Annotated in this window: 58 protein-coding genes, 2 tRNA genes and 1 riboswitch (1 of these 61 running past the window's edge); of the genes, 26 read left to right on the top strand and 34 right to left on the bottom strand. The window is 60.8% G+C overall.

What is annotated here, in order from left to right; genetic code table 11:
• Positions 1-544 precede the first annotated feature (544 nt).
• Complete coding sequence (locus ACLB1Z_RS04945; RefSeq protein WP_013946346.1) at positions 545-718, top strand: DUF1328 domain-containing protein; 174 nt, start codon at positions 545-547, stop codon at positions 716-718.
• 276 nt (positions 719-994) lie between these two features.
• Positions 995-1,453 carry a PRC-barrel domain-containing protein gene (locus tag ACLB1Z_RS04940; RefSeq protein WP_409562310.1) on the top strand — a complete coding sequence of 153 codons (459 nt, stop codon included), beginning with the start codon at positions 995-997 and terminating at the stop codon, positions 1,451-1,453.
• Between the two features lie 92 nt (positions 1,454-1,545).
• Here ACLB1Z_RS04940 and ACLB1Z_RS04935 read toward each other — a convergent pair whose 3' ends face one another.
• The 7 genes from ACLB1Z_RS04935 to cbiE form a co-directional block, all read right to left on the bottom strand.
• Positions 1,546-2,349: a response regulator gene (locus ACLB1Z_RS04935; protein ID WP_409562309.1), complete on the bottom strand. Its 804-nt coding sequence runs from the start codon at positions 2,347-2,349 to the stop codon at positions 1,546-1,548.
• A gap of 89 nt (positions 2,350-2,438) precedes the next feature.
• Complete coding sequence (locus tag ACLB1Z_RS04930) at positions 2,439-2,993, bottom strand: sigma-70 family RNA polymerase sigma factor (RefSeq protein WP_013946342.1); 555 nt, start codon at positions 2,991-2,993, stop codon at positions 2,439-2,441.
• Entirely contained in the window at positions 2,990-3,148 is a 159-nt protein-coding gene (locus ACLB1Z_RS04925) for a NepR family anti-sigma factor (RefSeq protein WP_244420968.1), read from the bottom strand. Before ACLB1Z_RS04925 ends, ACLB1Z_RS04930 begins: the two co-directional genes overlap by 4 nt.
• A 233-nt stretch (positions 3,149-3,381) precedes the next feature.
• On the bottom strand, positions 3,382-4,707 hold the full coding sequence (locus ACLB1Z_RS04920; RefSeq protein WP_409562308.1) for a cobyrinate a,c-diamide synthase: 1,326 nt from the start codon (positions 4,705-4,707) through the stop codon (positions 3,382-3,384).
• Positions 4,704-5,465 carry a precorrin-4 C(11)-methyltransferase gene (cobM, locus tag ACLB1Z_RS04915; RefSeq protein WP_409562307.1) on the bottom strand — a complete coding sequence of 254 codons (762 nt, stop codon included), beginning with the start codon at positions 5,463-5,465 and terminating at the stop codon, positions 4,704-4,706. The genes ACLB1Z_RS04920 and cobM overlap by 4 nt, the downstream gene beginning before the upstream one ends.
• Complete coding sequence (locus ACLB1Z_RS04910; RefSeq protein ID WP_409562306.1) at positions 5,462-5,848, bottom strand: cobalamin biosynthesis protein; 387 nt, start codon at positions 5,846-5,848, stop codon at positions 5,462-5,464. Before ACLB1Z_RS04910 ends, cobM begins: the two co-directional genes overlap by 4 nt.
• Complete coding sequence (gene cbiE, locus ACLB1Z_RS04905; protein ID WP_409562305.1) at positions 5,845-7,068, bottom strand: precorrin-6y C5,15-methyltransferase (decarboxylating) subunit CbiE; 1,224 nt, start codon at positions 7,066-7,068, stop codon at positions 5,845-5,847. The genes ACLB1Z_RS04910 and cbiE overlap by 4 nt, the downstream gene beginning before the upstream one ends.
• A gap of 14 nt (positions 7,069-7,082) precedes the next feature.
• Here cbiE and ACLB1Z_RS04900 point away from each other — a divergent pair, with 14 nt between their 5' ends.
• Complete coding sequence (locus ACLB1Z_RS04900) at positions 7,083-7,871, top strand: cobalt-precorrin-6A reductase (protein ID WP_409562304.1); 789 nt, start codon at positions 7,083-7,085, stop codon at positions 7,869-7,871.
• On the opposite strand, the gene cobJ is transcribed toward ACLB1Z_RS04900, so the two are convergent.
• Genes cobJ through cobW form a run of 6 tightly spaced genes read right to left on the bottom strand, consistent with a single transcriptional unit; the run spans position 7,841 to position 15,530 of the window.
• Positions 7,841-8,599: a precorrin-3B C(17)-methyltransferase gene (cobJ, locus tag ACLB1Z_RS04895; protein ID WP_409562303.1), complete on the bottom strand. Its 759-nt coding sequence runs from the start codon at positions 8,597-8,599 to the stop codon at positions 7,841-7,843. The genes ACLB1Z_RS04900 and cobJ overlap by 31 nt on opposite strands.
• Positions 8,596-9,339, bottom strand: coding sequence for a precorrin-2 C(20)-methyltransferase (locus ACLB1Z_RS04890; protein ID WP_409562302.1), 744 nt, complete (start codon positions 9,337-9,339; stop codon positions 8,596-8,598). The genes cobJ and ACLB1Z_RS04890 overlap by 4 nt, the downstream gene beginning before the upstream one ends.
• Positions 9,336-9,965: a precorrin-8X methylmutase gene (locus tag ACLB1Z_RS04885; RefSeq protein ID WP_409562301.1), complete on the bottom strand. Its 630-nt coding sequence runs from the start codon at positions 9,963-9,965 to the stop codon at positions 9,336-9,338. Before ACLB1Z_RS04885 ends, ACLB1Z_RS04890 begins: the two co-directional genes overlap by 4 nt.
• Positions 9,962-11,230: a precorrin-3B synthase gene (gene cobG / locus ACLB1Z_RS04880; RefSeq protein WP_409562300.1), complete on the bottom strand. Its 1,269-nt coding sequence runs from the start codon at positions 11,228-11,230 to the stop codon at positions 9,962-9,964. The genes ACLB1Z_RS04885 and cobG overlap by 4 nt, the downstream gene beginning before the upstream one ends.
• Positions 11,227-14,493, bottom strand: a complete 3,267-nt coding sequence (gene cobN / locus ACLB1Z_RS04875; protein WP_409562299.1) for a cobaltochelatase subunit CobN — start codon at positions 14,491-14,493, stop codon at positions 11,227-11,229. Before cobN ends, cobG begins: the two co-directional genes overlap by 4 nt.
• Positions 14,493-15,530 carry a cobalamin biosynthesis protein CobW gene (cobW, locus tag ACLB1Z_RS04870; protein WP_409562298.1) on the bottom strand — a complete coding sequence of 346 codons (1,038 nt, stop codon included), beginning with the start codon at positions 15,528-15,530 and terminating at the stop codon, positions 14,493-14,495. Before cobW ends, cobN begins: the two co-directional genes overlap by 1 nt.
• Positions 15,531-15,640: 110 nt before the next feature.
• Positions 15,641-15,826: riboswitch (cobalamin riboswitch) on the bottom strand.
• A gap of 61 nt (positions 15,827-15,887) precedes the next feature.
• On the opposite strand from cobW, the gene cobU reads away from it, so the two are divergent.
• Genes cobU through ACLB1Z_RS04855 form a run of 3 tightly spaced genes read left to right on the top strand, consistent with a single transcriptional unit; the run spans position 15,888 to position 18,508 of the window.
• Positions 15,888-16,412, top strand: a complete 525-nt coding sequence (cobU, locus tag ACLB1Z_RS04865) for a bifunctional adenosylcobinamide kinase/adenosylcobinamide-phosphate guanylyltransferase (protein ID WP_409562297.1) — start codon at positions 15,888-15,890, stop codon at positions 16,410-16,412.
• Between the two features lie 54 nt (positions 16,413-16,466).
• Positions 16,467-17,036 carry a cob(I)yrinic acid a,c-diamide adenosyltransferase gene (gene cobO / locus ACLB1Z_RS04860; RefSeq protein WP_409563227.1) on the top strand — a complete coding sequence of 190 codons (570 nt, stop codon included), beginning with the start codon at positions 16,467-16,469 and terminating at the stop codon, positions 17,034-17,036.
• A complete protein-coding gene (locus ACLB1Z_RS04855) occupies positions 17,036-18,508 on the top strand; it encodes a cobyric acid synthase (RefSeq protein WP_409562296.1) in 1,473 nt (490 codons plus the stop codon). Before cobO ends, ACLB1Z_RS04855 begins: the two co-directional genes overlap by 1 nt.
• On the opposite strand, the gene cbiB is transcribed toward ACLB1Z_RS04855, so the two are convergent.
• The 7 genes from cbiB to ACLB1Z_RS04820 form a co-directional block, all read right to left on the bottom strand.
• Positions 18,492-19,466: an adenosylcobinamide-phosphate synthase CbiB gene (gene cbiB / locus ACLB1Z_RS04850; protein ID WP_409562295.1), complete on the bottom strand. Its 975-nt coding sequence runs from the start codon at positions 19,464-19,466 to the stop codon at positions 18,492-18,494. The genes ACLB1Z_RS04855 and cbiB overlap by 17 nt on opposite strands.
• Before the next feature lie 41 nt (positions 19,467-19,507).
• Positions 19,508-21,007: a uroporphyrinogen-III C-methyltransferase gene (gene cobA / locus ACLB1Z_RS04845; protein WP_409562294.1), complete on the bottom strand. Its 1,500-nt coding sequence runs from the start codon at positions 21,005-21,007 to the stop codon at positions 19,508-19,510.
• 117 nt (positions 21,008-21,124) lie between these two features.
• Positions 21,125-22,141: a DUF4340 domain-containing protein gene (locus ACLB1Z_RS04840; protein WP_409562293.1), complete on the bottom strand. Its 1,017-nt coding sequence runs from the start codon at positions 22,139-22,141 to the stop codon at positions 21,125-21,127.
• A 12-nt stretch (positions 22,142-22,153) separates the two neighbouring features.
• Positions 22,154-24,184, bottom strand: a complete 2,031-nt coding sequence (locus ACLB1Z_RS04835; protein WP_409562292.1) for a GldG family protein — start codon at positions 24,182-24,184, stop codon at positions 22,154-22,156.
• 9 nt (positions 24,185-24,193) lie between these two features.
• Positions 24,194-24,940 (bottom strand): ABC transporter permease subunit, encoded by a 747-nt coding sequence (locus ACLB1Z_RS04830; protein WP_013946322.1) that lies wholly within the window; start codon positions 24,938-24,940, stop codon positions 24,194-24,196.
• Positions 24,933-25,895, bottom strand: a complete 963-nt coding sequence (locus ACLB1Z_RS04825) for an ABC transporter ATP-binding protein (protein ID WP_409562291.1) — start codon at positions 25,893-25,895, stop codon at positions 24,933-24,935. Before ACLB1Z_RS04825 ends, ACLB1Z_RS04830 begins: the two co-directional genes overlap by 8 nt.
• Positions 25,896-26,042: 147 nt before the next feature.
• A complete protein-coding gene (locus ACLB1Z_RS04820; RefSeq protein ID WP_409562290.1) occupies positions 26,043-26,864 on the bottom strand; it encodes a rhodanese-related sulfurtransferase in 822 nt (273 codons plus the stop codon).
• A 195-nt stretch (positions 26,865-27,059) separates the two neighbouring features.
• On the opposite strand from ACLB1Z_RS04820, the gene ACLB1Z_RS04815 reads away from it, so the two are divergent.
• Both ACLB1Z_RS04815 and ACLB1Z_RS04810 read left to right on the top strand, forming a co-directional pair.
• Positions 27,060-27,290 (top strand): hypothetical protein, encoded by a 231-nt coding sequence (locus ACLB1Z_RS04815; RefSeq protein WP_409562289.1) that lies wholly within the window; start codon positions 27,060-27,062, stop codon positions 27,288-27,290.
• Between the two features lie 104 nt (positions 27,291-27,394).
• Positions 27,395-27,925 carry a hypothetical protein gene (locus tag ACLB1Z_RS04810; RefSeq protein WP_409562288.1) on the top strand — a complete coding sequence of 177 codons (531 nt, stop codon included), beginning with the start codon at positions 27,395-27,397 and terminating at the stop codon, positions 27,923-27,925.
• A 4-nt stretch (positions 27,926-27,929) separates the two neighbouring features.
• Here the strand turns inward: ACLB1Z_RS04810 and ACLB1Z_RS04805 are convergent, their stop codons facing one another.
• From ACLB1Z_RS04805 to ACLB1Z_RS04790, 4 genes are all read right to left on the bottom strand, one after another.
• Positions 27,930-28,625: a Crp/Fnr family transcriptional regulator gene (locus ACLB1Z_RS04805; protein WP_409562287.1), complete on the bottom strand. Its 696-nt coding sequence runs from the start codon at positions 28,623-28,625 to the stop codon at positions 27,930-27,932.
• Positions 28,626-28,763: 138 nt separating this feature from the next.
• Positions 28,764-29,309, bottom strand: a complete 546-nt coding sequence (locus tag ACLB1Z_RS04800) for a tetratricopeptide repeat protein (RefSeq protein WP_409562286.1) — start codon at positions 29,307-29,309, stop codon at positions 28,764-28,766.
• A gap of 203 nt (positions 29,310-29,512) precedes the next feature.
• Positions 29,513-30,004: a hypothetical protein gene (locus ACLB1Z_RS04795; RefSeq protein ID WP_409562285.1), complete on the bottom strand. Its 492-nt coding sequence runs from the start codon at positions 30,002-30,004 to the stop codon at positions 29,513-29,515.
• Positions 30,005-30,101: 97 nt separating this feature from the next.
• Positions 30,102-31,361: a cupin domain-containing protein gene (locus tag ACLB1Z_RS04790; RefSeq protein ID WP_409562284.1), complete on the bottom strand. Its 1,260-nt coding sequence runs from the start codon at positions 31,359-31,361 to the stop codon at positions 30,102-30,104.
• Positions 31,362-31,819: 458 nt separating this feature from the next.
• Between ACLB1Z_RS04790 and ACLB1Z_RS04785 the strand changes: the two genes are divergently transcribed.
• Positions 31,820-32,101, top strand: a complete 282-nt coding sequence (locus ACLB1Z_RS04785; RefSeq protein ID WP_409562283.1) for a hypothetical protein — start codon at positions 31,820-31,822, stop codon at positions 32,099-32,101.
• 360 nt (positions 32,102-32,461) lie between these two features.
• Entirely contained in the window at positions 32,462-33,394 is a 933-nt protein-coding gene (locus ACLB1Z_RS04780; RefSeq protein ID WP_409562282.1) for a hypothetical protein, read from the top strand.
• Positions 33,395-33,415: 21 nt separating this feature from the next.
• Here the strand turns inward: ACLB1Z_RS04780 and ACLB1Z_RS04775 are convergent, their stop codons facing one another.
• The 4 genes from ACLB1Z_RS04775 to ACLB1Z_RS04760 form a co-directional block, all read right to left on the bottom strand.
• Entirely contained in the window at positions 33,416-34,822 is a 1,407-nt protein-coding gene (locus ACLB1Z_RS04775; RefSeq protein WP_409562281.1) for a molybdopterin-dependent oxidoreductase, read from the bottom strand.
• A gap of 297 nt (positions 34,823-35,119) precedes the next feature.
• Positions 35,120-35,195: transfer RNA gene (locus tag ACLB1Z_RS04770), tRNA-Phe, on the bottom strand.
• A gap of 89 nt (positions 35,196-35,284) precedes the next feature.
• Entirely contained in the window at positions 35,285-35,509 is a 225-nt protein-coding gene (locus tag ACLB1Z_RS04765; protein WP_013946310.1) for a DNA gyrase inhibitor YacG, read from the bottom strand.
• Positions 35,510-35,517: 8 nt separating this feature from the next.
• Positions 35,518-36,252 carry a Maf family nucleotide pyrophosphatase gene (locus ACLB1Z_RS04760; RefSeq protein WP_409562280.1) on the bottom strand — a complete coding sequence of 245 codons (735 nt, stop codon included), beginning with the start codon at positions 36,250-36,252 and terminating at the stop codon, positions 35,518-35,520.
• A gap of 167 nt (positions 36,253-36,419) precedes the next feature.
• Between ACLB1Z_RS04760 and ACLB1Z_RS04755 the strand changes: the two genes are divergently transcribed.
• On the top strand, positions 36,420-37,127 hold the full coding sequence (locus ACLB1Z_RS04755; protein WP_024275376.1) for a Crp/Fnr family transcriptional regulator: 708 nt from the start codon (positions 36,420-36,422) through the stop codon (positions 37,125-37,127).
• Positions 37,128-37,157: 30 nt separating this feature from the next.
• Positions 37,158-38,438 carry an adenylate/guanylate cyclase domain-containing protein gene (locus ACLB1Z_RS04750; protein ID WP_409562279.1) on the top strand — a complete coding sequence of 427 codons (1,281 nt, stop codon included), beginning with the start codon at positions 37,158-37,160 and terminating at the stop codon, positions 38,436-38,438.
• Positions 38,439-38,447: 9 nt separating this feature from the next.
• On the opposite strand, the gene ACLB1Z_RS04745 is transcribed toward ACLB1Z_RS04750, so the two are convergent.
• The 5 genes from ACLB1Z_RS04745 to ACLB1Z_RS04725 form a co-directional block, all read right to left on the bottom strand.
• A complete protein-coding gene (locus ACLB1Z_RS04745; protein ID WP_409562278.1) occupies positions 38,448-38,945 on the bottom strand; it encodes a UPF0262 family protein in 498 nt (165 codons plus the stop codon).
• Between the two features lie 8 nt (positions 38,946-38,953).
• On the bottom strand, positions 38,954-40,252 hold the full coding sequence (gene hisD, locus ACLB1Z_RS04740; protein ID WP_409562277.1) for a histidinol dehydrogenase: 1,299 nt from the start codon (positions 40,250-40,252) through the stop codon (positions 38,954-38,956).
• Between the two features lie 36 nt (positions 40,253-40,288).
• A complete protein-coding gene (locus ACLB1Z_RS04735; RefSeq protein ID WP_409562276.1) occupies positions 40,289-40,762 on the bottom strand; it encodes a DUF2948 family protein in 474 nt (157 codons plus the stop codon).
• A 96-nt stretch (positions 40,763-40,858) separates the two neighbouring features.
• Entirely contained in the window at positions 40,859-42,151 is a 1,293-nt protein-coding gene (gene murA, locus ACLB1Z_RS04730; RefSeq protein WP_409562275.1) for a UDP-N-acetylglucosamine 1-carboxyvinyltransferase, read from the bottom strand.
• Between the two features lie 115 nt (positions 42,152-42,266).
• On the bottom strand, positions 42,267-42,458 hold the full coding sequence (locus ACLB1Z_RS04725; RefSeq protein WP_013946301.1) for a hypothetical protein: 192 nt from the start codon (positions 42,456-42,458) through the stop codon (positions 42,267-42,269).
• Positions 42,459-42,665: 207 nt separating this feature from the next.
• Between ACLB1Z_RS04725 and ACLB1Z_RS04720 the strand changes: the two genes are divergently transcribed.
• Both ACLB1Z_RS04720 and ACLB1Z_RS04715 read left to right on the top strand, forming a co-directional pair.
• Positions 42,666-42,740, top strand: a tRNA-Thr gene (locus tag ACLB1Z_RS04720).
• A gap of 146 nt (positions 42,741-42,886) precedes the next feature.
• On the top strand, positions 42,887-44,248 hold the full coding sequence (locus ACLB1Z_RS04715) for a tyrosine-type recombinase/integrase (protein ID WP_409562274.1): 1,362 nt from the start codon (positions 42,887-42,889) through the stop codon (positions 44,246-44,248).
• A gap of 47 nt (positions 44,249-44,295) precedes the next feature.
• Here ACLB1Z_RS04715 and ACLB1Z_RS04710 read toward each other — a convergent pair whose 3' ends face one another.
• Entirely contained in the window at positions 44,296-44,493 is a 198-nt protein-coding gene (locus ACLB1Z_RS04710; RefSeq protein WP_409562273.1) for a hypothetical protein, read from the bottom strand.
• Between the two features lie 183 nt (positions 44,494-44,676).
• On the opposite strand from ACLB1Z_RS04710, the gene ACLB1Z_RS04705 reads away from it, so the two are divergent.
• From ACLB1Z_RS04705 to ACLB1Z_RS04650, 12 genes are all read left to right on the top strand, one after another.
• Positions 44,677-45,153 carry a DUF6878 family protein gene (locus tag ACLB1Z_RS04705; protein ID WP_409562272.1) on the top strand — a complete coding sequence of 159 codons (477 nt, stop codon included), beginning with the start codon at positions 44,677-44,679 and terminating at the stop codon, positions 45,151-45,153.
• Position 45,154: 1 nt separating this feature from the next.
• Positions 45,155-45,550 carry a hypothetical protein gene (locus tag ACLB1Z_RS04700; RefSeq protein ID WP_409562271.1) on the top strand — a complete coding sequence of 132 codons (396 nt, stop codon included), beginning with the start codon at positions 45,155-45,157 and terminating at the stop codon, positions 45,548-45,550.
• Positions 45,551-45,581: 31 nt separating this feature from the next.
• Positions 45,582-45,968 carry a DUF6915 family protein gene (locus ACLB1Z_RS04695; RefSeq protein ID WP_409562270.1) on the top strand — a complete coding sequence of 129 codons (387 nt, stop codon included), beginning with the start codon at positions 45,582-45,584 and terminating at the stop codon, positions 45,966-45,968.
• A 147-nt stretch (positions 45,969-46,115) separates the two neighbouring features.
• On the top strand, positions 46,116-46,613 hold the full coding sequence (locus ACLB1Z_RS04690; RefSeq protein ID WP_409562269.1) for a hypothetical protein: 498 nt from the start codon (positions 46,116-46,118) through the stop codon (positions 46,611-46,613).
• 199 nt (positions 46,614-46,812) lie between these two features.
• Entirely contained in the window at positions 46,813-47,148 is a 336-nt protein-coding gene (locus ACLB1Z_RS04685; protein WP_409562268.1) for a hypothetical protein, read from the top strand.
• A gap of 353 nt (positions 47,149-47,501) precedes the next feature.
• On the top strand, positions 47,502-47,891 hold the full coding sequence (locus ACLB1Z_RS04680) for a plasmid mobilization protein (protein WP_409562267.1): 390 nt from the start codon (positions 47,502-47,504) through the stop codon (positions 47,889-47,891).
• The gene (locus ACLB1Z_RS04675; RefSeq protein WP_409562266.1) at positions 47,888-49,357 is read left to right on the top strand and encodes a relaxase/mobilization nuclease domain-containing protein; all 1,470 of its coding nucleotides are present in this window, start codon (positions 47,888-47,890) and stop codon (positions 49,355-49,357) included. Before ACLB1Z_RS04680 ends, ACLB1Z_RS04675 begins: the two co-directional genes overlap by 4 nt.
• Positions 49,358-49,384: 27 nt before the next feature.
• Positions 49,385-50,380 carry a hypothetical protein gene (locus ACLB1Z_RS04670; RefSeq protein ID WP_409562265.1) on the top strand — a complete coding sequence of 332 codons (996 nt, stop codon included), beginning with the start codon at positions 49,385-49,387 and terminating at the stop codon, positions 50,378-50,380.
• Between the two features lie 52 nt (positions 50,381-50,432).
• Positions 50,433-51,464, top strand: a complete 1,032-nt coding sequence (locus ACLB1Z_RS04665; RefSeq protein ID WP_409562264.1) for a hypothetical protein — start codon at positions 50,433-50,435, stop codon at positions 51,462-51,464.
• Positions 51,452-52,288, top strand: coding sequence for a vWA domain-containing protein (locus ACLB1Z_RS04660; RefSeq protein WP_409562263.1), 837 nt, complete (start codon positions 51,452-51,454; stop codon positions 52,286-52,288). Before ACLB1Z_RS04665 ends, ACLB1Z_RS04660 begins: the two co-directional genes overlap by 13 nt.
• 1 nt (position 52,289) lies before the next feature.
• Positions 52,290-53,174 carry a protein phosphatase 2C domain-containing protein gene (locus ACLB1Z_RS04655; protein WP_409562262.1) on the top strand — a complete coding sequence of 295 codons (885 nt, stop codon included), beginning with the start codon at positions 52,290-52,292 and terminating at the stop codon, positions 53,172-53,174.
• Positions 53,174-54,731, top strand: partial view of a type IV secretory system conjugative DNA transfer family protein gene (locus tag ACLB1Z_RS04650; RefSeq protein WP_409562261.1) — the 5' portion only. Its footprint extends 461 nt past the window's final position; only the first 1,558 of its 2,019 coding nucleotides appear in the window; its start codon is at positions 53,174-53,176; its stop codon lies beyond the right edge, outside the window. Before ACLB1Z_RS04655 ends, ACLB1Z_RS04650 begins: the two co-directional genes overlap by 1 nt.

The following is a 54,731-nucleotide window of genomic DNA, read 5'->3' as shown; positions in this document are numbered from 1 at the left end:
GGTAGGAAACAACGAGACGTTCCGAAATATGTTGAAACCAACCATAACGAGTGCAGCATATCCAGGACTTCTCCTGGAATGCTACGACATCCACACCTTTCCCCCGCGAGACCTAATCTTTTTAAGTTATCATGATTTGCGCGCGCCCGCCCACCGGCACACTACAGCTTCGGTAAACGCGGCTGAATCGGCATCCCACATGCTACACCAATCCCCGCCCTAGCAGACCTCTCAGACTTGTAATCCGCGTCGGTGGCTTTTTGGGGAACTGCCTGCAGGACGGCGCGTTTGTTCCATGTGACCGCGTCCCACACTCCCTCCCACTCCCCCCGTGGCCCAGGGGCGCGGCCCTTCCGATGAGAGTTCGCGACCGCTTTCCCCCGAGCGGCGCGAACTCTACATCTTTGGTCCATTCAACCCATCGCGAGCCCTAGATTTACGGCCGTCGTACCGTGGACTGCCCGCAAAGTCGCCGGAACTGCGAGCTTGGCATGCACGTTAGATCGCTATTCGGGATATCAGATTAAACCGATCGGAGATCTGGATGGGAAATCTTCTGCACTACGCGATCGTATTCCTGATCGTCGCGCTTGTCGCCGCCGCTTTCGGATTTGGCGGCGTGGCCGGTACGGCGATGGAAGGCGCACGCATGATCTTCTGGGTGGCGATCGTTCTGTTTGTCGTGTCGCTCATTGCCAACTTCGTCCGCCGGGTTTGATCAAAAAGTCGTCAGGCCGACTGAAAGGATTCGCACGTGGACGGGAACCGCATCCAAGAAAATTGGATACAGTTCACCTGCAAAGCCAAGGAGCAATGGGCAAGCTGACAGATGACCTGTCGCCTGCCTAGCAATAATGTCCCTGCACTGATTTTCTGCGGCCGAGCGTGCTCGGCCGCTTTTTTGATCTCCCATAGAAAGGCCAAGTGCCCGCGAAAATCGGAACAAAAACGAAGAGCGAAAGATTGACCAGATAGGAACGTCAGGGAGAGCGAAATGAAAAAAACAAATATCTATCGCACCATGCTCGTCGCTGGACTGGCAATCGCTCCGGTCGCGGCGACGACATCGGCATCGGCTCTCTCATTCGTGGCGACGCAGGGCGGAGGCGAACAAAGCACCGCGAGCGTCATTGGACTTCCAGTTGAGAATAACGCCGGCGAAAAGCTTGGCGACATCAACTATCTCGTCCTCGACAATACCGGAAAGATCAGCACGGCCGTTATCGGCGTCGGCGGCTTCCTCGGTGTCGGTGAAAAGAACGTCGGCATTCCCTACAACGAGCTGTCATTCACCGAGACGAACGGCCGCCGTACCGCCACCGTCGACGCGACCAAGGAAACGCTGACGAATGCCCCGAGCTATACGTGGACTGAAAAGTCGGCGATGGAAAAAATGGGAGATCACACCAAAAATTCCGTTTCGGGCTCGGAGACGAACAACTCGTCGAAATAATCCAAGCCTCGCTTTTCAGGCGCGAACACGAAATCGGGCGCGGAACAATTCGTTGTCTGCGCCCGAAAAATCTAAAGCCTGAAGTCGCTATATCAGGCCGCGCGCTGTCCGGCCTTTTTCGATTTCAAGCCGAAGAACAGCGACTGGCTGATCATCGCCTTGACGACGGCAGGCTCGAAAGGCTTCGTAATCAGGAACACGGGCTCAGGCTTGGTGCCGGTCAGCAGGCGTTCCGGGAACGCCGTGATGAAGATCACCGGCACACTGATGGTCTCGAGAATTTCGTTGACCGCTTCGAGGCCTGAACTGCCATCGGCAAGGTGGATATCAGCAAGCACCAACGAGGGCGCTTTCCTCGCAACCTCTTCGACCGCCTCCTGATGCGTGCGGGCGACGCCCTGAACGCGATGGCCGATATCGACCACCAGCGCTTCGAGATCCATGGCGATCAGCGGCTCGTCCTCGATGATGAGAACGTCGGCCGAAAGCTGCTCTGCAATTTCGGCACCGGCCATTTGCAGCAGTTCTGTCACATGCGCGGGCGTCACGTCGAGAACCTGCGCAGCCTCGGCGGTTGAAAAACCTTCCACAGAGACCAGCAGGAATGCCTGCCGCGGTAGCGGCGTGATCGACTCAAGACGGCGCTCCGGCAGCGGCTTGTCGTGCGAGACTTCTTCCGCCGTATGATTGACGGCGAGCGAATTCCAGACCTTCGTGAAAGCCCGATAGAGCGCCACACGCGGTGCAATCGACTTATCGAATGCGTCGGAATCGGCAATCAGTGCTTCCAGAACGGCCGCTACATAGTTATCGCCTGAAGCCTGACTGCCGGTCAGCGAGCGGGCATATCGGCGGAGATAGGGAAGGTGGGGAGCAATAGATTCGGCAATCGACATTGTTCACCTCGTAAGCTCGTAATTGGCAAGAAGACAACGGCGCGTTCGGCACGCGATCATCTTTCGTTCAGTCGTTTCGTCCGTCCAACTCACCCTCGACTGACAGCCCGAGTGATGCCGACGAATTCTCCATTCGGATTGAAATTCTCACCGTCTTCGAAACCAAGAGCCTTGTTCAGCGCGACACGTGCGCGATTGACCCGGCTCTTGACCGTTCCGACCGCCGCATTGGTGATCTCTGCGGCTTCCTCATACGAAAAGCCCTCGGCTCCGACCAGCAGCAGCACTTCCTTCTGATCATCGCTCAAACTGCCGAAAGCCTTCTTGAAATCGACGAGGTCCATATGGACCTGCTGCTCCGGCATCACCGACATACGTTCCGCCAGCGCCCCATCGGCATCCTCCACCTCACGGCGGCGCTTGCGAAGCTCTGAGAAATAGGTGTTGCGCAAAATGGTGAAAAGCCAGGCTTTGAGGTTCGATCCGCGCTCGAAACCTTCCAAATTCGACCATGCTTTAACGAGCGTGTCCTGCACGAGATCATCCGCGCGCGTCGGATCCCCACACAGGGAATTCGCGAACGCGCGAAGATTCGGCACTGCACTGATCAACAGAGCCTGCAGGTCGTCGTCGGTCTTGGTCACGACTGGCCTCCTTGCCCTTGATCCTCCCGCTGCTTCAATTTCTGCAACAGAGCGACAAACCGATCAGGAACCGGCTCATTGATGAGTTCGATATAAGCCTCCCGCAACCGCTGGCCAATCTGGCCCTGCAGCTCGACCGGTAAGGGTGCCTGCATTGTGACTGAATCCCCCCGCTTGGGGTCACTGCCAGTGCCCATCGTACAAAGACCTTATTGACGGATTCCGTGGTAACTTTCGCTCGTACTCCGGGTTCCCGACGAACCTTCCAGACCTAAATGCATGACGATCCGAAAAGTTCCGCCCCCGCGGTAACCTATTGAATTGCGCGAATTCCGAGGTGCGCAGCTTCACTGGAAAATATAGCCCGACACGACCGCGAAACGGTAGCCTATCTATCGATAAAGTGAAAAAAGGATCCCGTTGCAAAGCCGCGGCGGCTCCCCCCATTTTGCAGCGCTTCTCCGTCGGAATTCTCCAGTTTGAAAAGCGGCGCGTCCGGAGACGCAAGAACGCGCGAATAATGAAACTCGTGCCCCAGCAGGATATCGCCCGGAGCCCCCAAAGGGCACGGCGCGACGAGCTCGGCTCGTCGATACCCGAGGTTCATTTTTCGCACTGCAAAAGATGTTTCCAACCCCAAAAGGCCGAGCATCTCGTGCCGCTCGCCGTCAGCATCGATCAATCCCGCGCCGAGCACCATGTACCCACCACACTCTCCATGAACGGGACGTGACTGGGCAAATTCGAAAATCGCTGCCTTAAACCGCCGGGCACTCGCGATCGCCCCCGCGTGCAGCTCCGGATACCCGCCGGGTAGCCAGACCACGTCGGCACTCGCGTCGGGCGCTTCGTCCGCGAGCGGTGAAAAGGGCAGGATCTCGGCACCTGCGGACCGCCAGCCCGCCAGCACGTGCGGATAAACAAATGAGAAGGCCGCATCGCGGGCGAGTGCAATCCGTTGTCCAGGCGGCGGCGGCACCGGCCTTGGCTCACCCGCTTCCATACGTCCGCGAAATGCGCAGCCCATGATCTTATCGAGATCGACATGTGCTTCGATGAAATCCGCCAGCGCATCGAGACGGCTGTCCAGTTCCGCCGTCTCCTCGGCCTGGACAAGACCCAGGTGCCGCTCGGGCAGCACGACACCCGTTTCGCGCGGCAGTGCACCTGCGACCGGCAATCCGACGCGTTCGAGCGCGTCCGTCGCAAAGCGAATGTGGCGCGGGCTGCCTGCCCTATTCAAAATCACTGCCGCGATTGTCACGCCATCGCGATAGCCCTGAAATCCTCGCGCCACCGCAGCAGCAGTCTGCGATTGGCCCGAGATATCGAGGACGAGCACGACAGGCCATCCCGTGGCGGCGGCGATATCGGCACTGGCGCCGTTGCCCCAAAGACCCGGCCGCGACACCCCATCGAACAGCCCCATCAACGCCTCGCAAACGACGATATCAGCGCCTTGAGATGCATCCGATAGGATGTACGCGGCATGATCCGGCCGCATCGCCCAGCTATCGACATTGTACGACGACCGCCCCGCTGCGACGGCATGAAACGCCGGGTCGATGTAATCCGGCCCGCACTTGAACGGCTGCACCTGCAGCCCGCGCCGCTGCAAAGCCCGCAGCAGGCCGAGCGTCACCGTCGTCTTGCCGGAGCCCGAACGCGGTGCCGCGATCATAATGCCGGGCGGCAGCGTCCGAGTTTCGCTCATGACACCCCGCCCCGGAACCGGCGCCGATAATCGACGCTGTAAAGTGCGCTCTCGCGAAAATCGTCCCGCCCCAACGCCTCGCCGACCAGGATCAACGCCGTGCGCTCCGGACCTGCTTCGGCTGTCTTAGCCGCAATCGTCCCAAGCGTGCCGCGAATAACCTGCTCGTCCGGCCACGTCGCGCGATAGACGACGGCCGCCGGACAATCGGGGCCGTAGAAGGGCAGCAAACGGCGCACGACATCCGCAATCGCATGAATGGAAAGATGTACCGCCAGCGTCGCGCGCGTTGCGGCGAAAGCTTCGAGCTGCTCCGTTTCCGGCATCGACGACGCCCGCCCCGACGTGCGCGTCAACACAACGGATTGCGCCACTTCAGGTAACGTCAGCTCCCGACCAAGCACCGACGCAGCAGCCGCAAACGACGGCACGCCGGGGGTAATCGTATAGGAGATCCTGAGTTGGTCGAGCCGCCGCAACTGCTCCCCGAGTGCACTCCAGATCGAGAGGTCGCCCGAATGCAGTCGCGCGACGTCCTTGCCTTCGCGCGTCGCCAACTCGATATGCGCCATGATTTCGTCGAGCGTCATCGGAGCCGTATCGACGATCTCGGCGCCGGGCGGGCAATGCGTCAGCAGCGCTTGAGGCACAAGCGATCCGGCGTAAAGGCAGACCGGACATTTTGCGATGAGATCGCGCCCACGAACGGTGATGAGATCGGCGGCTCCCGGACCCGCACCGATGAAATGCACGGTCATGTCCCCTGCTCCCGTTCGTCCGCCGATTGCGCCGCCGCAATCGTGACATGACCGACTGTCCGCCGCGGCGCGATCAACCGCGATCCAGGCCCAGCACCGGCGAGGGCCGCCGCTTCCGCGATCGAGGCAACGCCGAACAGCGAAAGCGATCGCTCGGAGCGCGTCAGACAGTCCCCATTTCGTGCGCGCATGCTGTCAATCGTAACGGCACGATAGGCAAGCGACGCCTGTTGCGCCGCCTCCCGCACATGAGAGGCAAAAGCCGCTGCCTCAGACGTTGCAACTACGTCAGCGCCTCCCGCGCGCTGCCGCGCATCATTCAAAGCCGCTGCAAAGTCTCGCTGCTCCGCACGGCTATTGGCACCGATGCCGATCGCGATCATGAGGCACCTGCAGGCTTTTGCGCCACCCACTGCATGATCGGCAATGCCGGACGCCACGTCGTGCGCGATCCGACCGGCTCGGCGCGTTCAACGCTCAAGCGCGTCAACGTTCCACCATGGCCATGATAGGCAGCGAGCAGGCCAAGCTCGGATTCAATCGTGACGGCATTTGCGACGATCCTCCCGCCCGGCTTCAGCGCCGCCCAGCACGCTTCGATAACCGCGCCTCCCGCCGTGCCGCAGCCAATGAAAATGGCATCCGGCTCCGCCAATTCTCGAAGCGCATCCGGTGCCGCTCCAATCTCGATCCCAAGATGCGGTACACCCAGCGCGACCGCGTTGCGCATAGCCCGTGCCGCGCGCGCTTCATCACGCTCGATGCCGATCGCCCGGTTCGACGGATGTGCGAGCATCCACTCGATCCCGATCGAACCGCTTCCTGCGCCGACGTCCCAGAGCAATTCGCCCGCTCCAGGTCTCAGCGACGACAGCGTAACCGAGCGGACTTCACGTTTCGTCAACTGTCCGTCATTCTCGAAATAGCTGTCAGGCAACCCGCTCGTGAAGGGGATCGCCTGCGCATCCGGCCCGGCGACCACTTTGATACCGATGATGTTCAAAGGATCGACGCTCGTAAAATCAAAAGTATCGGCGGTCGCCCGTCGGATGCGCTCGCGGCTGCCGCCAAGCGCCTCCATCACGATCATCTCGCTGTGTCCAAACCCAGCAGTCGTCAGCAATGCCGCGATTTCGCCTGCTGTAGTGCTATTCAGCGCCAACGCGAGAATGCGGCGCCCATGATGCACATGGCGACGGACGAGAGGCGTGTACCCAGGCATATTGAGACCGAGCGTTGTCACCTCTTGCAGCGGCCAGCCGAGCCGCGCTGCCGCAATTGAAAAGCTCGACGGCGACGGCACCACCAGCATCTCATCAAGCGGAATGGACCGCGCGAGCGTCGCGCCAGCACCAAACCAGAACGGATCGCCGGAAACGAGCACCACAACCGGCGAACCGCGCCGCGCCAGGATCGTCGTGGCAGTAGCTTCGAGCGGTTTTTCCCATTCCGCTTTTTCGCCGCGCGTGTCGCCAATCAAATCAAGATGTCGACGCCCGCCGATGATAAGATCAGCTCCATCGACGAGGCGAAGCGCCGCCGCGCTCAACCCCGAACGCCCGTCTTCGCCGATTCCGATGATGGACAACCAGCGTCCGCTCATGGCATTGCGCTCACATGACAAAAGCGATCATGACGACGACGCTGCGCATCCTGCTCCTCGGCGGCACAACCGAAGCGGCAACGCTCGCCGACCGTCTTTCGACGGCCGACAACATCGAAGCGAGGCTTTCGCTCGCCGGACGAACCGCCAATCCCGCGACAAGCAAGCTTCCGACGCGCATTGGCGGTTTCGGCGGCAGCGACGGACTTGCCGCTTACCTGCATCAGGAAAAGATTGACCTGCTGATCGACGCCACGCACCCTTTCGCGGCACAGATAAGCGCCAACGCCGTAGCGGCCGCGGCGGCCACCAACATTCCGCTGCTCGCCATCGAACGCCCTGCCTGGACGCCGGTCGAAGGCGACAATTGGATTGAGCACGACAGCATCGATGCCGCGATTGCCGCCCTTCCCACTGAGCCTCAAGACGTCTTTTCGGGTTTGGGGCGCCAGGCCATCGATGCGCTCTGTCGAGCGCCGCTGCATCGTTATCTGATCCGCGCCGTCGATCCGCTCGAGCTGCCCTGTGAGCTGATCAACTCCGAACTCATCGCCTCGCGCGGACCGTTCCGAACGGGCGAGGATGCCCGGCTGTTCGCGGACTATGACATCCGCTACGTGCTGGCGAAGAATGCAGGCGGCAGTGCCGCTTATGCCAAGATTGAAGCTGCGCGCCAGCTCGGCATTGCGGTCCACATGGTTCGCCGGCCGGCGATCCCAGATCGCACGAAGGTGTCCTCCGCAGACGAGGCGCTGACCTGGATCGCAACCCATCATCGGTCGCGCTCCGACCTCGGCGTATAAACCCACGCGCGCCCATCGCTCGCCTGCACGGTCCGCGTCGCACGCGATCCAATCATCACGAGCGTGCGCATATCGCACGCCATGTCGGTCGCGGTTGCTAACGTCGCGATATCGATCTCTTCATCTGGGCGTCCAACCGCGCGCGCGAACACGACGAGCGTTTCAGCAGGCAACACGTCACCCAAAATCTCGAACGCCGACCTGATCTGCTGCGGCCTCGCCTTCGATGCCGGGTTGTAGAGCGCAATAACGAAATCAGCTTCGGCCGCAAGACGCAGCCGCTTCTCGATCGTCGCCCAAGATTTCAAATTGTCGGACAACGAAATGGCGCAGAAATCGTGCCCTAGCGGCGCCCCGATCCGCGCCGCCGCCGCCAGCATCGCGGTAACGCCGGGCTCGACACGAATGTCGACGCCATCGGCAGCCGCCGGATTTTTCTCGACGGCCTCGTAAACCGCCGCCGCCATGGCAAAGACGCCCGGATCTCCACCCGACACGATCGCAACGCGACGTCCGCTCGCGGCAAGTTCGAGCGCACGTTCCGCCCGCACCAACTCCTCGCGATTGTCGGAAGCCTCCAAAATCTGGCCGGCCCGCGGCGTCAGACGATTAACATAGGGCGCGTACCCCAGAATGACATCCGCCCCGCCGACGACATCGCTCGCCGCAGGTGTCACCCAACCTTTCGGACCGGGCCCAAGCCCCACGATGGTCAACTGTCCGTTCATGCGATGCGCCGTCCACGCCCGCCTGGAAGCAGGACAATTGAGAAATAAGGAACCGCGCATTCTCCGAGGTCAGACAGCTTCGCGACGCGCTCGCCCGGCATCGTTCCGCGCTCGACATAAATTGCATCATCAAAACGACCCGCCGCGCGCAGCGCCCGTTTGATCTTCTCGATGTTGTGGCCAACCTTCATGATCACGGCCGCGTCGGCAACGCCAAGGTGTTTCGCCAGCGCCTCTTCATCGAGCGTACCCGGCAACACCGTCATGACGTCGTCACCGTAGGTGATCGGCGCCTGCGCCGCCGTCCAGCATCCCGACATTCCCGTGATCCCAGGGATGACCATCACCCGATGTGCCCCCTTGATGCGATCATACATGTGCAGAAACGATCCGTAGAAAAACGGATCGCCCTCGCATAGCAACGCCACATCTCTACCGCCTTCGAGATGAGCGACAATCGCCGCCGCGCTCTCTTCGTAGAAATCGCGGATCGCCGAAACGTACCCATCTTCTCGGAAATCGATCTCTGTCGTCACCGGATATTCGAACGCCGCCTCGACAACATCGGTGCGGATATGAGCATTCGCAATGGTTCGCGCGTGTCCCGTGCGTCCCGCCTTGCGGAAATGCGCAACGACCGGCGCTGAACTCAGGACGCGCACCGCCTTGAGCGTCATCAGCTCCGGATCGCCAGGCCCCAGCCCGACGCCGAACAACGTGCCGGATTTAACCTCGCTCATTCGGCCTCGCTTGCGAGCGCATTGACCGCTGCTGCAGCCATCGCGCTTCCGCCTTTGCGGCCTTTGACGATTGCAAATGGAACGCGCCCATCAGCCGCCAGCGCCTCCTTCGATTCGGCCGCACCGACGAAGCCAACCGGCATGCCGATGACAGCCGCAGGTTTTGGCGCGCCCGCATCGAGCATTTCGAACAGCCGGAACAGCGCCGTCGGAGCATTGCCGACAACAACGACGGAGCCCGCAAGCTTCGACCGCCAAAGCTCCATGGCAGCGGCCGTGCGCGTATTGCCGATCTGTGCCGCGATCTCAGGTACGCGCGGATCGCGCAGTGTACAAACGACCTCGTTCTTCGCCGGAAGGCGCGCACGCGTGATGCCATCCGCGACCATCATCGAATCGCAGAGGATCGGGGCCCCCGCTTTGAGCGCCGCCTCAGCACCGCGCGCAAACGTCGGTGACATCACAATATCGCGGGCTACCTCGACCATGCCGCAGGCGTGGATGATCCGCACCGCGACGCGCTCCTCGACCGGTGACAACCCGGCGAGATCGGCCTCTGCCCGGATGATCGCAAACGAGCGCGCGTATATCGCCGCTCCGTCGCGAATGTAGTCTTGTACCGTCATACTACGGGCTCCAGGATCAAGCGCGAAATCGTCGTGCTCATGTCGTCAGCATTGATCGTATCGTGTACGCGCATCGAATCCGCTGAACCGTCTCTGATGATATCGTACCGGCCGTCACGGCCGACGAGTGTCAAACGTGCTTCCGTCCGCCGCGCGCACCCCTTCTCGCATCCGGAAATATGCAGCGAGCAGCCGTGCAGCGAACCCTCAAACGTGTCGGCAAAGCGCTGCGCGTCCCGCCGCGTATTGGCGCGTGCATTTTTGCACCCAGGCGAGCCCGGACAGACATCCATCGCGAGCCGTATATCGTCTTCTTGCACGATCAGTCCTGCGGCATTGGCGCCCCGAAGCAATTCGTGCGCATGCATCGCATCCTGCAGTGGAAAGACGAGCACGCGTTCTGGGCTTGTGCGAACGTCTTCAGCGCCCGCCACTGTCGCGTGATCGCAAAGCGCGGCAAGCTGATCAGCAGTAATCCGCCCGAAGGGAAAACCGACGCCAGCTCCGAACACGCTGTCGTTCCGCTGCAACAATCCCACAGGCACACTGTCTGCAGCCGCTTCACCCACGGGCGTCGGAAGCGGCAAACCTGCCATTGCAAATACCCTCGCGACGCCGAACTGAGCAACCGCGTCGCGCATACGCCGAAAACTCGCGTCATTTGCCTTCAGCTCGATAAACGCCAGCGCCATACGATGCATGGCATCGACGACCTCTCCGCGCGCAACTTCGCAGCCCATCCCAATCGCACCATCGAGCACGATTGAGAAACAATCATCGCGCGCGGACATCATGATATCCGCGCTGCGTCCGCCGATGCGCGGCGTCGCCACGCCTGAAAAACTGAAACCGAATTTTCCGGGCAGAGACCATAAACGCGCATCCCGCAGCAGGATCGCCTCCAACGCTTCCGCGAGATCGCAAATATCCGCGCGCCGCGGATCAAGCCCGCTCAACGGATCGACGACGACGTTGCGCACGGCCTCCGCGTCCGCAGACGGATCCAGCAAACCTGCCGTATCCAGCGCACCGAGAAGCACTGCGAATGCGCCGTCACTCACGCCTCTGATCTGCAGATTGCCGCGATTAGTCAAATCAATATCGCCGGACCCAAACTGAGCGGCGATCGCACCGATGGCTCGCAACGAACTGAGCGAAAGAGCGCCCGCGCGCGGACGCACACGCACCAGAAGCCCGTCGCCCGAACGCATCGGACGATGCGCGCCTGGGCACCAGCCTTTCCTCAAATGATCCGCCGACGTCATTCCGCTGCCTCGCGCGATGAACCGTCTTTGTTTGCGAGTTCGCCGATATCGTTGCGTCGCGGCTGCCAAAGCCCGCGCGCAATCGCCTCCTCGAACCGGCGCCGCATTGCCGCGATTGCGTCGGGGTTCTCGCGCGCGAGAAATGCTGCGACCACTGGGTCACCGAGATATGCCTCGTAGAGCCGCTCGAAGCCGCCGTTGTCGACGGCCCGCGCCGTCGCCGCGAAGGCGAATGCCGCGTCAACGCTCTGCGCCATCTCCGCGCCGCCGCGGAAGCCGTGACGCATCTGGCCCTCGATCCAGCGGATGTTCGCAGCGCGCCCATGAATCACGCGGGCACATTCTTCCTGCAGCGTGCGAACGCGCGGCGCATCTGGCATTGCCGTATCGCCATGATAAAGCGCTACGCGATCGTTTCCGAGAGAAGCAGCGGCAGCCGCGAACCCACCTTCGTGTGCCGCAAAGTCACCGCCGGTTAGCAAATCAATCTCGCTGTGATCCTGCACATGCACGAAGGCGTCTGCCGATTTCACGCGTCTTTCGAAGCCCGCGCTCGTCGCTTCCGAGCCATCGCCGCGATACGCCGACAGTGTGCTGGCGAGATACGACCGCCCAAGATCGTCACGCTCGCTCCAGTCGCCGCGGTCGATGTGCTGCATTACGCCAGCACCGAAGCTGCCGCCGGCCGGTCCGAAAATGCGATCGAGCTTTGCTTCGGACGACGAAGCCAGGCGCAGCGGATTATCGCCGGCATCTTCTTCAAGACTGACAACGAGCGCAACGGCGCTATCAAACAACGCAAGTTGCGCTCCGAACATGTCGCGGAAAAGTCCTGAGATCCGCAGTGTCACGTCAACACGCGGACGTCCAAGTTCCGCCAATGCCTCGGTCTCGACGCCCGTCACGCGATAGGAGCGCTGATCCCAGACCGGGCGGACGCCAAGCAGCGCCAGCGCGGTCGCGAGTTCCTCGCCGCCGGTTCGGAGCGTCGCGCTACCCCAGAGATCGAGCACGATCGCGCGGGGCCATTCGCCATGATCGGAGAGATAGCGATCGAGGATAGCTTTCGCCGCACGCTTGCCGTTCGCCCACGCCGTTGCGGTCGGCACGCTGCGCGGATCGACGCTGAAAAGATTGCGTCCTGTCGGCAGTACATCAGATCGCCCTCGGCTCGGCGCTCCAGCAGGACCCGGCGCGATGAATTTTCCAGCAAGCGCCCGCGTGATCGCTTCAAGCTCCCCCTTATCGAGAATATGTAGCCCGTCGCGGATCGACAGCTCTTTCACATCGCACAGAAAGGCGTCGATGCGCGTCAACGCTTCGCTCGCCGCCATGCCCGCATCGAGGCCGCACTGGGCCGCAATTCCGGCACGAATGGCGGCGTCGACGATCTGATCCGACAGAACCTTGCGCCGCCTCGGATCAAGACCTTCCGCCGACGCGAATTCATCGACCAGCCGATCAACCTCACTCAACGGCCCCGACAAACCGGCTTCCGTCATCGGCGGCGGCTTATGTCCGAGCGTCACGGCAGATAGCCGCCGCTTCGCCTGCGCCGCTTCGCCGGGATCATTGACGATGAACGGATAGATCATCGGCGTAGGACCAAGCAGCGCGCGCGGCGCACACGTTTCACTGCCTGCAACGGCCTTGCCCGGCAGCCATTCGAGCGTGCCGTGCGCGCCGATATGAATAAGCGCATCGATCTTTGCGACGTGTCTTAGCCAGAGATAGAACGCGACATAGCTGTGCCGTGGCGGTGTCGCCGGATCGTGATACTGCGCCTTCCGGTCAAGCGCCTGCCCGCGTTCCGGCTGCAGTCCAATCAAAAGACTTCCGCACGGCGCGACACGAAAGCGGAACGTATTACCAACGAGTGCGTCATCATCTTCTGGCGGTCCCCAGGCGCTGACGACGCTTTCTTTAAAGGCTTCTGGCAGCGCATCGAATGCTGAACGGTAAGCATCAAGCTGCCACCCGATTGCCTGTGCTGGATCGAGTCGCGCCACAAGATCGCGACTGTCCGACGGACGATAGGCGACGTCATAACCCGCGTCTTCGAGATGCGACGCGATCCGGCACGCGCTCTCAAGGCCATCAAGTCCAACCGCGTGCGCAATCTGATCCGGCCGCCCCGGATACGTCGAGAGCAACAGACCAATGCGAAGATCATGGCGCGAGGCTGAACGAAGCTTCGCCCAACGCGCGGCAAGCTCGGCAACATGCGAAACGCTTGGCTTATAAGGCACATGGCGCAGCAACGACACGCCGAGTTCCGTCCCCAGCGTATCCGCTTCCTTGAACGATACGACGCCCGCAAACAACCGTCCGTCGAGCTCCGGCAAAACGACGTGCATCGCAAGGTCAGCGGCACTGAGGCCGCGCTGCGACTTCTCCCAAAGCGTAAACGTTGAATTGGCGAGCGCGACCTGCAAGACCGGACAATCCGCAACGTCGAGCGGCGAGGCATCCGCGCCGTCGCGTGAGGCAAACGCCGTCGCATTGACGATGACGCTCGGCCGGAGACGTTGCAGCTCATCCTGAAGCCAAGCCGCGGCATCCGCTGCCTTCAGGCTTGGAACGTAGAGCGCCGCCACTGCCAAGCCGCGATCTTCAAGCGCGTCCACCAAAGCATCGACTGGCGCAACATCGCCCGCGAGCAAATGTGAGCGATAGAAAACAACGGCAGTCGCCCCGAGCGCATCGTCGGTTTGCGCGCTTTCCCGATAGACGCCGAAATTCGGAATCTCTCGCGGCGATGCAATTTCTCCACGCGCGTCGCGTTTGCCGAGCATCGCCAGCAAAGCCATGCGTGTATTCTCAATGCCGCCCACGTCGAGCAGACCCTCAAGCCGCGCCAGCTCATCCGAACCAAGCGTCGACAACGCCGAGAGTCGAATGTCTGGCCGCCCGTCGCCCGGCACGATAGCAAGTGTGATTCCCAGTTCGCGGCAGCGTCGCCCGAGTTGCTCGCCGCCATACCGCCAATAGTCGAGGCCGCCCAGCAGGCGCACGAGCACGGCCTTCGAGCCTTTCAGCGTCGCGTCGGAAAATAAATCAACCGACATCGGGTGGCGCAAAGCATTGAGGTTCGCGATCCGCACACTCGCCTGCGTGCTCTCGGCGCCGCGAAATGCAGCAGCCGCCATCGCAAGGTCGGAATCGGAAAACGACAGAAAAACGATATCGGCAGGCGCGAGTCCGAGATCTTGCGGCGCGGCGGCCTCGTCCAGATCCCGGCTCTCGCGAACGACGATATGCATCAGGCAGCGCCCGTCAGGGTCCGAGTGATGCCGTCGCGATCAAGCCCCTTCTGGCCGATGACGACCAGCCGGCCCACGCGCGCCTCGCCCGATTGCCATGCACCTTCGTAACGCGTGTCGATCCGCTCACCGACACCTTGCAAAAGGAGCCGCATCGGCTTCCCACCGATGGCCGCGAAGCCCTTTACACGCAGCACGTCGTGATCGTTCGCGATGGCTTTCGCCCGCTGAGCAAGATCATCAGGCGACGACAGCTCCGGCACTTCGACAATGAACGTCTCGAAATCGTCGTGGTCGTGCTCCGGCTCGTTGTCGTGATGCGACGGGCGCGCCGCAAGGTCGTCTTCGGCCGCCGCCGAAATCCCGAGCAGCACGTCGGTAGGCACGATTCCATCATGCGTCGCGACGATCTTGATCGCCCGCGGTACCATGCTGCGAATGTCCTGCGCGATCAAAGCCGCGTCTTCCGGCGAAAGATGATCGCACTTGTTGAGCACTACGAGGTCGGCGCAGAGCAGCTGATCCTCATAAACCTCTTCCAGCGGATTTTCATGATCGACGGACGGGTCCGCTTCGCGCTGCGCCGCGACTTTCACCGGATCGTCGGCAAAGCGACCGGCGCGCACGGCCGGGGCATCGACGACCGTCACCACGCCATCGACCGTCACACGATTACGGATATCCGGCCACTCGAAGGCTTTGACCAGCGGCTTCGGCAGCGCGAGGCCTGACGTCTCGATAATGATGTGCTCCGGCGCTGGCTCGCGCGCCAAAAGCGCTTCAAGCGTCGGAATGAAATCGTCAGCGACGGTGCAGCACAGGCAGCCGTTCGTCAGCTCGATAATGTTTTCTTCCGGGCAATTCTCAACGCCGCACGACCGGAGGATCGTCCCATCCACGCCGACATCGCCGAATTCGTTGACGATTAGCGCCAAGCGACGGCCTTGCGCATGCTCGACCGCATGACGCACGAGCGTTGTCTTGCCCGCGCCCAAAAAGCCTGTGACGATTGTGACGGGTACCTTGCGCGCGCTCATTGTCCCGCCTCCATACCGACCGAATTTTTGGAAGACTGGGCAGACGCGCACCGCGGTGCGCCGGATGATCTGACGTGCATCTTAACCTTTCTCGCCCCACCGGCGATGAGTTGGAAGCTTCGGGCGACGGCAGGTCTCCTGGCTCGCGGGTCTTGGCATCGAGCGACCTTCCCGGACAAGTGCCCAGTGGTGTCTTCGCCCATGCTCACCGCTCACAGTTGCGGGGGCAGCTGCGGAGTAAATACCGCATTCCCTTTTGAACCCTCTTGCGAGGGACCGTCGTCTCAATCGATAAGTGAGCCCATAACTTACGTCAATCGCCAAGCATGCCTCTGCGGCCGGCCCGAAAGGCCCATAATGACCAATTCTCACCTCCCGCCGCTGACCCTCGTCCTCGGCGGCGCCCGGTCGGGCAAAAGCGCCTACGCGGAGCGCCTTTTGACAGGCATTCCGGGGCCTTGGGCTTACGTCGCCACGGCGGAAGCGTTCGACGACGAAATGCACAGCCGCATCAAGCACCACAAGAGCCGCCGCGGCGCGGGCTGGGTCGATCACGAATCGCCCCTCGAAATCGCCGACGTGCTGGCCAGCCGCGTTGCAGAGCTTCCCTCTCTGGTCGATTGCCTGACGCTCTGGACCTCCAATCTGATGCACGCCAACCGCCCCGTTCCGGAGGCAAGCGACGCATTGCTGGCCGCCGTCGCAAAACGCGTCGCGCCCTGTGTGATGGTCTCGAATGAGGTCGGCCTCGGTATCGTGCCGGACAACGCGCTCGCCCGCGCCTTTCGCGACGAAGCCGGCCGCCTCAATCAGAAGATCGCAGCCGCCGCCGACAAGGTCATTTTCGTCGCCGCCGGACTGCCGCTGACATTGAAAGGCTGAGCCGTGAGCAACAATCCCACCACGGTCGACGACGCCGAGCGTCACAAAGCCAAGATGGCTAAGCGCAAAGCCGTGCAAGATGCCGAGGTCGCCTCGAAACAGATCGAAAAAGGTGTGCTGCTCGTCCACACCGGCCCCGGCAAAGGCAAATCGACGGCCGCGTTCGGCCTCGTGCTGCGCGCGCTCGGGCACGGCTGGCGCGTCGGCGTCGTCCAGTTCATCAAAGGCGCGTGGAAGACCGGCGAACGCGATGCGCTGGAACGCTTCGGCGATCAGATCTCCTGGCACACGATGGGCGAAGGCTTCACCTGGGAAACGCAAGACAAGGCCCGCGACATTGCCGCTGCCACGCGCGCCTGGGCGAAGGCAAAAGAACTGATGGACGATCCATCCATTCGTCTGCTCATTCTCGACGAACTCAACATCGCACTGCGTTACGATTATCTGCCGCTCGATGACTTGCTCGAAACGCTCCGCAAGCGGCGGCCCAATCTTCATGTCGTCGTCACAGGCCGCAATGCCAAGCCGGAATTGATTGCGCTCGCGGATGGTGTGACGGAAATGGGCGCCGTGAAGCACCATTTCGCCGCCGGCATCAAAGCTCAGGAAGGCATCGAATTCTGATGCCTGCGCGCGCGTTGATGTTCTCAGGCACCGGCTCCGACGTTGGCAAATCGCTGATCGTCGCCGGGCTTTGCCGTTTTTTCTCCAACCGCGGGGTTCGCGTCGTTCCGTTCAAGCCCCAGAACATGTCGAATAATGCCGCGGTCACGGCCGACGGCGGCGAAATCGGCCGCGCCCAGGCATTGCAAGCGCGAGCCGCGCGCGTTGCGCCATCCGTGCACATGAACCCGGTGCTGCTGAAGCCCGAGACCGAAACCGGCGCGCAGATCGTCGTGCAAGGCAAAATGTGCGGCTCGGCGAAAGCGCGCGATTTTCAATCAAAAAAGAAAGAGCTTCTGCCGGCCGTTCTCGACAGCTTCGCGCACCTCAGAGCGAACGCTGATCTCGTTCTCGTCGAAGGGGCAGGCAGTGCATCCGAGATCAATCTCCGCGCCAACGACATCGCCAATCTCGGCTTCGCACGCGCCGCCGACGTTCCGGTCGTACTGATCGGCGACATCGATCGCGGCGGCGTCATCGCCAGCGTCGTCGGCACACGCCACGTCCTCGATCCCGACGACGCGGCCATGGTGCGCGGCTTCATCATCAACAAGATGCGCGGCGACTCGACGCTCTTCGCCGATGGCATGACGGCAATCGCCAATCTGTCTGGCTGGACGCCGCTCGGCCTCGTGCCGTTCTTCCCCGATGCTCACAAGCTTCCCGCTGAAGACGCGCTCGGATTGCGCGATCTTATGAAAACATCGAGGTCCGGCGGTGAAACGAAACTGAGCATCGCTGTGCCGTTGCTGCCGCGCATCTCGAATTTCGACGACCTCGATCCGCTACGCAACGAACCTGGCGTCATCGTCGAACTGATCGAACCCGGTCAGCCGATTCCGGTACACGCCGATCTCGTTCTACTGCCGGGCTCGAAGACAACCATTGATGACCTAACAGCCTTGCGCGCCGCAGGCTGGGACATCGACATCAAAGCGCATGTTCGCCGCGGCGGCCGTGTGCTCGGGCTGTGTGGTGGCTATCAGATGCTTGGGAAACGCATCGCCGATCCGAATGGCATCGAAGGCCCGCCGCGCGCCGTCGATGGCCTCGGCCTTCTCGATATCGAAACCGAGTTCGGCCCCGAGAAAACGCTAGAGCGCGTTTCCGGCACGCTTACGGGTTCCATAGCGCCGTTTGAAGGCTATGAAATGCACGTCGGCAAGACGACTGGGCCAGACACCGCGCGCCCCATGGTAACCTTCCCCGACGGCCACCGCGACGGCGCCACCTCGCCAGACGGCCGCGTCTCGGGATGCTACATTCACGGCCTATTTACGTCGGACGCTGCACGCCGGACCTTTCTGGCCTCTTTGGGCATGGAAACATCTGCGCTCAGCTACGATACAGAAATCGACGCCATCCTCGATCGCTTTGCCGAGCATCTCGCCCAACACATCGCAATCGAAGAACTCCTCAGCCTGGCAAGATGATGGCGATGAGCAGCAGGCTGCCGACCATGATGCCCCAAGCCGTCGTCGTCAGCCGAAGCGCAGCGCGAATATCTTCTGCTGTCGCGTCGCGCTTGCCGTCGCCCATGTAGGCATCATCAACGCGCGTCTCGCCGTAGACCTTCGGACCGTTGAGCTTCAGCCCGAGTGCGCCCGCGAGCGCGCTCTCCGGCCAGCCCGCGTTCGGCGAACGATGCTTCGATGCATCGCGCGCCACAGCTTCGAGCGTTCCCGCCACCGACGCGCCCGGCGTGAAGATGCTCGCCAGCGCCAGCAGCAGGGCTGTCAATCGCGAAGCAGGCAGATTGACGAAATCGTCCAGACGCGCCGAAGCCCACCCAAACGCCTCATGTCGCGGCGTCCGATGGCCGATCATGCTGTCAGCCGTGTTGATGGCCTTATAAACGACAAGGCCCGGCAGCCCCAAGATCGCAAACCAGAACACCGGCGCCACGATGCCGTCGGAGGCATTTTCAGCAAGGCTTTCAATAGCTGCACGCGCCACGCCGTGCGCATCGAGCGTCTTCGGATTGCGCCCGACAATACGACCGACCGCTTGCCGCGCATCGTCCAAACCATATTGATCGAGGGCCCGCGCCACGTCTTCGACGTGCGTGTAAAGGCTCCGGCTTGCAATCAGCATCGACGCCAAGAGCGCAATGAAGAATGCCCCAAAGGCAACGTGATCGAAAAACTGCTCCAACGCCCAGGCGATGACACCGGTAATGACGATAAGAATGCCGAGCGCCAGCACGCCCTTGTTGCGCCTGACTTGCGAGCTGTCGGTTTCCCGATTGAGCTTTTTATCGAGAAAGGAAATGAATCGCCCGATCCAAGATACGGGATGCCCAATACGCTGATAAAGCCAGTCCGGATATCCGAACGTGGCCTCAAGCGCGAGAGCGCCGACAAGGACGAAGAGCGTTTGTGCGGCTGTCACGGGCGGCTATGCGGGCAGGACGTACAGAGCACGCCACGTCATCATGACTGCCCCGGCATGGCATCCAGCGCCGCAACGATAGCATCGGCCTGCTCCGAGACATCGCGAATAGCCGCGTAACGCAGCGCTTCTCCAACCATCACAAGCACCGGACCGTCCGGATGCGCCGCATGAAGCTCAGCCGCGATCGTCGCGACTGTCGCTATGAAAACCTGCTCGTCCGGTCGCGTCGCATTCGCAACCGCAATCGTCGGCGTATTGGGATCCAGGCCGTGCACCAGTGCCACGTCGGTCAGCTCCGCAAGCGTGCGCTTGGGCATGTAGATGACCGTCGTCGCCGCGCTGTCGGCAACCGCGCTCCAATCGATGTCTTCCGGCAGATGTCCGCGACGATCATGCGCCGTGATGAACTGCAGCCGCCGCGCGTGATCACGGTTCGTCAGCGAAACTTTGAGGCTGGCGGCCGCACCCTGCGCCGACGTCACCCCCGGCACGATGCTGATCGGAATGCCCACGCTGCGGCAGGCCTCGATCTCCTCGCCCGCGCGGCCGAAAATCAGCGGATCGCCGGATTTGAGGCGGACCACCTTGAGACCCTCGCGCGCCAGTGAAACCATCGTCGCGTTGATGTCCGGCTGCTTGCAGGATGTACGATAGCCGCGCTTGCCGACGTCGATCATCCGCGCGCCGGGCCGGACGAATTCGAGGATCGGCTTGGCCACAAGATCGTCGAACAGCACGGCATCGGCCGATTGCAGCGCCTTCAGCGCCTTCAACGTCAAAAGCTCCGGATCGCCCGGGCCGGCCCCAACCAATGTAACCGTTCCCATTGGCACGCCGGATGCCTTTGGCTCGTCAGCTTGCACGCTGGCCCGCTCCGCTATCGATCCGGCTTCAAAATAGCGGGTCTCGAACGGCGTGCGCGGCTGCCAACCGTAACGTTGCAGCTCCGGATCGAGATGCTCTTCCTCCGGCCAGCCGAGCAGAAGATAGCCGACGAGCTTCCAGTCGGCAGGTGCATCGAGCGCCTTTGAAACCTCCGCCGGATCGATGATCGACACCCAGCCCAGCCCAAGCCCCGCCTCGCGTGCCGCAAGCCACAGCACCGTCACCATGCACGCACACGAATGATCGAGCGTCTCGGGCATCGTCTGCCGGCCGAGACCGTGGCCTTGCAAAGCGCTCCTGTCGCAAAACACCGCGAGATGCACCGGCGCGGCATCAAAGCCGGAGAGCTTGAGCCGGTTATAAAGATCGGCCTGATCCCCGACGTAGGCTTCCGCCGACCGGTCCCGTGCCACTTGGAAATTCTTGATGATGGTTGAGCGCGTCTCGGCCGAACGCACGTTGACGATGCGCCACGGCTGGCTGTTACCGACCGACGGCGCCAGATCCGCAAGGCGCAGAAGGCGGTCGATCAGCTCGTCAGGAACCGGGTCCGGCCGGAAACGGCGGACATCGCGGCGCCAGCGGACGAGTTGCTCGAGCGAAGCCCGGCCGTCCTGCTGCTGATTGTGGTCGCTGGTCTTGCGGTTGGTCATGGTGAATAAATGCGTTCGGTCGGAAATGCCGTTGCGGCAATCCCGACCTATAGCACCATTCGACGCCCGCCGCGCAAGCGCTCGGCTTTCCGGCCCGAAACCTGCGGCGTTACGGCGTTATGACCCTGTATTTTCCAACAGATCGTCTTGTTTCTTAAGCAGGCCCGACACCTTCGCCACCGGAATCTTAAATTCCCAACCGGTCGTCAGCGCCGCGATATCATCGGCCTGCTTCTTAGCGTCGCCAGTGCCTGAAGGCGTGACAATGACCCAGGCCTGCTTGCCGTCCGACTTGACGTCGAGTTGAATTTTTAAGCCCTTGTCGGTTTCGTAGGACACCTTCCCAGCGTCCGGCAGCGTCTCGGATTTGTCCGCCTTACGCACACCTTGGAAGTCGACATAACTTGCGGACTCGATGATCTCATCGACCGAGTTCACATACTTCAGCTTCTTGCCGGCCGGCATCTGCGCCAGCTTATGCGAACCGTCCTTCTCCGAATCGATCTGATAAGCCGGTTGCCCTGCAACTTCGATCGACGCCGTCTTGATCGAATTCGTCGGAATATCAACGACGCGCGTCTTCACCCAATCGCTGAGCTTGGCTGACGCATCGATCGGCCGGTCTGCGAGCCAGCTCTGATCGGTCCCCGGCTTGCGAACATATGTGCCGTTCTTGTTGGTTCCGAACGCATCCGCCTTACTATTGCCGGCCACGATCTCGCCAATGGCGTGTCCGCTCGCATCGAGAAACCGGATCAGCCGCGACGAGCTTGTTTTCGGATCGCCGAGACCGAGAATAGGCAGCATATCCTTCTTCGCCGTCTTACGTTCGACGAGCGATGCTTCCGACGCACTGAGCAGCAGCTTGCGGACGGCTTCGACATTCGCCGGATAATCTTGCTGGCTCGCGACCACCCACTTGCCGTCCTTCAGCGCAAGCTTGATCGTATTGCCGCCTTGCTCGACTTCGATCACCGCGACTTTATTTTCCGCTGGAGTGAGCGCCGGCAGTGCCGCTTCGCCGTGGATGATGGCGGTCGGCGACCAAGGCCGCGACGACACGAATGCCGTCACCGCAACCGCCAGCGAAAGAATAGCTGCACCGAGCAGAGCTACGAAGGTCTTGGGCTTCATCGCGCGTCCTCCTCAGCGTTCGTTCTTCGGTGTCTTGTGGCGCTGGCGTGTCCGTCGCCACGACACGCCGACTGCCGCCATGCCGAGCATCAACGGCACGAGAGCGATGTTCGCGAACTTCAGCCAGCCGCCGAGGTTATCAATGTCCTGGCGAAGCGCGAGTTTGACGTTGCGGAGTTCACGCCGCGTATCGACCATCTCGCCGCGGAACTTCTCGACGGTCTCCTGTTCCTTATCGGAAAGGATCGCGCTGCCGCCATTCCCCGAGGCTTGAATTTTCTGCAGCTCCGCTTGCGTAGTCTTCAGCTTGTCTTCCAGCGCTTCTTCCTTCGCGCGGAATTTCTGCTCTGCGCCCCGGCGCAGATCTTCGACCAGCGTGAACGGCCGGTCTTTGACGCCGCGCCCGCGCAGCGCGATGAGCGCATTACTGCCGGAAAGATTTTCAAGCGCCCCGACAACAAACGCAGCGTTGTGCGCCGTTGGAATGGCGACGTCCTGCCCGAGGCTGTTGTTCACCCAGAACTGATCCGCCAGAATGTCCGTATCGGCGACGACGATGACATTGATCTTGCCCGATTTGACTTGGTCGCTTTTGGCGGTGTCCGAAGCCCCGGCGGGTACTGCATCCTTTTTCGCCGCATCCGCCGTTGAAGTACCGGCTTTACCAGCAGACTTGTCTTTCTCGTCTTTCTTGGCCGCTGCATCCGCGGCTTTTGGCGGACCGTCCGGGAACGCCGACATCACGTCGCCCGAAAGGCGCGCTGCAAGCACGAGCTTGTGACCGCCGGAAACGTAATTGCGCAACAGAGCAAGCGGATCGGCGCCATAGCCGACATCCTTCACGTTGACGGCCTCGGCGCTGTCGCTCGTCTCCAGAATGGGCGAAAAATCGACCGCCGCGCCGTCTTTCTTGCTCAAGAAGCCTGCCGACGCGACGTTGATCTGATCAATGCCCGCCGACAGCACGTCTTTCGGATTGATGCTTGATCTGTCGAGCCCAAGCCACGCGACAAAGTCGGTGACCGCAGGCTGCCCCGTCTGTGGGTTTTGGAACTGTACGCGCCTCGCGTGCTTGATGTCCGTCGCAACCTTCGATCCGTCGTAGTTTACACCCCAGCCAGCGAGAAGTTTCGTCAACTCCTTCTCGCCATTGCCCTGGTTCTGCAGAAGTTGCATCTCCGCCGTATCCGAAACCGGATCGGTAAAGATCAAGACTTTGCCGCCTTTCAGCGCGTATTGATCGATGGCGTAAGCGGCATCCGGCGTCAGCTTCGTCGGCTGCGCCACCATCAATACGTCCAGACCTGCCGGAATTTCCTTCACATCCTGGTCGATGGGTTTGACGTCGAAGAACTCGCGGATCTGCCCCATCATCAGCCACGGCTGCGTCTGTTGCTGCCGCATCGGCGACTTGCCGCCGTCGAGAGGCAGCGACGTCATCAAGCCGACGGTGCGCTTTTTCGGATTGGCAAGCGAGTAAATAAGCTTCGTGACATCATATTCGAGATACGACTCGCGGCTCGGATCGAAGAACGGAATGACCTGCTGATTATCCGTCGCGTTTGTCGCGACGAGGCCGAAATATCCAACGTCGCCATCCGCATTGAGGCGAAGCCCTCTAAGGCCCCCTTCGACAGCTTTGTCTTCCGCATCAGAGAACGGTTCGGGATCAAGGATAGTAAGCTGCAGCTTGCCGCCCGAGATATCGCGATAGCGCTCGAACAACTCACGTACACGATCGAAATAGCGCACGATATCAGGCGAGGCGTCGGCAAGGTTTTTCGAAAAATAGAGCCGCGCCGTGATCGGCTCGTCGATCGACTTCAGGATCTGACGCGTGCCGTCCGAAATCGTGAATAGTCGATCTTGGGTAAGGTCGGCGCTCCACGCCTTGAGACCGATCGTCGAGGAAAGGTTGACCGACAGTAGAATAACAGCGCCAAGCGCCAATCCGCCCCAGGCAAGCGTCGATCTCTTGAATGACGAGAAATAAGCCACCGTCGCTTTGAATGCGCCGGCGACGGGTCCAAACCCGTTCGACATGGCCAAACCTCACTGCGCTTTCTTCTGGTCGATCGCGATCACCGTCGCGAACAGCCAGAAAACGATCATCGAGAAGAAGAAGATGAGTGTCGGCAAATCGAGAACACCACGCGTGATCTGCTCGAAATGCGAAAGGAAACTCATCGACGAAACGGCAGACGCGAAGAACGCCGGCGTCCAAGCCCTCAACCCGCTCTGCACCATCTCCAAGCCGCTCATCGTGAACAGGAAGCAGATGAGCGACGCGACGATAAAGGCGATGACTTGGTTCTTCGTCAGCGTCGAAACGAACGAACCGATCGCCAGAAACGCACCTGCCATCAGAAAGCTGCCGATGTAGCTCGTTAGAATGACACCATTGTCCGGATCACCAAGAATGTTGACCGTAATCCAGATCGGAAACGTCAACACCAGCGCGAGGCCGATAAACGCCCATGCCGCAAGAAATTTGCCGAGGATCGCTTCAAGCGGCGTAATCGGCAAAGTCATCAAAAGTTCGATGGTGCCGGTCTTGCGCTCTTCCGCCCAAAGCCGCATCGCCACCGCAGGCACGAGCAGCAGATAAAGCCACGGATGATAGGCGAAGAACGGAAACAGATCGGCTTGCCCGCGCTCGAAGAAATTGCCGACATAGAACGTCAGCGCACCGGTCAGAGCTACGAAGACCGTCAGAAACACGAGCGCCAGCGGCGTCGCGAAATATCCGCGAAGTTCACGCTTGGCAATAATCCAAGCGTTATCGAAAGTCTCAACCATTCGAGCCTCCGTCTTCAGGCATGGTGATCTGTCGGAAGACATCGTCGAGGCGACCGCGCTCGACATAAAGCTCATCGACCGGAATGTTCTGCGCGCGAAGCAGCGCCGCCACCTCGGCCGCGGCCATCTCCTTCTGCTTCGGGATCGCGCGAAGCAGAAAATGGCCGTTCGGCTTACCGAGCGTCTCGACCTTCGCAACACTGCTCGCGCTCGACAGCACTTTGATCGCAGCGTCCCCGCGCTCGGCAATGACCTTGAGCGACACCGCGCCGTGATAATGCATCCGCTGCATCAGATCGTCGGCCGTACCGTCGGCGACGATGTGTCCCCGATTGATGACGATCGCCCGCGAGCAGACGGCCTCGACCTCTTCGAGAATATGAGTCGAGATGATGATCGCCTTGTCCGAAGACATATCGCTGATCAGCTCGCGGACGTGATGCTTTTGATTCGGATCGAGACCGTCCGTCGGCTCGTCCATGATCAGCACGGGCGGATCATGCAAAATGGCCTGCGCGAGGCCGACGCGCCGTTTATATCCTTTCGACAGCGTGTCGATCACCTGATCGAAAACGGTACCGAGACCCGCACGCTCGACCGCGCGATTGATACGGGTCGTAAGCTCCACACCGCGATAACCGCGAATTTCCGCGATAAATGTGAGAAAACTGCGCGGCGTCATTTCGGCGTATGACGGCGCCCCTTCCGGTACGTAACCGAACAGTGCTTTGGCTTTTTTCGGATTTTCGAAAACGTCGACGCCGCAGATTGCGGCCCGTCCGGCATCCGGTTCGAGAAAGCCGGTGATCATCTTCATCGTCGTGGACTTACCGGCGCCGTTCGGTCCGAGAAATCCTAGAACTTCGCCCTTTGCAACTTTGAGCGATATGCCATCAACGGCTTTGATCTCGCCAAACTGTTTCTCAAGTCCGACGGCTTCGATCAGGTCCGTCATTGAAGTCCCCTTGGGTGAGGTAAAGGCGCGTTAGTCGAAAACGCTGAATGACGCCAAGAGCCCAAGGGGTCAAGTTTGATATCCTTAAATTTTAGACAGCAAAAACGGCCTATTACCTGATGTTCCCGCCGTCTCTACGTAGGTACTTCACGCGCCTTCGCCACCGACCGCATCGCGACAGCGTTCGCAAAGATCGCTATTTCCTTCGCTTGCACGCTTGATCGGAGATCCACATTTCAAACAGAGCGTATGTTGCCCGGGGCGCACGCCGTGTTCCAGCGCAACGCGCTCATCGAAGACAAAGCACTCGCCGCGCCACAGACTCTCATCGGGTGCAATCTGTTCGAGATACCGCAGGATTCCGCCGTGCAATTGGTAGACGTTCGTGAAGCCTTCCTGAAGCATGTACGAACTTGCTTTTTCGCATCGGATGCCGCCCGTGCAGAACATCGCAATCTTCTGTGAGCGGTTATTTGACAATGTGCGGCGCACGTAGTCGGGAAATTCAGTGAAGGATCGCGTCTGCGGATTGTGCGCGCCTTGGAACGTTCCGACATCGAATTCGTAGTCGTTACGCGTGTCGATGACGATCACGTCGGGATCAGAAATCAAAGCATTCCAATCTTCCGGTTCGACGAGTTCGCCGGTTATGGCGCCCGGCTCTGTCCCCGGTACGCCGAAGGTGACGATCTCGCGTTTGATCTTTACTTTAAGGCGCTGGAACGGATGCTCCGCCGTCTCTGAAAATTTGACGACGAGATCGGAAAAGCGCGCGTCCGCTCTGACCGCCGCAAACAGCGTATCGATCGCGTCGTTTGCACCCGAGACGGTGCCGTTGATCCCTTCACTAGCAACGAGAATGGTGCCCTTGATCTCCTGCGCCGCACACACTTCGCGAAGCGACGTTTGAAGCGCCGACGGATCGTCGATCAATACAAATTTATAGAAGGCAGCGACTTTGACGGCCACGCGATGAGTTCCGGCAATTGAGTTTGAGAAGGCCCGCCCCGGCTGTCCGATACGCGGTCGCCCATGTCCTTAAGACCCGCGTCGCCCCGGTGCAAGAGCCCTTCCCTGTCACCGGAACCTTAACAATATCGGGCAAATATCTTGACCGGAATCAAGCACTGGGTCCTCGAGCCATGTTATAAGAAGTGCTGGAAAATGCTGGTCTTGGAGGCCTTCGAGATGGTGAACCTTCTTCTTCGCCCGGTGATGTTCGTGGCAGCGGCCATCGCAGGCTGGTTCGTCGCCGAAGACGCCGTCAACTTCGACGTCATCCAGATGGTCGTTGCACTATTTCTGATTACGATCGTCGTCGCCGTCGCCGCGTTCTGGGAAACGCTGTCCGATTGGTACATGAACCGGAAGACAAACCGGAAAGTGAAGAACTGAGCAGCGTTCTCGTCGAACTGACGCTTCGCGTCCGTTCGCCTATTATAAACCGTTCTGATATATCCAGGGGCACAACGTAACCCTCACATCTGCACGGACACCTCGTGGACCTGCCAAGTCTTGCCCGCGACCTCGATAAACTGGCGACTGCTGACGCCGTCGTTGCGGACAGCTACATCCGATATGCGTTGAGGAAGGGCGTTCTCTATGGCCTCGCCGGCATTCTTGCCGTCCTGGGGCTCGCGATTATGGGCTTAGCACTCTATTGGCTGCTGGAAGAGAGCGTCGGCCGCATCGGCGCCGCAGCATTGGTTGGCGTCATCGGCTGTCTTCTGGCAAGCCTCGTCGCGATCATCGCGATGCTTCAGCGCCCTGGACGCGAATATGCCGTCGCCCAGGAAATGCGGAGATCCACTGTCTCGGCCCTCGAGAAAAACGTCGGAAGCCCGGCCATAGGGCCTAGTGCCTATATCTATCCTGCCAGCGAGGTATTGATCAGCTCAGTCTTGCTGCCGCTGCTGGGATCCCTCATTCACAGCCTCAAATCGCCCCGCAGCAAGGCCGCGGAAACACCGGCCAAGCTGGACAACTCCACCGCCTTGAGCGCGCCACCAGCGGAGTCTCGGGAAACCTGACGCCTCACTGACCTGCAAGTTCGGCTAAACGGTCGCCGTCCAGGATGTGAACTTCCGTACCGCGGACGACGTCAATGACGTGCATGGTGCGCAGCTTCGTGATCGTCCGGCTGACCGTCTCGATCGTGAGACCCAAGAGATCCGCAATGTCGGAACGGCGCATCGGAAGCTTGACGACGTTCTCTTCGCCATCAGAGGCCCGGGCAGAAAGGCCGAGGAGGAAGCCCGCCAACCGCTCCATCGCGCTCTGCTGCCCGACCGACACGAGCAGGCTGCGAGCAGCCGCGAGCTCGGCCGAGACGGCCTTGTAGAGCCTCAGTGCCAACCCAGCATCGCGGGCAGCTTCCTGTTCCAGGGCGGCCGCCGACAGGCACCGCACTTTCGCCGGGCACGTCGCCTGAGCATCGAAAATGTGCTCGCGCAGCGTCCCGAGCCCGATGTAATCGCCGGGATATGCAAATTCGATGATCTGCCGCCGGCCATCACCGAGCAACTTAGAAAGCGCGATGACACCTTCTTCGATGCGGAAAACATGGGTCCGCGGATCGCCATCGCAGAAAACATGCTCTTTGGCTTCGATACGCCGGATCGTCCCACGCTCAAAACGATCTGCAGAACTGTCGCTTGAAGAACTGGCAGCGGAGGCCGCAATGTGTGCCCCGTGGGAATTAGCTCCGATGACCTGAGAAGCGCCCAGCATGTCCAACCTCCTGCAATGCCGACTGTCTGCGGTGTGTCAGGAGTTCTAGCGACCGTTCGTTCGGCACATATGCGGCTGGCGTAACGGTTTGTAATTGTTTGTAACAGCGAGAAAGTTACGCGATAGCAATGCGTTAGCCTATTCGCCGGGCTGGGCGCCTGCCTGCGAAGGGCCATTTGCATCGGCGCCCAGACGTTTTAAGCCTTCCGCCGCTGCATAAAGCGTCGGCTCCAGCGCCAAGGCCGCGCGGAAGTCGGATATGCTGGCTGTCCGGTCGCCGATCATCTCGTTGGCGAGCCCTCGATTCAGAAATGCGGGAGACATGTCGGGCGCCAACTCGATCGCCCGCGAATAATCGGTAATCGCCCGATCAGGCTTGCCTAGATCGAGATACACGTTGCCGCGATTGTAATACGCGAAATTGTTGGCCGCGTTGGCGTCGATCGATGACGTAAAATCCGCTATAGCTTTCTTCAGCTGATGCTGCTGGGCGTAGGCAATGCCGCGGTTCATGTAAGCCGTGGACAGCGGATCGCCGAGCATCGTGCGCCCGATCACTTTCGTGCAACCGCGAATTTGCCGGGCCAGATTGGCACCGTCGTTACAATCCGCAATAGCGTCAGCTCGTCCGGCGGCCGGAATGACCGCTACAATAGCCAATATTGGATAGACGACACGTCTCACGGGTACACGGCCTTGCTACTCACTGGACCGACCGTTCCTTGCAGGAACGGGGACCGAAACATTTGGCGCTGACTATGCGGCCTCTCCAAATATGCCGCGCGCCAGCACAGTCTCAAGACCCAGCATCACGCGGCGCGGATAAAAATTCCATAACAGAACGAATTTATGCACGTTTGATTTGTGTCACGTTAAAAACGCCGACTTTAGCCGCCATCGACCATAAGTCTCCCCCGCCGCCCGCTCGTGCCCCTGGCAGGCGCGTTGCTGAAAAGGCGCGCATAGAGCAGCGCAAGGCAGACGAAAAATGCGGTATGCGCCGCGGCAAACCAAGCCATGCCCGCAACCGTCAGATGCCGCGACCCAGCGAACCCTTCGCCCGTGAGCGGCAGCACCACCGCGGCGTTGAGCACCCATACGGCAAAGGCATAGAGAAGCCCCTTCATAACGGAAGCCCCTGGAAGGGAGGGCTCCAGAACGAACGCATAAACGATAGCCATCGCCATGCCGACGGCCGCGTGAAATTCCCATCGGAATGCAGCCGTCGCGGGCAAGTGAATGCCGGTCGTTATCTGGAGCAGCCGGAGCAATCCGCCATGCGCCGTCGCCAGCGAAATGAGGTCGGCAGCGCGCAGCAGCAGCGAATTTAGCGTAATCGCGATAGCGCCCGCGATGAGCGCCGCAAAGATTCGAGACATGTTTAAACCAGAAGAAACCATGGCCGCCGTGGTCTTGTACGCCGGGGCGGCCATAGTCCAATGATTTATTGTGATGGTTCTGCGCCGATGCCGGGAACTACCCCGGCACCTTGCCCGGTACGATTCCCGGCGCGTCACTTGGGAATTTCGCGATGTCGGCAACATCGATGTTGAGGTGCTGCGCCACAAGAGACGGCGGCGTATGGGTCAGCCAATCGGAAAGGCTGATCTCCTGATAGTCGGGGACTTTGAAGACAGCCACAAACTTGAGGTCGGTCTTGCCGACGTTCTGAATCACATGCCCTTGGCTCTTCTTGACGTAGCCAACGTCCCCCGGCCTAAAGTCAGCCGTAACGGCATGCGGTCCGGCATCGAACACAGTCATCCGGCCCTCGCCTTCCATCCAGTACTGCCACTCGTCTGCGTTCGGATGCCAGTGCATTTCACGCACGGCGCCCGGCTTCAAAACCTCCATCGCCGCAGCGATCGTCTTTGAGGCTTTGAAGATCGAGCTGTCGGCCATGCGCAGTTCGCCCGAAGGATTGGCTTTGACCGGCTTCGAAGATCCGAGCTTAAAGGTGAACGGATTGGGTGGCGTCCCGCCCGACGCGACAGCCGCTTGATCGGCAGCGAGCGGCCCCGGCTCCTTGCCCTGGAATATCCAGAGATCCTGCAGCGGAATATTCTTGAAGACATCTTTCGGCACGCCAAAATTTGCGGCCAAGATATCGGGTGGCGTATGCGCAAGCCAATCAGTGACCAGCAGCGTGCTGTATTCCGATTGCCGGCCTTCGTCGAAAACCAGCACGAACTCCGCCCCGTCAGGACCAAGGCCCTGAAGCGAGTGCGGGAAGCCCGCCGGAAAATACCAAAGATCGCCCGGTCCAACGTCATCAACGTAGGCATGACCCTCCGGATCAAGAACGGTCACGCGGCAGCGGCCGTTCGTCATGATCGCCCACTCGGCTGCCAAGTGCCAGTGCATCTCGCGAACGCCGCCCGGCCCAAGCCGCATATTCACGCCCGACACCGCCTCAGAAATAGCGAAGTCGGCCTGCGTTAACTGCCGAGCCCATCCACCATTCTGGATGCGCTTCTGCGCATTGTTGAACGATCCCCAGAAGAGCGGCATGCCGCCGACATCCGTGGGCGGCGGACTTTCGAAAGACGGAAACTGACTATTGATGACCGGGTTCTTGGGACCTGGGTCCGACAGCCCACCAGGATTGGCGTTGATTGCACCTTCAGCCGGCTGATCGGGATTTCCAAACGTCGCAGCACGCGCCGCCGCTGAAGATGCCAACGTGCCGGTCGCCGCCGCGATCGCGAGAATATTTCTGCGGGAGATTTCGTTCATGAGACACGCTCCAATCGAGATGCAAAGCAATCATCAGCGGAGACCATTGACCACGCCGCCGATCCGAAGTGCGACGAACGTAGTGGGGCAAAAGGCAACCTTCTTTCACAATCGCCGCGGTGATTGCGGATTAGCACGAACGGCGATCAGACCAAGAAACCGGATCGATGATCGCCAGCTGCTAAATTCTAAAATTGGAAATCTGAATTTGAAGGCATCAGCGCCCGTTCAGGCCGCATCGCATAGATAATCCGCACGCGTTGCGGTTGGCGCAATATACTTACGTATAGCGTTCAGAAACGATTGTCTCCTGCACTCATCCCAACGTCGCCGTTTTACGAACCTTTGTGCGATAGCGAAAGAAACGTGAGCGGACCAAATTGTCGGTCAGCTGCTCACGAGCCAACGAGACCCGAAAGCAGCGGAAAATAAATCAAAGCTCTTTGGGAGTAATGGCTATGTCAATGCACAAGATTCTTTCCCTCGCAGTTGTTGCCGGTGCGTTCGCTCTTTACGGTGCCCCCGCAAACGCTGAATCGCTTCCGGAAATCGTGAACCAGCAGATCAGCGATCGCGGCGTCCCGAGCTACTCGGGTGCAGAAAACGGTTCAGACGCATCGATCGTCCAGCAGCAGCTGCAGCAGTACGGTAACTCGGCTCAGCCGGATGTTGATGCCTCGGCCTCGCGCGGTCACGATGACTCGCTCGTCCGCCTTCAGTACGAGCAGATCCCTCACTAACCACTAACGATAGCAGACCCTCGCTTGCCCTAAAAAACCCGCCGCTCCTCCCGGCGGGTTTTTCTTTTTTTGTTTAATGCAACGTTGAAAACTCCGGTCAGTTAGCCTGAATATTGCAGGCAGGATGTGCGCCGGCCGAGAGCGCGCCATCACCGATCGCAGCGTCATCAGTTCATGAGTTAATCGCGCCGCAGATGTCTAATCTGCCAGCTTCAGAGAGAAAATCCCGCAACGGCTGTGCGTATTTTCCCAATTGAACGAGACAAATCTCCCAACGCGAACATTTATCTCTACACAGATAGACTAGCCCATAAGGCATATGCCAGCGTATTCGGATCGTTATATTTTTCGGAGTAAGCGATGCCGACAATATTGCTGGGCGGCCGACGCGATTGGCGAGAAATTCTCACGACTAAGCATGCTCGCCTGACAGCACCGCCCCCAAAAAAGAAAAAGCACTTTTGGAAACGTGCCCGCACTGTCGCGGCGCCCGAGCCGATCGGGACACGGCCGAAAATCACATTCCTGGAAAAAGAATTCAGTCGAGACACTGTGCGGGAATCGGAATTCGATTTCATATTGCCATTCTCAATGGAAGACTACGCCATACTGCGAGATTGCCCGCAGGTTCGGCACAAATGCATCTTCCCGGAAGAACACATCGCGAAAGCTATAGACGATAAGATCGTCTTCAACGCGCTGATGATGGAGTGTGGATACGCAAACTGCATTCCACGCGTAGGCTCACCAAGCGAATTGGAATTGCCCTTCATTCAAAAGCGACGCGTCGATGAGTACGGAATCCATACCCGCATCATCACGAAGAGGTCAGAGACAGATAGGATCCACGATCCCGACTTCTATTTTCAAGAGTACGTTCCAGGTGCCGAGGAATATGCTACGCACGCGATCTGCGTCGCCGGCCGTCTGGTTTACGTGAAAACATACAAATATCTGTTCAACAGTGATACTTACACAAAGTCGGCGCAAAACCATCCGTTCTGCGTTGAAGACTTAGGCGGGTACATACCCTCGGAGCTTGCCAGCATTTTCGCAGACCTCTCTTACACCGGATGCGCATGCTTTAACTTTAAGCTCAAAGATGAGACGCCGATGATTTTCGAACTCAATCCTCGGGTCGGAGCGTCCTTCGCAAGAAATTATGAGCCCTATCTGTGGGCGTATATGCGCGCTGTGCAGGACAACAACAGAAGAGCAGCAAACCCGGACGTCTCACGTCCTGGTCTGAACAGAGCTTCGCTCACGGAGATAGCTGCACGCCAATCGCAGTGAACCTCTCTGCATCCGAAAATCTCACGAAAATCGAACGAAGAATTTGGGAATGGCGGAAAAATCATAGCCGCCCGCATTATAGGGCACCCGCGCAGGTTGGCGATCGCCCCGCCTATCGACCACGCACGTTTCGATGAGATATGTTCCCGGTAGAGGCGACAACGGAATTTCGAACCTCACCCAGGTATAGCGGTTAGGCTGATGATCGATGATCCGTGCTGGCTCCCATTGGCCGCCGTTGACACGCACATCGACGCGTTTCACGCCCCAGTGCGGCGCCCAAGCATAGCCCCGCAAGGTCTGTGGCCCCGACGGCAGGACGGGCAGTTCACCGCGATTAAGCGGATAGTTGGATGGCATTTGGGGTTGCTTGGCGAGCACCAATGGTATTGCAAGCATGGACCGGGATGTATGCCACGTCACCGGAACACCGATGACGTTCTTCGGCGTGACGAATCTAAACTCGTCGTCGCTGGACGGTTTCGGCGGCGGATAGTCTGGCCCAACCATGGAGTGGCCAATTGTGTTCAACCGCACCCAGAAATCGTGCGACGCAATCTTGATTTCGGTTAGCCATTTCGTGGATGCGCCGCCACACCAGCCCGGCACGAGAGCCCGGACTGGAGCGCCGTGATCCGGTGGCAACGGCATGCCGTTCATCTTGAAGGCCAAACCGATGTCCTCGCCGCGCTCGATCAGTTCACTGATTGGAAGCGGTCTGCCGGTATCGGATTGAGAGTTCGGCGCCTTGCCGTCGACTCCCGACCAGAAAAGCACGCTCTTGGCATTGGCCTTCAGGCCGACACGACCGAGAATCTCGCTCATCGGAACGTACTGCCATTCCGCCTGTCCTACGCCGCCAAGCCCCCAGCCGTTTCCTGATACCTCGGTTGGCGACGAAAGCATGTCCTGCTGTTCCCAAAACAGGGACCGGCCATTCCCCGCACACTGCATGACGCTGACGATCGACCGCGACGGCATCCTGAGGATGTCATCGTAAGTGAGTTCAAGCGGCCGCTCTATCGCGTCGCCATGGATTTTGAGACGCCAGAATCGCGGATCGACGCGCTGATCGATCTCCGCACGTGGGGTCGGATATTCGTTGCGAATGTAGAATTCTTCGACTGGCGTAATGTACGTATCGAAGTTCCACCACGCCCCTCCTTGGTTCGTGGCGTTGAGGTCGGTGAGTAGACCGACGTCCTTCACGAACGAGGGATGATAACGGGATGGCCCACTGCCGCCATGCAGAAAACTTAGTCTCGGCTGTTCCGGCGCGGATACTGCCTGTGCGGCCGCGCTCGCGTTTTTTGCACCCAGCATCCCTGCCGCTGTGAACCCCGTAGCGCCAAGAAAAAACCGGCGCCGGTCGACGGACGACCTATCGGAAAATTGCCCGAGATGCGCGTCAACGAAGGCGTCGTTCATAAATCTCTCCATCTCCGGTCGAATACCCGGACGTACTGGATTTCATTTGTGAACGCCGACACGCGGCCGATCGCGAAAGTGTAGCGGAGGGGCGCACTGCACTTCACGGAGAAGGCAAAGCCTAACAGCCTCTGCTCCGCCGTTACAATGAATGATCAACGACAGGCACACCCATGCGTTTATGCGGCCGTCGCGAGCACTCCGCGCCGTCCGTACAAGGACGCCAGATTTTCCGGATTGAGGCCGTGTTCTGCTGAACGAATTTTAGCGAGGGACTTCAAAGAATACGTTGGGCAATGGTGCCCAGGGGCAGAATTGAACTGCCGACACTGCGATTTTCAGTCGCATGCTCTACCAACTGAGCTACCTGGGCCTGCCTCCGCGGCGCAGAGCCCCGAACGAAGTAGGCGGTCCTTATAGGGGGGCGATTGGCGGTATGCAAGCGCCTCTCGCAAGGCTTTTTTATACCCCCTCGTCTTCGTCCCCCGAACGCTTGCCGTTCTCGGGCGGCGTCGCGTTGTCGCCCTCGTCTTCGTCCCGTCCGGCAATGGCATAACCGCCCGTAAACCACCGCGCGAGGTCGATATCGGCACAGCGCTTAGAGCAGAACGGCCGATAGGCCTCGGCAGCCTCCTTGCCGCAGATCGGGCACTTGAGCGGCTTCGCTCCGGACTTGGCAGCGGACATAACGAAACTCAATCGCGGTCGACTTCGGCGTATTTCAGCCAGTTGTACTGGATCGGGAACTTCTCGGAATTGAGAAGCCCCACGACTTCCGTCAAGGGCAGTCCGACCACGTTCGTATAAGAGCCGATCAGCCGCTGCACGAAGCAGCCGGCCAAGCCCTGAATGGCGTATCCGCCGGCTTTGCCGCGCCATTCACGCGAGGCGATGTAGGATTCAAGCTCCGCCTTGTTGATGTAGCGGAAGCGCACCCGCGTATCGACAATCTTCGTCCGGACGCGATCGTCCGGCGTAATCAGGCAAATGCAGGTCTGGACCTTATGTGTCCGGCCCGAAAGCAGTTGTAGCGACGCCATCGCCTCTTCGATGTGCGCCGGCTTCATCAGGATCTTGCGACCCATCGCAACGACCGTATCGGCGGCCAGGATGTAGGCGCCTGCAAGCTCCGGATCGTTGGCGATTTGCGCGCGTGCCACTTCCGCCTTGGCGCGGGCCAGCCGGGACACCAGGGCACGCGGCATTTCTCCACGCTTCGGCGTCTCATCGATAGAGGCGGGACGCAGTGCATCCGGATTCACCCCGACCTGAGCCAGAAGCGTAACCCGGCGAGGACTGGCGCTGGCGAGCACAAGCTGCGGCCGCTCAATAGCGGCGTTCGTCTCCGATCGCTCGCGCGACAGCGTGCGCCGCAGCGTTTCTCGTCCGGGCACGCCGGACCGGGCAAAGACGGGCAATAAACTGCTCATGAGCGTCGTTATCATAACCGTGACCACAGGCGATAGAATAAAGGCGACACACAAGAGGCGAACAATGCGGCCGTCGTCCCAGCCTTTGCAAGCCCCAGCCCATGCGTTGCAGGCGGCACCAAAACAGGGCATGAATAGCCTGATCTTTCCCAGATTTGATGGCCGCAATGGCTCTGAAACCAGACCCCGCCGACGTACTTGCCAGGACGCCGCTTTTCGGCACGCTCGACGAATCGAGCCGAAAGGCTGTCGCGGCAGAGCTTCGTGACTCCGCCTACGAGCCCGGCCAGATCATTTTTTCGCGCGGTCAGGCCGGTTTAGAGCTTCACATCGTCACCAAGGGCCGCGTCCGGCTTTCGGTCCTGACGTCCGATGGCCGCGAACTATCTTTTGCGCATGTCGAGGCCCCTTCGATCTTCGGCGAGTTGGCGGTCTTCGACGGCCTTCCCCGCTCCGCCGACGCGACCGCCGTCAACAAGGTCGAAACGTTGATGCTGTCGAAAGCCGCATTCGTCCGGCTGCTCGGTACCCAGCCCTCCGTCGGCGAGGCCGCGGTGCGTTTTCTCGCTGGCCGTCTGCGCGATGCCGATGAGCAACTGGAAGCAATCGCCCTGCACCCGATCGAAGCCCGGCTTGCGCGCTTTTTCCTTGCATCTGTTCGCCAGAAGGACCCGGCCGGAAAAGCCGAGAAAGTTTCGCTTGCCCTCCCAATTTCACAAAGCGAGCTCGCCCTGCTCGTCGGCGCCAGCCGTCCGAAGGTCAACGCCGCGTTGGGCATGCTCGAACAGGAAGGCGCCATCGAGCGTCGAGGCCAACAGGTCATTTGCAACATCGCGGCACTGAGCGGCATCGGCCGCCTCGACGACAGAGATTAGTCGTCTTGCCGCAATCGCCGGACCAAGCACATGACGATCGTTGATCGGCCAAAGCGGCGTGCCCTGCCTACGTTGGCAGTTGGGTGGTTCAAGGCCGCCTTCGATGGTATCCGCAGTTTTATTCGCCGGATATCCAATATCGGCATCAAAGGCTATCCGCCGGACATCCAGCGTCGCCTCAAGATCGTCAATGTATTCTCGGCGCTCGTTGTCGTCACGACCTGCATCTACGCAGCTCAGCTCTGGGCCTCTGGCGTGAAAGAGATGCTGCCCGCCGTCTATATCAACTTAGGCGTCGCGCTAATCGTCGCTCTCGTGCCGCTCATGCATCGCTACAACGAGATCGCGGGCGGACTGCTGCTCGTCATCGCCGAGTTTTCCGCTCTCATCGGGTTCACCGCATTTTTCGGACGGATGGGCGGCGCACCACTGCAATACGTGATCGCCGCCGCAGCGCCGTTCGTCATTTTTGAAGCCCGGCGCTTCCGGATCATCATCGCCATCGTCTGGCTGGCGCTGATCCTGCACCTGTTCGTCTGGTTCTCGTTTCCCATGGAAGCCGCCAAGTTTCGTGTCGACGAGAAGACGATCAACTCGCTCTACGTCCAGGCCGCCGTGACGACGTTCGGACTGATCGCCGCTTGCGTTTATTATGCCTTCAGCCTGTTCGAGCGTGCCAAGGCCGAAACCGAGACGGTCCTCCGCAACGTCTTGCCTGACAGCGTGGTCGAGCGCCTCAAGGAAGCACCGGGCGAAACGATCGCTGACGGCTTTTCCGAAGCCTCGGTGCTTTTCGCCGACATCACCGGCTTCGTCGGCATGGCGCGCGGCCTCGGCCCGGAAAAAACGGTCGCGCTTCTCAATCACCTGGTCATCGCCTTCGATGAAATCGCGGATCACCACGGCGTCGAAAAAATCAAGACCATCGGCGATGCCTACATGGTCGCCTCCGGCGTACCCGTCCCTCGCAAAGACCATGTCGAAGCGCTTGCGGCCACCGCACTCGACATCGTCACGGCAGTGAAACGCATTAGCATTGAGGAAAATATTCCAATCAGCGTTCGCGTCGGCATGGCATCGGGCCCGATGATGGCAGGCATCATCGGCAAGAATAAATTTAGCTATGACGTGTGGGGCGATCCGGTCAATCTCGCGAGCCGTCTGGAACAGTCGAGCAACCCGGGCTTTATCGCCATCTGCCCGACATGCGCCGGCGCGCTGCAAAGCACGTTCGTTTTAGAACCGCGCGACGATATCGAGATCAAAGGCGTCGGCCAGCAGACCTCCTGGTATCTGCTTGCCCGCAAATGATCCGGCCACTCATCCCTTCCAGTGCAGCGAGCAAACGAGCGTGAACAGCCGCCGCGCCGTATCTTCATCGACGACGATCCGCGGCAACAGCTTTTCCTTGAGCAGCACACTGCCTTCGTCGTGCAGCGCGCGACGGCTGACGTCGATGGCCTGAATACGGGCCGGTGGCGCTGTCCGGACCGCTTCGTAGTACGACTCGCAGATCATGAAATAATCTTTCACGATCCGCTTGAGCGGAGCCAGCGCCATACCCAGTTCAACCGGATCGCCGCCTTCCGCTGGAGAAATTGCCAGAACGAGGCGCTCCTCCGTCAGCGACAGATGCAGCTTATATGGACCTGCATCCATTTCTTCGACGCGAAAGCTGTTGCCGTCGAGGATATCAAAGATCGCGACTTCGCGTTCATGCTCGATACTCGAGTTCGCGCGCCCCAGCGACTTTGCATCGAGCGTGATCTCTATCAGCCGGTCCCGGCTCTTTTCCGGTGAAGCGACGGTTTGGTCCATCTCGTTTTTTAACCTGCTTTTTCGAGCCGGATTTCCACGGAACGCCGATGCCCTTCGAGCCCTTCCGAGCGAGCAAGCGTCATCGCAGCAGGGCCAAGTTTCGACAGCGCCGCCGCATCGAGCTTCAGGATCGACGTCCGCTTCATGAAGTCGAGAACGCCAAGCCCGGATGAGAACCGCGCGCTCCGCGCCGTAGGCAGCACATGGTTCGATCCCGAAACATAATCGCCGATCACTTCCGGCGTCACACTACCGATGAAAACAGCACCCGCGTTACGAATTCGTTTCGCGAGATCTTCGGCGTCTGCGGTTGCAATCTCCAGATGTTCGGCAGCGATCCGATCGGCCAGCGGCACAGCCTCGCCAAGCGATCCTAGAATGATCGTCGCGCCATACGTGTTCCAGCTTTCGCCCGCGATATTTCCGCGCGGCAGCGTTTCGAGCTGGCGCTTCACGGCTTTTTCAACTGCGTTTGCGAACTCCGCATCGTCCGTCATTAAAATCGACTGCGCCGCCGTATCGTGCTCGGCCTGCGCCAGAAGATCGGCGGCGATCCATTCCGGATTGTTGTTCTTGTCGGCAATCACCAGAACTTCCGACGGCCCCGCGATGGAATCGATGCCGACGACGCCGAACACCTGCCGCTTCGCCGCTGCGACATAGGCATTGCCAGGCCCGACAATTTTCACGACCGGCTTGATCGTCTCCGTGCCGTAAGCGAGCGCTGCCACGGCCTGCGCACCGCCGATGCGATAGATTTCCGAGATGCCGGAAATTTTTGCCGCCGCCAGCACGAGCGGATTGAGATCGCCGCTGGGCGACGGCACCACCATGACGATGCGCGGCACGCCCGCAACTTTCGCCGGTACGGCATTCATCAGAACTGAACTCGGATACGACGCAAGTCCGCCCGGCACATAAAGCCCAACGGATTCCACCGCCGTCCAGCGATGCCCAAGCTCGACACCCGCGGCGTCCGTATAGCGATCGTCCGTGGGCAATTGGCGCTTGTGATGCTCGGCAATGCGATTGCATGCGAACGTCAGCGCATCGAGCGTCTCTTCCGAACACGCCGCATACGCCGCCTCGATTTCATCGGCCGTCACCGCAATGCCGGCCTTCTTGAGATCGAGACGATCGAACTTCTGCGTCAAGTCGATCAGCGCTGCGTCACCACGCTTGCGGACATCCGCGATGATCTCGCGCACTGCGTTATCGACATCGACCGACACTTCGCGCTTGAGGCCAAGAAGCTCAACGAACTGCGCTTCGAAACCGTTATCGTTATTGTTGAGACGCACAGGCATCGGCAATCTGTCCTTGGGAAGCGATCGAAAAGCAGATCAGCTTGCATCCTCGGGATGCTCGGGAGAGCGTTTTGTCCCCCACGCCGCCCCGAGATCTTTCAGTTCGACCTCGATACATTCGACGCTCAGCCGAATGGCCGCGCCACCTGAAAATGTCAACGTGACATCGCCTTCGGGAGAACCTTCGCCGCCCTTCGGCTCGAACGTAACGGCCAGCAGCGCGAGCGCTGTTCTTTTGTCCTTGAAGTCAATTCCCTGTACTTGCGCGGCATTCACCCGCTCGAACCGGATACCTGCCCGGCGGCGCTCGAAATTCTCGTCGCGGCGCCCCTGCGCGGTCTGCGAATGGCCCAGCGCATTCGCCCAGTCGAAACGATTGACGATCGCAGCAAACCGCTTTTCCTTCGGCAAATACGTCATCTCGCCGACGCGCAGCACCGCATCCTGCAAATGCGCGGAAATAATACCGAGGTCTAAGGTATCGAAGGCGATGAGCTTAAGGTCCGGCATCGGGCGCGATTGTCTCCGCAAGGCAGGCGGGCGGCTTGGAAAGGCCGAGTGATACAAAGACGCGCCGAAAGCTGCAACGTCTCCTGGTACAGAACCTCAACCGCTGCTGAGGCGCTCGATTTCAGCACCGCAGGCGCCGAGCTTCCGCTCCAGCTGCTCGAAGCCGCGATCCAGATGGTAAACGCGGTTGATGACCGTCTCGCCCTCACCTGCGAGCCCCGCGATAACGAGCGAGACAGAGGCGCGAAGATCCGTCGCCATCACTGGCGCGCCTTTCAGCGCTTTCACGCCTTTGATCGTCGCCGTGTCGCCATGGAGCTGGATGTCTGCGCCAAGCCGCGCCAATTCCTGCACGTGCATAAAGCGGTTCTCGAAGATCGTTTCGCGAATGACGCTCGTTCCCGATGCGCACGTCAAAAGTGCCATCAGTTGCGCCTGCAGGTCGGTCGGAAATCCTGGAAACGGCTGCGTCTCGACCGACACCGGCCGGATGCCGCCGCCATTCCCCACGATGCGTACACCGGTTTCGGCGGCTTCGACCGATGTGCCCGTCTCGCCCAGCACATCGAGCGCTGTCTTGAGATCGTGAATGTGCGCGCCTTCGAGCAGCACATCGCCGCCCGTTGCCGCTACCGCCATCGCGAATGTGCCGGTCTCGATACGGTCTGGCAGCACCGTATGCACTGCGCCTTCGAGCCGATCGCGGCCCTGAATGCGCAGCACCGACGTGCCGATGCCTTCGACATGCGCCCCCATTTTCGTGAGGCACGTCGCCACGTCACCGATCTCAGGCTCGCGCGCTGCATTCTCGATCACGGTCTCGCCCTTGGCGAGAGCCGCGGCCAACAGCACGTTATGCGTGGCGCCGACCGACACCTTCGGAAATACGATATGCGCGCCGCGAAGTCCCTTTGGCGCCCTGGCGACGACGTAACCGCTGTCGATGTCGATCTCGGCCCCGAGTTCCTTAAGACCCATGAGATGCAGGTCGACCGGCCGCGTGCCGATGGCGCAACCGCCCGGCAGCGACACCCGCGCCTCGCCCATTCGGGCGATCAACGGACCAAGCACCCAGAAACTCGCCCGCATCCGCGATACCATTTCATAGGGCGCGGTTGTGTCGACGATGTCGCGCGCCGTCAGATGGATGGTGTCGCCGAGATGGCCGGACGGGCTCGAACGCTTGCCATCGACGGCAAGGTCGACGCCGTGATTACGCAGAATTCGCACCAGAAGATTGACGTCCGCGAGATTAGGTACGTTCTTCAGCGTCAGGCGGTCTTCCGTCAAAAGGCTGGCGATCAGCAGCGGCAAGGCCGCATTCTTGGCGCCGGAAATCGGGATACTTCCCCGAAGCGCGTGGCCGCCGACAATTCTGATCCGATCCATGAATTCCAATCGTCTCCATGTGGAAAATCCGCACGAATCGGCCAGAGGGCCCGAGATCGCGTGATTATCCGTTGAGCATTACCCTCGGCAAGCCGCTTTTCCGGGTGAAGCAGCCTTAGTCCTCATGATTGCCGGACGATGTTTCCCCGTCGTCCCCATCCGTCTCTTTGTGGCGCCGCGCCGCAGCCTTGCGGCGTTTCAGGTTGGCGCGCAACTCCTCGGCGAGGCGTTGCTTCCGGGACATTTGGGCGGCCGACGGCTTTGCACCCGGATTTGCAGGCGGTTTTTGCGGCAAATCTCCGCTCATTCAGCCTTCGCGCGTCTCGGAATGTGTTGCAAGACTTGCATCTTCATGCTCCGTCCTCCCCCCTTGTCGATAGCTTGGCTTTCCGGCTTGCTCGCCGTCAAGCCTTGTGGCAGTGTCCGCCCGCCCGAGCCAGGAACATTTCCGGCACGCCGGTTGGCGCGCCTGAATTTTCCGTTCGTTGGCCCTCAAAGGCGATACGCCAAATCAGCTGCCGTAGCTCAGTGGTAGAGCACTCCCTTGGTAAGGGAGAGGTCGAGAGTTCAATCCCCTCCGGCAGCACCAGCTTATTTGAGGGAAACGCAGGAATTACGGGCATCGGCTCATTTTTTCCGTGCTGACCCGTAGCGCCCCGTAGGTTTCGCCGAACACTTCGACGAACACGGTGCTTCTTTGAGAAACGCTCGAGGATCATAACCTCGGAGCTTCACATGTCTGAAAATAAGCCCTCGATCAGCCCCATCGCGAAGGAAGGATTCTGGTGCCTTCACCGCCGTGTCCCCAAGGCATACACGCCGTATGAGCGACGCGCGTGGGTCACGATATCGACCGGCATCCGGGTCGCGCAGGATCCCCGCGCCATCCTCGCCCGCCAGAAGATCGAAACCCTGGACCGCGACCTCAAGCGCTATTGGGAGAGTCTCTCGGCGGGCGAAACACCGGCGAGTGCCAAAGCAATCTTCGCCGCGAAGAAGCTTGCGGTTCAACAGAACTGCCCGGTGGTGACCGACGCCAGCATACTCAGTGGTCACCTCACGGAACTCGCGCGCCGGATGGAACTTCTCATTCCGGGCCTCGACCTCGCCTCGGCAATCAAGGACCCTCCCGACACCCTCGCAGCCCGCATCACCCTTGCCGCCGGTCTCCCCGAACGTGAAGTGCATGATGACCGCAGCGGGCTTCGGGTTTCGCAAATGATCGAGGAGGTGGAACGCATCAACGCGACCACACTCGCCCAGAAGTCGCCGGCCCAACGGAAACGGTGGAAGGACCATCGGCAAACCAATTTGGATCTGCTCCTGCGCACCATCGGCTCCGACCCGTTGGTCTCGGAACTGTCCACCAAGCACACCCACCCCTTCCGGCAGCACTTCCAGAGCCGGGTCCTCAACAACGAGATCGCAATCAACTCCGCCAACCGCGCGATGAACACCGTCGCGGGCCTCTACTCGGTCATCGCCAATTTCTACCAGTACGAGGTGAAGAACCCATTCACGGGGACGCGCATCCTCGGCGGACAAGACGGGAAACGCGTGCCCTTCGACACAGGCTTCATCCAATCCCACATCCTCCGGGAAGGCTTCTTCGGCGAAGTGAACCCCGAGGCCCGCAGGCTGATCTATCTCACGGTGGAAACCGGCCTCCGCCTCTCGGAGGCCTGCGGCCTCACGGAAGAGGACATCCATCTGGACACCGATTTCCCTTACGTGAAAATCACCCGCAGGGGACGGACCACCAAGACGCTCTCTTCCTTACGCGAGATTCCGCTCGTCGGCGTCTCCCTGCTCGCCATGCGCGCGCAGCCGAAGGGTTTTCCCCGCTACCGGGACAAGGCCGATACGGCAAGCGCGCTCATCTACAAGGCCCTGAAGTCGCGCGACTGCCTCCTTGAAGGACAATCACTCTATTCCCTCAGGCACAGTCTTTCGGACCGGCTTCGTGCCGTCGAAGCCCCTCGGGATGTGATCGAGGACATCATGGGCCACACCCATATGTACGGCGATGGGTCTTCCCTCGAACACAAGCGGAAATACCTGCAGAAAATAGCCCTCGTCCCGCCCGCCACCATTTAAAAAGAAAGGGGGCCAGTTTGAAGCCTGGCCCCTCCGATATCACCCCGTCATTGAGGGGCGCCTTTTCTCGACAACGCCTCGAGTATTCTCCTCGCGCGCTCGCCGGGACCTTCCTTGCTTGCCTCGGCAAGCGCGTTTTCCAGCCTGCTCACCCACGGACCATAACGATCGGACACATGGACCGTCGCATAGGCCATGATTTCAAGGAGTTTCTGAATTTTCTCCGCTGACAGCTCATCATCCATAGGGCGCTCCGCACAAACCGGCGGCCGTCATCCCATCCGCGGAGCCCGCAGGCCAATACCATCACCTCAACCACGGGGAGCTACGGGACTTGCCCGCAGAGTCTTGAAGAACAGGCGAACCGGCCGGGCCGGGAGGAGAGGCCTCCCGCGCGAGCGGCGGGGGAACATCCGAAAGCCAGCCCCATGAACGAGCCCGCCAAGCACCCCATCATCACCAAGGCCGAACAGCACTACCTGGACCTCGCCCTCAAAATCGAAAGCCGCAAGACAGCGATCTTTGCGGCGATGAAGGCGCTACTTCTCGAAAGCATCGTTGTCACCTACGACGGCGAAAGCGACGAGGGGCAAATCGAAAGCATCACGGGTTCCCGGTATCCGGCGGGGTACGTGCCCACCAACACCGATGCCGACCTTGCTGCCCTGGTCGATGTCGATCTCACAGGCACGCCAGCCGTCGCGGCGTCCGCGTATGACTTCTTCCCCAACCTGCATGAGCTCGCCGAGGACCTTGCGTGGAACCTCATCGAAATGCACGACGCCGGCTTTGAGGACAACGATGGCGGTTACGGCGAGATCACATTCGATGCCGCCACGGGCAAGGTCAGGATGGAGATCAACAGGCGTTTCGTGGACGTGGCCACCAGCGAGCTGGAGGCATGACATGGACTACATCTCCATCTGCCGCAGCAATTACTTCAAGGTCCGGGATGCCAAGCGGTTCGTCCGCTGGTGCCGCTACCATGGGCTTGAGCATTGGACCTATGAAAACGAAGGCGAGACCTTCCACGCCATAGGCAATGACGATGGCGGCGGATGGCCGTCCTACAATCACGATGGCGAGTTCGATTTTGAAATCGAACGGGAGCTCCAGTCCCACCTCGACCCGTCGACGGTGGCCATCATCTATTCCGCAGACCATGAGGGCTTGCGATACGTCGGCGGGCACGCCGTGGCGGTCCACGCCACCAAGCCGCCCACCTATCTGGGGCTGAAAGCCATCGTCGCGCTGGCCCGTACAGCCTACGGGCCCGAGGTCACCATCGACGACGACAACTAACCCACCCCGTACCCAACGAAAGCACGCACCCATGGCTCACGCCTACCATCATGCCATTTCCTCCGTCAAAAAATGGGGAGGCACCACCGACGACTATCTCGCCATCCACGCCTGGTTCGACGAAAGCAAAGGACAGCTTTGCGATTTCCGGCACCGCGCCTTGCGCCACCACGCCGAGGGCATCCTGATGATGGAAAGCCTATTTGGCGTCACTCTCACCCTCTCCACCGGCCGCGTGATCCCGACGCGATGGGTGGGCGAGCAGCATGTCCGCGAAGACCTGGGGCGCATCCCGACCTTCGCCGACTGGGCGCGCGAGATCCGGCCCCAGCGCTGGATGGGCGCCGCGAAGAAGCTGTCAGAGGAAGCGGACCAACGCGAGCTTCAGAACCGCGAATGCAGCCCGGTCCAGAATTGAAAGCCCCTGCCTCGCTTTTCCACCGCCCATCCATGAGGAGGGTTACGGGCCATGCACCGCAGTTCATCATCGGAGGCGTTCCTGCGCGACGGGGGATTCAACAACCGCCCGCCGCGCGCCCCGTGATGCGCTTTACACAGGTGCGCAATGGCCCCGATCACCAACATCAGACCAATTCCCTACCCGAAATCCGTCAACGGCGAGTATGTGCGTGTCCTGCTCACCGCAACCTCACTCATGCCGAATGACGCGAATTTCCGGCATGCCCTGCGGTTCATCCGGGACGTGTACGGCGAGCCCACCGTTTTTCACGCCGCCGGAAATTTCCACGACCCCGATTTCAGGACCCAGCGCTTCTGGGCCCGCGCCGAAACCGTCGGCAATGATGAAATGGAATATGACCCCGACGGGATGAATGACCTCGATGACCGCGGTTGGCTACTCCCGGACGACCCGCTCACCGCCTGTGCACATCTTTGGGATTTCGCCCGACCACACGTCCTGCTTGCGGTGCAGGGCTCGTTGTTCACGCGCTATCTCGCATTCCGGGCGACGGAGGGGGACATCCCCATCGTCACCATCACGCGATACCGGCCTTCAACGGTAGAGAGGATCTTGGGAGGGGATATCGTCACCCCGGACTGATGCACTCCCTCATGGCAGCTTGGCCACAGGGGTGTATGCCGCAAGCATGCGCCGTGGATACCCTCTGCCCAAGATGGCAGCACGGGACCTTGCTTCCGGAAGCAAGGTGCCACCGTAATGCGGCCACCATGCTTCATAATGTGATTTCAACGACGGGAAACAAGGTCCCTTGCTTCCGACCCTGCCGCAGCGGGGGACCATGCTGCTGACCGAAGAGCACGACGCCGGGACCCTGGTGCGCATCTACGCGACGCAGCAGGCAAGTGTTGTCACCTGGTTCGAGGATGACGGCGGAGGTGGAACCGTCCTGCACGCCGAGCTCGGCGAATTCGCATCACCCTGGTCAAACGGCGACGAGAAGGTCGAGGCGGTGAAGGCCGCGGTCCTCATGGACGTCGCCCGCCGCTTGAATTGCCCCGTGGACAAGGTGTTGTGCCGTTCGCTGTCGGAGCTTGCGTTGGTCACCGACCCGCTGCTCGAACACAAGCACAGTTGGAGCGGCCGTCGCCACTCGCGCTCGTCTCCCTCGCGCTAAAATCATCTACGTGTCTCTAGGGAATTCCCTATCGTCCGTGTGCAAACGCATTTAAAACGTGTCGCAGAGTCGTTTCACGTCCGTTCCACGATGCAGCTCATCGCCTAAAAAACCTTCGGGGGTCCGGGGGCAGAAAGCCCCCGAGGGCTCAGATGATGCAACCATGGTTGCGATAACATTCGGCAACTGTCGGTGCCGGCGGGTGTACGGTCTGAATACAACACATTAGATTGCTCCTAGTGGAGCAAGCAATGCTTTTGGGCCCATAAATGGGCCTCAAAAGCGGTCGCATTCGGCCTTCAGCCTCAAGCGCCCTGCTTGTCCCTCAAGCGCCGGGAGGGCTTTTTACAACGATGCCTGCGAAGGGTTCTTCGAAACGATCGAAGCCGCTATGCCTGCGGCGCAAGGTTGCGTTCACCGACGACGAGGCGGCGCGTCTCGTCACGGCCGCGAAGCTTGCAGGGAAGGCGCAGTCGAAGTTCATGCGCGATGCGGTGCTGGCGGCGATGGGTGAAGCGCCGGCGCCCAAGCCCAGGCGCAATGCGGTGAAGGACCAGGCGGCCGCCGAGCTGGAGCGCGTGAACTGGTTGCTCGCCAACCTTTCCAAGAACGTCAATCAGCTCGCGCGGCAGGCGAACGCCGGCATGGTGCAGGTTACGCGGCGCGAGACCGAATACCTGCTGAGCCAGCACCAGCTGGTGCTCTCGAAGGCCGCGGCGGTGATGGAGCGGCTGCTCGCGTGATCGGCAATGTGCACAAGGGCGGCAACGGGTTCCGGGGCATCGTCAACTATCTGCTGCACGGGAAAAGGGACGAGCCCGATCCGGACCGCGTCGCGTGGGCCATCACCCGCAACATGCTCGTGCACAATCCGGACCTTGCGCCCGCCATCATGCGCGCCACCGCCAACCAGTCCGCGCGGTGCTTGAAGCCCGGCTACCATTTCTCCATCAGCTGGCGTCACGACGAGAACCCGACCGACGAGTTGATGCGCATGGTGGGCGACAGCACCATCGCGGACCTCGGCCTCACTGAACATCAGGCGCTGATGCTTTGCCACAAGGACAAGGCACACCGGCACCTGCACATCCTCGTCAACCGCGTCCATCCCGGCACGCACAAGGCCTGGCACACCGGCAAGGACTACGAGCGCCTGGAACAAAGCATCGCGCGGCAAGCTAAGGCGCTCGGCATGCTCCACGTGCCCGGCCGGTTCAACGAACCCGAACGCGCCCTTACGCAACCCCGACATGCACGCGACGGCGAATTCCAGAAAGCGCGCCGCGAGGCCAAGCCCCGCCCCCTGGACAGGTGGTCTCTGGACGAAATCAAGTCGCGCAAGCTGCAACTCGGGCCGATTTTCGAGGGCTCGCGCAGTTGGGACCAGCTCGCGCAGAACCTCGCCCGAGAAGGTTTGACGATCACCCGCAAAGGGCAGGGGCTCATCATCGCGGATGCCTTTGGTTTCATGAAACTGTCCGATCTCGGCAAGGAGGTCCGTCTCGGGACGCTTGAAGCGAATTACCGCGAGCGCTTCGACGCCTTCAACGCGCGCGGCGGAAACAACGGCTTGTTGTTCCCGGACCAACCGTTGTCGGCCGGACTCCTTACCCCCGCGCGCGATGTGGATACCGTCAGCCCGCTCCTGAAATCCCGAGCCCGACCTATCCATGCGGATGGCGCAAGCGAAGAGGACGGTGGCTACGATCCCGGTCATGAGCTGTCAGACCGCGAACGCGACGAGGAAGAGAAGCAACGCCTCCGTGAGGAAGCGCGGCAACGCCGCATCGTCGAACGCGAGGCCGAGCTTGAAGAGCGCGCACGCCGGAAGGCGGCTTCCTCATGGAGCGATGCCGACGAAGCCGCCGATGCCGCCGAACATTCCCTTGATGCGCGGACGGCGCCGACGCCCAGGGAGAAGCCCGTGGAACAACCCGACCCGCTGTCCGATGCGCATGAGGAGCTTGCCCTCGCCCGCGCCACGCTGGACCTCAGCTACGCCCTCGGCGGCCTGGTCAGCGATGCCCAACGCGAACGCGCCCGGCAGGATGTCGAAGTTGCGCAGGAGAAGGTCGACGCAAACCTCTCCTTCGCCGACAAGCTCAAGGCCGATATCGCCGAAGCCCTCCAGGCAAAACCGGAGCCGGCACCCAAAGCGGCCCCGGAGCCCGAGCCGGAGCAGGACGAGGACGACGAAATGGAGATGTAGCGCACGCCCCCATTCCACGGTGCCGGCATGAAAGGCCGGACCGTGTGGGGGGTGCGGTTCTACCGCGACGATGACATCCCGGACGACTGGGTGGAGCTGACACTCAGCGACGCCGTGGGATCGGACGGCGGCGCAGCGGCGGTCCATGTGGTGCTCCCCGAAACAGACCCGCCGCTTGTCGCCAAGATCTTCAATGATGAGATCCGCAACCGTGTGCAGACGGTTCCGGGTTACGCCGATCGCGTGTTCATCCCCGCGCTTTACTGGGATACCCTGCGCGAGGAATTGCCCTTTGCGACATGGCCGCGGCGCGCCCTCTTCGACCGCCGGGAACCCGACGCGGCGTCGAGGAACGCCCATCTCATCGGCTTCACCATGGAGCGGCTGGAAAACACCATCTCGCTCAGCGATCTCGCGGTCCACATCAAGAATACGATACCGCTACTCCGAAAGGCCCATGGGCCCGACCGCGAAGCCGTCTACCACATCTGCGCCAAGATGGCCGAGCAGCTGGCCGAGCTCCATCGGCACCGCTGGGGATTCGTCTTCGGGGACATGAGCCCCAACAACATCCACGTCAGCCGCAACTGGCGGGACGTCTACTTCATCGACACCGACAGCTACCAATTCTCGGCTGGGAAGGGGCGTTACCCGTTCCCGCTGTACGGCCTCACGCCGAATTTCATTTCCCCCGGGGCCAACGCCCTCCTCAACGCCAACAAAATGGTGACTGCGGCGCACGACGATTTCGTGCTCGCCATCCACATCTTCATCCTGCTTACCGCCGACGCGGGCATCGTCTGCCATCCGTTCAAGGAGGAAGACGATTTCATCGAACAGCGCCTGTTCCCGTTCGAGACGTCGCCCCCGGATGTCAACCCCGCCCTGGTCGAGGTTTACCAGTCTTTCCCCGCCGCGTTCCGCGATGCCTTCCGTAAGACCTTCACCACATCGACGCCCGTCACCGCGCAAGAGTGGGTGACCATCATCACCGACCAGCGGAGGTTACTTTGGCGAAGCTGAAGAACCGCCTCCAGCGGTCACGGCTGACACGTTCGAACCCTATGATCCCTACGTGGTGGACGAATTCACGCACATCCCAACCTTCCTTACCAAGGAAGCAGAAACACCGGCACCGGCAAAGCCCGAGGCCAAGGACTTCATCCCCTTCACTCCGGCTCCCACCTTCAGGCTGGAAAAGTACCCAAATCCTCGCGCCCTCACCAAGGAGGAGGAGGAGGCCCGCGACGCGCCGTACTGGTTTCACCGGGACGACCACCGGGCGCGATTCACGCGCGGCTTCTGGACAACATTCCTCGTTGGGTTTGCCATGCTGTGGTGGGCCCCCAAAACACTCCCCGGCCCGCCCTTGCCCGCGACGCCTCCGCCGCCGCCCGCGCAAGACCAACACCAGACCCCTCCCACGCCAGTTGGATCGGCCGGACGCCTTCCGGCCTTCGCCCCGGTGGCGCTCGACCCGGCGGCAAGGAGCAAAGACCCGCTTCCTTCCTTCATCACCCGCAGGTGGATGCCGGCGCCCTCCGATTTCCTCACCGGGAGGGCGTCCGTGCGTGACGCGTTGATCTCCGGCCTCGCCGCCTCCCTGCTTGTCGAAATCAGGGGCGTTCTCGGAACCCACCTCGAGGGTCCCGCCTCTTCGGCCGACGACGGGAACGCCGTCGCAAGCCTTGCGGCGCTGGTCGGTGACAAACACCCGGACAATCCCGCCGCCATCAAGACCGACCTCCATAAGGCGCGGGCGCGGGCCCTGCACATGGCACGCTACCGGGGACACTTTCCGCTCCCCGCAAGCACCACCGATGGCATCATGGCCCTCCTCGACGTCGACGACGTCCTCATGCTCACCGACACCCTCAATCTGCTCGGCCGCGACAGCACGAGCCACAGCTTCGAGGCCGCGCTCAAAGCGCCTGGCGCCAAGGTGGCCGGGTCTACCTCGCGCCTCAACGACGGGTGTTTCGCCTACAGCCTGACCTTCACCCGCGACGCCTTTGCCGGCCATGAGAACGGCAAGGCCTGCCTCGCGGGCAGCAAATGGATTCTCGCATCATCAGCCAAAGGAGGAGACGACACATGGGGAAGATGATCAAGGACATCAACGGCAACATGCTGGCCGACGACGATGAGATCGCACCCGCCAAAACCGGCCTCAAGCGCTACCCCTTCCTGTTCCTCGTCGACATCTCGGGATCGACGGGCGACCAGCCGGACCCCGACATCCACCACATCAACACCTCCCTCGCCAACATCATGGACCTGTTGCGCAAGCCCACGCCCTCATCCGAGCTCGCGAAGCAAATCGACAAGGTCGATGTCTGCATTGTGAGCTACTCCGACGACGTCCACGACGTCATGCCCTGGAAGGAAGCCGAAAAGATCCCCGCCTCTTTGCCCCTGCTGGTTCCGATGGGTGGGACGTCAACGGCCAAGGCCTTCGAATACGCCCTCAACCGCATCGCCGACCGGCTGACCTTCTACAATACCAAGAAGCTCGGGTTCGGCATGCCGCACATCATCCATTTCACCGACGGGGCCATCAACGACGCGAAGCCGGGCGACGCCAAATGGAACGCCATCAAGAGCAGGCTGAGCCAGGTCGACGGCAGGACGAATTCGGAGAAGCGCATCGCCACCATGATCAACTTCATCTCGCCGAAGGGATGCTCAAAGGATTTCGTCGAGGTGGACGGCCGCAAGATGTCCGGCATCGAACTCCTGTCCGAACTCACCGGCGCGCAATCCATCTACGAAATGGGCAAGGAGCAGACGACCTTCGAGGGGTTCGTGAAGCTCATCACGGTACTCATCACCAAGATCACCCACAACTTCCGCACCCAGGACGCCGTGGATGAAGCCGCCAAGGCGATCAAGGACGGAAAAACGAAACTCAGGAACGTGGGGAAGGGCTGAGATGGCACGCATGGACATCACCCCTCGCTACGACTTCGCCTGCATGCAACGCATCCAGACCGCGATGCGCCCCCCCTGGCTCATCGTGTGCTTCGGCCAACAGGGTGTGAGGCATTACAAGGAAAACCAAGCCTGCGAGGACAATTTCGTCGTCGGCGGCTGCGATGACGCCGCCGGAACCCACGTGACATGGTTGGTGCTCGCGGACGGCATCTCCAATTGCAGCCATTCCCAGTGGGGAAGCCGCGAAGCGTGCCACGCCGTGAACGCCTATCTCGGACGCGAAATCAGCAGGGGCGCGAAACCGGGACTCGACGTCCTCACCCAAGCCATGGGGGCCGCGCACACCACGCTTGCCGACCTCGCGGCACGGATGAACAGGAGCCTCGATGAATTCGGCACGACACTGGCTATCGGTTTGCTCCATGGCCAATCGATCTACGCCGCAACCATCGGGGACTCCAGCGCGGCGATTTCCATGGTGTCCGAAGCGGTCACCGACGCACCCTCAGGCGACCCCACAAGATCCTATGCCCCGTTCTGCACGGCCAAGCCATCCGGCAAGGACAATTACTCCTACAGCGTGACCGAACCCACATGGATCGACATGATCGCGCGTGCCGAAACCCACAACCTCGATGTGGACCTCGTCATGCTCGCCACCGACGGCGGCCACAACTTCTTCCTCGACCCCACGCCCGAAGGGCATGTCTTCGACCCCGCCTATCCGGAGTACCTGCTCGGCAAACTCCGTAACCCCAAGGTGGGGCCTCTCCTGATCGGGAATGTCCTCTCGTTCTTCATGAAGGAGGTAAAGGCCGAGCATGACGATGACCGGACGGTCCTCATCGCCGTCCGTTACCCCGAACCCGAGGAGGCCGCGTGATGCCCGGCGGTTATCTCACCATCTCGGCGCATCCCCTGCGCAACCTCTCCGACTACAACGACCAGACCTTCCTGACCCACGTCGACACGCTGCTGTCCGACCCGCGCTCTGTCTTCTCGGCGCCCGTGGAGGACCTCACCGGCTACAGCGGGTCGTACCACAACCTCAACCAGCACATCTCCACCGCCTGTGAAGCCCAGAAAGCCTCCAACATTGAATACCTCGGCGACGTGGCGTCGAGCTTCGGGTCCACCAAGGGCCTCATCACCGTCGCCGCGAAACACCTCGGGAAGCGCATCTCGCATTCCCGCAAGCACAACGGCGCCCTGAAGCTCATCCACGAATTCGTCGTGTCGCGCCCCGCCCTCGCCTTCGACGACAAGGAACGGCAGATTTTCCGGGGCGCGGCCGAACTGGTGGCCGCCGGGGTTTACAACGGGGAGCAATGGCGGCGGTTGCTGGCGATCCTGGTGTGGAACAACGGCAACTGCCAACTCGAACCCACCGACGAAGCCCAGGGCAATGCCCGCGTGCTCGAGATCAAGAACCTCCTGACCCAATTCCTGATGAAGGAACTTCCCGCCACCACCACGGTCCTCGCGCAAACGGCCAGGGACATCAGCGCGCACCGAGCGATGGCATCGGCCGCCCAAACCGTCCAGACCGGCGCGCGCTGGATGACGCCGGCCGACGTCGAGGCCAGCCGCTACTACAGCGACGTGGTCTCGCCCGACGCGTTGGTGCTAGGATACCACCCCATCTCCGGCAAACCCCTGACCTTCACGGGCAACGAAAGCCTCATCTCCATCGGCGGCCCGGGCTCAGGCAAAAGCCAGACGCAGGTCATCCCCAACCTTCTCACCTACCGCGGCAGCGCCATCATCCTCGACGTCAAAGGCGAGTTGTGGGACGCAACCGCCGGCTACCGGGAAAAACACTTCGGACCGGTCTACAAGTTCGCGCCCACCGACCCCGACGGCCGGACACACCGCTACAATCCCTTCGACTTCATCTCGAAGAAGCCCGGCGAGGCCGCCAACGACTGCACCGTCTTCACCTACCAGGTGGTGGAGCACAACCCCGACCTCACGCAGCCGTACTGGGAAAACCGCGGACGCGACATGATGTGGGCCTACGCGATGATGGTCGCCCTCAAAGCCTCTCCCCAAAACCGCACCATCCAGGGATTGGGTGAACTGCTCGCCACGCCACCGGCCAAGGACCCCAACGCCGAGATCATGCAGCTCGTGCGGATGATGAAAAGGGTCGCCGAACTCACGAACATCTCCGACCTCGCCGCCGCTGCAGACGCCATCCAGACTGGCATTAACTCGAAGGACCGGCTGGAAAGCATCCTCGACACGGCGCGGCGCTACCTGGCGCTCTTCAACCGCAACCCCGACCTCAGCGCGGCGATGTCGACATCCGACTGGCGCCCGCAGATCTTCAGGAGCCAGCCCGGCGCGTCGCTTTTCATCACCATCCCAACAACCGACCTCGAGGCCTTCGGGCCGATCGTGCGCACGATGCTGTTCCAGCATTTCCGCATCTTCATGG

Origin of the sequence: Hyphomicrobium sp. MC8b (genome assembly GCF_905067615.1) — a bacterium.
Lineage (GTDB): Bacteria > Pseudomonadota > Alphaproteobacteria > Rhizobiales > Hyphomicrobiaceae > Hyphomicrobium_B.
The sequence above is the reverse complement of the archived record's forward strand: the minus strand, read 5'-3'. Positions and strand labels throughout refer to the sequence as shown.

Excerpts from the sequence above, each read along its gene's own strand:
- ACLB1Z_RS04945 (WP_013946346.1), top strand. The coding sequence starts at position 545 with ATGGGAAATCTTCTGCACTACGCGATCGTATTCCTGATCGTCGCGCTT.
- ACLB1Z_RS04940 (WP_409562310.1), top strand. The coding sequence starts at position 995 with ATGAAAAAAACAAATATCTATCGCACCATGCTCGTCGCTGGACTGGCA.
- ACLB1Z_RS04935 (WP_409562309.1), bottom strand. The coding sequence starts at position 2,349 with ATGTCGATTGCCGAATCTATTGCTCCCCACCTTCCCTATCTCCGCCGA.
- ACLB1Z_RS04925 (WP_244420968.1), bottom strand. The coding sequence starts at position 3,148 with ATGCAGGCACCCTTACCGGTCGAGCTGCAGGGCCAGATTGGCCAGCGG.
- ACLB1Z_RS04920 (WP_409562308.1), bottom strand. The coding sequence starts at position 4,707 with ATGAGCGAAACTCGGACGCTGCCGCCCGGCATTATGATCGCGGCACCG.
- cobM (WP_409562307.1), bottom strand. The coding sequence starts at position 5,465 with ATGACCGTGCATTTCATCGGTGCGGGTCCGGGAGCCGCCGATCTCATC.
- ACLB1Z_RS04910 (WP_409562306.1), bottom strand. The coding sequence starts at position 5,848 with ATGATCGCGATCGGCATCGGTGCCAATAGCCGTGCGGAGCAGCGAGAC.
- cbiE (WP_409562305.1), bottom strand. The coding sequence starts at position 7,068 with ATGAGCGGACGCTGGTTGTCCATCATCGGAATCGGCGAAGACGGGCGT.
- ACLB1Z_RS04900 (WP_409562304.1), top strand. The coding sequence starts at position 7,083 with ATGACAAAAGCGATCATGACGACGACGCTGCGCATCCTGCTCCTCGGC.
- cobJ (WP_409562303.1), bottom strand. The coding sequence starts at position 8,599 with ATGAACGGACAGTTGACCATCGTGGGGCTTGGGCCCGGTCCGAAAGGT.
- ACLB1Z_RS04890 (WP_409562302.1), bottom strand. The coding sequence starts at position 9,339 with ATGAGCGAGGTTAAATCCGGCACGTTGTTCGGCGTCGGGCTGGGGCCT.
- ACLB1Z_RS04885 (WP_409562301.1), bottom strand. The coding sequence starts at position 9,965 with ATGACGGTACAAGACTACATTCGCGACGGAGCGGCGATATACGCGCGC.
- cobG (WP_409562300.1), bottom strand. The coding sequence starts at position 11,230 with ATGACGTCGGCGGATCATTTGAGGAAAGGCTGGTGCCCAGGCGCGCAT.
- cobN (WP_409562299.1), bottom strand. The coding sequence starts at position 14,493 with ATGCATATCGTCGTTCGCGAGAGCCGGGATCTGGACGAGGCCGCCGCG.
- cobW (WP_409562298.1), bottom strand. The coding sequence starts at position 15,530 with ATGAGCGCGCGCAAGGTACCCGTCACAATCGTCACAGGCTTTTTGGGC.
- cobU (WP_409562297.1), top strand. The coding sequence starts at position 15,888 with ATGACCAATTCTCACCTCCCGCCGCTGACCCTCGTCCTCGGCGGCGCC.
- cobO (WP_409563227.1), top strand. The coding sequence starts at position 16,467 with ATGGCTAAGCGCAAAGCCGTGCAAGATGCCGAGGTCGCCTCGAAACAG.
- ACLB1Z_RS04855 (WP_409562296.1), top strand. The coding sequence starts at position 17,036 with ATGCCTGCGCGCGCGTTGATGTTCTCAGGCACCGGCTCCGACGTTGGC.
- cobA (WP_409562294.1), bottom strand. The coding sequence starts at position 21,007 with ATGACCAACCGCAAGACCAGCGACCACAATCAGCAGCAGGACGGCCGG.
- ACLB1Z_RS04840 (WP_409562293.1), bottom strand. The coding sequence starts at position 22,141 with ATGAAGCCCAAGACCTTCGTAGCTCTGCTCGGTGCAGCTATTCTTTCG.
- ACLB1Z_RS04835 (WP_409562292.1), bottom strand. The coding sequence starts at position 24,184 with ATGTCGAACGGGTTTGGACCCGTCGCCGGCGCATTCAAAGCGACGGTG.
- ACLB1Z_RS04830 (WP_013946322.1), bottom strand. The coding sequence starts at position 24,940 with ATGGTTGAGACTTTCGATAACGCTTGGATTATTGCCAAGCGTGAACTT.
- ACLB1Z_RS04825 (WP_409562291.1), bottom strand. The coding sequence starts at position 25,895 with ATGACGGACCTGATCGAAGCCGTCGGACTTGAGAAACAGTTTGGCGAG.
- ACLB1Z_RS04815 (WP_409562289.1), top strand. The coding sequence starts at position 27,060 with ATGCTGGTCTTGGAGGCCTTCGAGATGGTGAACCTTCTTCTTCGCCCG.
- ACLB1Z_RS04805 (WP_409562287.1), bottom strand. The coding sequence starts at position 28,625 with ATGCTGGGCGCTTCTCAGGTCATCGGAGCTAATTCCCACGGGGCACAC.
- ACLB1Z_RS04795 (WP_409562285.1), bottom strand. The coding sequence starts at position 30,004 with ATGTCTCGAATCTTTGCGGCGCTCATCGCGGGCGCTATCGCGATTACG.
- ACLB1Z_RS04790 (WP_409562284.1), bottom strand. The coding sequence starts at position 31,361 with ATGAACGAAATCTCCCGCAGAAATATTCTCGCGATCGCGGCGGCGACC.
- ACLB1Z_RS04785 (WP_409562283.1), top strand. The coding sequence starts at position 31,820 with ATGTCAATGCACAAGATTCTTTCCCTCGCAGTTGTTGCCGGTGCGTTC.
- ACLB1Z_RS04780 (WP_409562282.1), top strand. The coding sequence starts at position 32,462 with ATGCCGACAATATTGCTGGGCGGCCGACGCGATTGGCGAGAAATTCTC.
- ACLB1Z_RS04775 (WP_409562281.1), bottom strand. The coding sequence starts at position 34,822 with ATGAACGACGCCTTCGTTGACGCGCATCTCGGGCAATTTTCCGATAGG.
- ACLB1Z_RS04765 (WP_013946310.1), bottom strand. The coding sequence starts at position 35,509 with ATGTCCGCTGCCAAGTCCGGAGCGAAGCCGCTCAAGTGCCCGATCTGC.
- ACLB1Z_RS04760 (WP_409562280.1), bottom strand. The coding sequence starts at position 36,252 with ATGAGCAGTTTATTGCCCGTCTTTGCCCGGTCCGGCGTGCCCGGACGA.
- ACLB1Z_RS04755 (WP_024275376.1), top strand. The coding sequence starts at position 36,420 with ATGGCTCTGAAACCAGACCCCGCCGACGTACTTGCCAGGACGCCGCTT.
- ACLB1Z_RS04750 (WP_409562279.1), top strand. The coding sequence starts at position 37,158 with ATGACGATCGTTGATCGGCCAAAGCGGCGTGCCCTGCCTACGTTGGCA.
- ACLB1Z_RS04745 (WP_409562278.1), bottom strand. The coding sequence starts at position 38,945 with ATGGACCAAACCGTCGCTTCACCGGAAAAGAGCCGGGACCGGCTGATA.
- hisD (WP_409562277.1), bottom strand. The coding sequence starts at position 40,252 with ATGCCTGTGCGTCTCAACAATAACGATAACGGTTTCGAAGCGCAGTTC.
- ACLB1Z_RS04735 (WP_409562276.1), bottom strand. The coding sequence starts at position 40,762 with ATGCCGGACCTTAAGCTCATCGCCTTCGATACCTTAGACCTCGGTATT.
- murA (WP_409562275.1), bottom strand. The coding sequence starts at position 42,151 with ATGGATCGGATCAGAATTGTCGGCGGCCACGCGCTTCGGGGAAGTATC.
- ACLB1Z_RS04725 (WP_013946301.1), bottom strand. The coding sequence starts at position 42,458 with ATGAGCGGAGATTTGCCGCAAAAACCGCCTGCAAATCCGGGTGCAAAG.
- ACLB1Z_RS04715 (WP_409562274.1), top strand. The coding sequence starts at position 42,887 with ATGTCTGAAAATAAGCCCTCGATCAGCCCCATCGCGAAGGAAGGATTC.
- ACLB1Z_RS04710 (WP_409562273.1), bottom strand. The coding sequence starts at position 44,493 with ATGGATGATGAGCTGTCAGCGGAGAAAATTCAGAAACTCCTTGAAATC.
- ACLB1Z_RS04705 (WP_409562272.1), top strand. The coding sequence starts at position 44,677 with ATGAACGAGCCCGCCAAGCACCCCATCATCACCAAGGCCGAACAGCAC.
- ACLB1Z_RS04700 (WP_409562271.1), top strand. The coding sequence starts at position 45,155 with ATGGACTACATCTCCATCTGCCGCAGCAATTACTTCAAGGTCCGGGAT.
- ACLB1Z_RS04695 (WP_409562270.1), top strand. The coding sequence starts at position 45,582 with ATGGCTCACGCCTACCATCATGCCATTTCCTCCGTCAAAAAATGGGGA.
- ACLB1Z_RS04690 (WP_409562269.1), top strand. The coding sequence starts at position 46,116 with ATGGCCCCGATCACCAACATCAGACCAATTCCCTACCCGAAATCCGTC.
- ACLB1Z_RS04685 (WP_409562268.1), top strand. The coding sequence starts at position 46,813 with ATGCTGCTGACCGAAGAGCACGACGCCGGGACCCTGGTGCGCATCTAC.
- ACLB1Z_RS04680 (WP_409562267.1), top strand. The coding sequence starts at position 47,502 with ATGCCTGCGAAGGGTTCTTCGAAACGATCGAAGCCGCTATGCCTGCGG.
- ACLB1Z_RS04670 (WP_409562265.1), top strand. The coding sequence starts at position 49,385 with ATGAAAGGCCGGACCGTGTGGGGGGTGCGGTTCTACCGCGACGATGAC.
- ACLB1Z_RS04660 (WP_409562263.1), top strand. The coding sequence starts at position 51,452 with ATGGGGAAGATGATCAAGGACATCAACGGCAACATGCTGGCCGACGAC.
- ACLB1Z_RS04655 (WP_409562262.1), top strand. The coding sequence starts at position 52,290 with ATGGCACGCATGGACATCACCCCTCGCTACGACTTCGCCTGCATGCAA.